The organism is Klebsiella sp. CN_Kp088, from assembly GCF_040064335.1.
GTDB lineage: Bacteria > Pseudomonadota > Gammaproteobacteria > Enterobacterales > Enterobacteriaceae > Klebsiella > Klebsiella aerogenes.
On the sequence record NZ_JBEAIQ010000021.1, the window covers coordinates 1 to 57,671 of the forward strand.

The 57,671-nt window shown below is 55.7% G+C and carries 54 protein-coding genes (1 of these 54 running past the window's edge); 18 read left to right on the forward strand and 36 right to left on the reverse strand.

The features are described from left to right. The 16 genes from ABLV08_RS10625 to ABLV08_RS10700 all read right to left on the reverse strand — a co-directional run. Nucleotides 1-229: hypothetical protein (locus ABLV08_RS10625; RefSeq protein WP_348855832.1), on the reverse strand; the 229-nt coding region annotated here is incomplete at its 3' end. Further along, a complete protein-coding gene (locus ABLV08_RS10630) occupies nucleotides 202-792 on the reverse strand; it encodes a DUF3304 domain-containing protein (RefSeq protein ID WP_348855833.1) in 591 nt (196 codons plus the stop codon). The genes ABLV08_RS10625 and ABLV08_RS10630, both read right to left, overlap by 28 nt. Nucleotides 793-970: 178 nt before the next feature. Then, complete coding sequence (locus tag ABLV08_RS10635) at nucleotides 971-1,321, reverse strand: hypothetical protein (RefSeq protein ID WP_226933593.1); 351 nt, start codon at nucleotides 1,319-1,321, stop codon at nucleotides 971-973. Then, nucleotides 1,294-1,863, reverse strand: coding sequence for a DUF3304 domain-containing protein (locus ABLV08_RS10640; RefSeq protein WP_348855834.1), 570 nt, complete (start codon nucleotides 1,861-1,863; stop codon nucleotides 1,294-1,296). The genes ABLV08_RS10635 and ABLV08_RS10640 overlap by 28 nt, the downstream gene beginning before the upstream one ends. A gap of 212 nt (nucleotides 1,864-2,075) precedes the next feature. Further along, nucleotides 2,076-2,645, reverse strand: a complete 570-nt coding sequence (locus tag ABLV08_RS10645) for a DUF3304 domain-containing protein (protein WP_100279690.1) — start codon at nucleotides 2,643-2,645, stop codon at nucleotides 2,076-2,078. Nucleotides 2,646-2,701: 56 nt separating this feature from the next. Beyond that, nucleotides 2,702-3,436 (reverse strand): DUF4123 domain-containing protein, encoded by a 735-nt coding sequence (locus tag ABLV08_RS10650; RefSeq protein ID WP_225526371.1) that lies wholly within the window; start codon nucleotides 3,434-3,436, stop codon nucleotides 2,702-2,704. Between the two features lie 26 nt (nucleotides 3,437-3,462). After that, nucleotides 3,463-4,623, reverse strand: coding sequence for a hypothetical protein (locus ABLV08_RS10655; RefSeq protein ID WP_348855835.1), 1,161 nt, complete (start codon nucleotides 4,621-4,623; stop codon nucleotides 3,463-3,465). Continuing rightward, nucleotides 4,620-4,877: a PAAR domain-containing protein gene (locus ABLV08_RS10660; RefSeq protein ID WP_015366096.1), complete on the reverse strand. Its 258-nt coding sequence runs from the start codon at nucleotides 4,875-4,877 to the stop codon at nucleotides 4,620-4,622. Before ABLV08_RS10660 ends, ABLV08_RS10655 begins: the two co-directional genes overlap by 4 nt. Nucleotides 4,878-4,916: 39 nt before the next feature. After that, nucleotides 4,917-7,295 (reverse strand): type VI secretion system tip protein VgrG, encoded by a 2,379-nt coding sequence (gene vgrG / locus ABLV08_RS10665; RefSeq protein WP_320896709.1) that lies wholly within the window; start codon nucleotides 7,293-7,295, stop codon nucleotides 4,917-4,919. Nucleotides 7,296-7,495: 200 nt separating this feature from the next. Continuing rightward, the gene (locus ABLV08_RS10670) at nucleotides 7,496-9,178 is read right to left on the reverse strand and encodes an OmpA family protein (protein ID WP_348855836.1); all 1,683 of its coding nucleotides are present in this window, start codon (nucleotides 9,176-9,178) and stop codon (nucleotides 7,496-7,498) included. Then, nucleotides 9,175-9,840 carry a type VI secretion system protein TssL, short form gene (gene tssL / locus ABLV08_RS10675; RefSeq protein WP_348855837.1) on the reverse strand — a complete coding sequence of 222 codons (666 nt, stop codon included), beginning with the start codon at nucleotides 9,838-9,840 and terminating at the stop codon, nucleotides 9,175-9,177. The genes ABLV08_RS10670 and tssL overlap by 4 nt, the downstream gene beginning before the upstream one ends. Beyond that, entirely contained in the window at nucleotides 9,837-11,180 is a 1,344-nt protein-coding gene (gene tssK, locus ABLV08_RS10680) for a type VI secretion system baseplate subunit TssK (protein ID WP_032714779.1), read from the reverse strand. The genes tssL and tssK overlap by 4 nt, the downstream gene beginning before the upstream one ends. Before the next feature lie 15 nt (nucleotides 11,181-11,195). Beyond that, a complete protein-coding gene (locus ABLV08_RS10685) occupies nucleotides 11,196-11,474 on the reverse strand; it encodes a hypothetical protein (protein WP_032711901.1) in 279 nt (92 codons plus the stop codon). Between the two features lie 478 nt (nucleotides 11,475-11,952). Next, nucleotides 11,953-12,948 carry an iron ABC transporter permease gene (locus tag ABLV08_RS10690; protein WP_074166500.1) on the reverse strand — a complete coding sequence of 332 codons (996 nt, stop codon included), beginning with the start codon at nucleotides 12,946-12,948 and terminating at the stop codon, nucleotides 11,953-11,955. 8 nt (nucleotides 12,949-12,956) lie between these two features. Further along, a complete protein-coding gene (locus tag ABLV08_RS10695) occupies nucleotides 12,957-13,913 on the reverse strand; it encodes an ABC transporter substrate-binding protein (RefSeq protein WP_348855838.1) in 957 nt (318 codons plus the stop codon). Between the two features lie 15 nt (nucleotides 13,914-13,928). After that, nucleotides 13,929-14,717 carry an ABC transporter ATP-binding protein gene (locus tag ABLV08_RS10700; protein WP_150377912.1) on the reverse strand — a complete coding sequence of 263 codons (789 nt, stop codon included), beginning with the start codon at nucleotides 14,715-14,717 and terminating at the stop codon, nucleotides 13,929-13,931. Between the two features lie 191 nt (nucleotides 14,718-14,908). Between ABLV08_RS10700 and ABLV08_RS10705 the strand changes: the two genes are divergently transcribed. Next, nucleotides 14,909-15,595, forward strand: a complete 687-nt coding sequence (locus ABLV08_RS10705) for an RluA family pseudouridine synthase (RefSeq protein WP_015705830.1) — start codon at nucleotides 14,909-14,911, stop codon at nucleotides 15,593-15,595. A gap of 4 nt (nucleotides 15,596-15,599) precedes the next feature. On the opposite strand, the gene tdcG is transcribed toward ABLV08_RS10705, so the two are convergent. The 7 genes from tdcG to ABLV08_RS10740 all read right to left on the reverse strand — a co-directional run bounded on the left by tdcG (nucleotide 15,600) and on the right by ABLV08_RS10740 (nucleotide 25,720). Beyond that, nucleotides 15,600-16,964, reverse strand: a complete 1,365-nt coding sequence (gene tdcG, locus ABLV08_RS10710; protein WP_045387476.1) for an L-serine ammonia-lyase — start codon at nucleotides 16,962-16,964, stop codon at nucleotides 15,600-15,602. A gap of 86 nt (nucleotides 16,965-17,050) precedes the next feature. Next, a complete protein-coding gene (gene pflB / locus ABLV08_RS10715; RefSeq protein WP_015705832.1) occupies nucleotides 17,051-19,345 on the reverse strand; it encodes a formate C-acetyltransferase in 2,295 nt (764 codons plus the stop codon). A 33-nt stretch (nucleotides 19,346-19,378) separates the two neighbouring features. Then, entirely contained in the window at nucleotides 19,379-20,587 is a 1,209-nt protein-coding gene (gene tdcD / locus ABLV08_RS10720; protein ID WP_015705833.1) for a propionate kinase, read from the reverse strand. A 28-nt stretch (nucleotides 20,588-20,615) separates the two neighbouring features. Continuing rightward, nucleotides 20,616-21,947, reverse strand: a complete 1,332-nt coding sequence (tdcC, locus tag ABLV08_RS10725; RefSeq protein WP_020078491.1) for a threonine/serine transporter TdcC — start codon at nucleotides 21,945-21,947, stop codon at nucleotides 20,616-20,618. Between the two features lie 21 nt (nucleotides 21,948-21,968). Continuing rightward, the gene (gene tdcB / locus ABLV08_RS10730; RefSeq protein WP_015366079.1) at nucleotides 21,969-22,958 is read right to left on the reverse strand and encodes a bifunctional threonine ammonia-lyase/L-serine ammonia-lyase TdcB; all 990 of its coding nucleotides are present in this window, start codon (nucleotides 22,956-22,958) and stop codon (nucleotides 21,969-21,971) included. Nucleotides 22,959-23,052: 94 nt separating this feature from the next. After that, nucleotides 23,053-23,991, reverse strand: coding sequence for a transcriptional regulator TdcA (tdcA, locus tag ABLV08_RS10735; protein WP_015366078.1), 939 nt, complete (start codon nucleotides 23,989-23,991; stop codon nucleotides 23,053-23,055). Between the two features lie 592 nt (nucleotides 23,992-24,583). After that, on the reverse strand, nucleotides 24,584-25,720 hold the full coding sequence (locus tag ABLV08_RS10740; RefSeq protein ID WP_032708452.1) for an MFS transporter: 1,137 nt from the start codon (nucleotides 25,718-25,720) through the stop codon (nucleotides 24,584-24,586). Nucleotides 25,721-25,811: 91 nt separating this feature from the next. Between ABLV08_RS10740 and ABLV08_RS10745 the strand changes: the two genes are divergently transcribed. The 3 genes from ABLV08_RS10745 (at nucleotide 25,812) to ABLV08_RS10755 (ending at nucleotide 30,782) form a co-directional block, all read left to right on the forward strand. Next, nucleotides 25,812-26,582, forward strand: a complete 771-nt coding sequence (locus ABLV08_RS10745) for a helix-turn-helix transcriptional regulator (protein WP_015705836.1) — start codon at nucleotides 25,812-25,814, stop codon at nucleotides 26,580-26,582. Between the two features lie 123 nt (nucleotides 26,583-26,705). Continuing rightward, the gene (locus ABLV08_RS10750; protein WP_045387480.1) at nucleotides 26,706-28,439 is read left to right on the forward strand and encodes an alpha,alpha-trehalase; all 1,734 of its coding nucleotides are present in this window, start codon (nucleotides 26,706-26,708) and stop codon (nucleotides 28,437-28,439) included. A gap of 222 nt (nucleotides 28,440-28,661) precedes the next feature. Continuing rightward, a complete protein-coding gene (locus ABLV08_RS10755) occupies nucleotides 28,662-30,782 on the forward strand; it encodes a TonB-dependent siderophore receptor (RefSeq protein ID WP_045387483.1) in 2,121 nt (706 codons plus the stop codon). Nucleotides 30,783-30,828: 46 nt separating this feature from the next. On the opposite strand, the gene emtA is transcribed toward ABLV08_RS10755, so the two are convergent. After that, nucleotides 30,829-31,440 carry a membrane-bound lytic murein transglycosylase EmtA gene (gene emtA / locus ABLV08_RS10760; protein WP_015366071.1) on the reverse strand — a complete coding sequence of 204 codons (612 nt, stop codon included), beginning with the start codon at nucleotides 31,438-31,440 and terminating at the stop codon, nucleotides 30,829-30,831. A 95-nt stretch (nucleotides 31,441-31,535) separates the two neighbouring features. Here emtA and ldcA point away from each other — a divergent pair, with 95 nt between their 5' ends. After that, on the forward strand, nucleotides 31,536-32,450 hold the full coding sequence (gene ldcA / locus ABLV08_RS10765; protein WP_047048676.1) for a muramoyltetrapeptide carboxypeptidase: 915 nt from the start codon (nucleotides 31,536-31,538) through the stop codon (nucleotides 32,448-32,450). Between the two features lie 90 nt (nucleotides 32,451-32,540). Continuing rightward, entirely contained in the window at nucleotides 32,541-34,274 is a 1,734-nt protein-coding gene (locus ABLV08_RS10770) for a potassium/proton antiporter (RefSeq protein WP_015366069.1), read from the forward strand. A 16-nt stretch (nucleotides 34,275-34,290) separates the two neighbouring features. Here ABLV08_RS10770 and dadX read toward each other — a convergent pair whose 3' ends face one another. Both dadX and ABLV08_RS10780 read right to left on the reverse strand, forming a co-directional pair. Then, complete coding sequence (gene dadX / locus ABLV08_RS10775; protein ID WP_015705840.1) at nucleotides 34,291-35,361, reverse strand: catabolic alanine racemase DadX; 1,071 nt, start codon at nucleotides 35,359-35,361, stop codon at nucleotides 34,291-34,293. A gap of 9 nt (nucleotides 35,362-35,370) precedes the next feature. Beyond that, on the reverse strand, nucleotides 35,371-36,669 hold the full coding sequence (locus tag ABLV08_RS10780; RefSeq protein ID WP_126028128.1) for a D-amino acid dehydrogenase: 1,299 nt from the start codon (nucleotides 36,667-36,669) through the stop codon (nucleotides 35,371-35,373). A gap of 321 nt (nucleotides 36,670-36,990) precedes the next feature. Between ABLV08_RS10780 and ABLV08_RS10785 the strand changes: the two genes are divergently transcribed. Further along, nucleotides 36,991-38,523: a SpoVR family protein gene (locus ABLV08_RS10785; protein ID WP_015705842.1), complete on the forward strand. Its 1,533-nt coding sequence runs from the start codon at nucleotides 36,991-36,993 to the stop codon at nucleotides 38,521-38,523. A gap of 52 nt (nucleotides 38,524-38,575) precedes the next feature. Here the strand turns inward: ABLV08_RS10785 and fadR are convergent, their stop codons facing one another. Further along, nucleotides 38,576-39,295 (reverse strand): fatty acid metabolism transcriptional regulator FadR, encoded by a 720-nt coding sequence (gene fadR, locus ABLV08_RS10790; RefSeq protein ID WP_015366064.1) that lies wholly within the window; start codon nucleotides 39,293-39,295, stop codon nucleotides 38,576-38,578. A 235-nt stretch (nucleotides 39,296-39,530) separates the two neighbouring features. Between fadR and nhaB the strand changes: the two genes are divergently transcribed. The 3 genes from nhaB (at nucleotide 39,531) to ABLV08_RS10805 (ending at nucleotide 42,208) form a co-directional block, all read left to right on the forward strand. Beyond that, nucleotides 39,531-41,081 (forward strand): sodium/proton antiporter NhaB, encoded by a 1,551-nt coding sequence (nhaB, locus tag ABLV08_RS10795; protein ID WP_042893438.1) that lies wholly within the window; start codon nucleotides 39,531-39,533, stop codon nucleotides 41,079-41,081. Between the two features lie 132 nt (nucleotides 41,082-41,213). Next, a complete protein-coding gene (gene dsbB, locus ABLV08_RS10800; RefSeq protein ID WP_047048679.1) occupies nucleotides 41,214-41,744 on the forward strand; it encodes a disulfide bond formation protein DsbB in 531 nt (176 codons plus the stop codon). Nucleotides 41,745-41,863: 119 nt separating this feature from the next. Then, a complete protein-coding gene (locus tag ABLV08_RS10805; protein WP_015366061.1) occupies nucleotides 41,864-42,208 on the forward strand; it encodes a DUF1971 domain-containing protein in 345 nt (114 codons plus the stop codon). 521 nt (nucleotides 42,209-42,729) lie between these two features. On the opposite strand, the gene ABLV08_RS10810 is transcribed toward ABLV08_RS10805, so the two are convergent. The 3 genes from ABLV08_RS10810 to ABLV08_RS10820 form a co-directional block, all read right to left on the reverse strand. Further along, nucleotides 42,730-43,176 (reverse strand): YcgN family cysteine cluster protein, encoded by a 447-nt coding sequence (locus tag ABLV08_RS10810; RefSeq protein ID WP_047048681.1) that lies wholly within the window; start codon nucleotides 43,174-43,176, stop codon nucleotides 42,730-42,732. Nucleotides 43,177-43,269: 93 nt separating this feature from the next. Beyond that, nucleotides 43,270-43,929 carry a fumarylacetoacetate hydrolase family protein gene (locus ABLV08_RS10815; protein ID WP_032705943.1) on the reverse strand — a complete coding sequence of 220 codons (660 nt, stop codon included), beginning with the start codon at nucleotides 43,927-43,929 and terminating at the stop codon, nucleotides 43,270-43,272. A 17-nt stretch (nucleotides 43,930-43,946) separates the two neighbouring features. Further along, entirely contained in the window at nucleotides 43,947-44,228 is a 282-nt protein-coding gene (locus ABLV08_RS10820) for a YcgL domain-containing protein (protein ID WP_032711914.1), read from the reverse strand. 126 nt (nucleotides 44,229-44,354) lie between these two features. Between ABLV08_RS10820 and minC the strand changes: the two genes are divergently transcribed. From minC to minE, 3 genes are read left to right on the forward strand one after another with little or no spacing between them, the layout of a single operon-like run. Then, nucleotides 44,355-45,056 carry a septum site-determining protein MinC gene (minC, locus tag ABLV08_RS10825; protein ID WP_015366055.1) on the forward strand — a complete coding sequence of 234 codons (702 nt, stop codon included), beginning with the start codon at nucleotides 44,355-44,357 and terminating at the stop codon, nucleotides 45,054-45,056. Between the two features lie 23 nt (nucleotides 45,057-45,079). Next, complete coding sequence (gene minD, locus ABLV08_RS10830; RefSeq protein ID WP_015366054.1) at nucleotides 45,080-45,892, forward strand: septum site-determining protein MinD; 813 nt, start codon at nucleotides 45,080-45,082, stop codon at nucleotides 45,890-45,892. A gap of 3 nt (nucleotides 45,893-45,895) precedes the next feature. Beyond that, nucleotides 45,896-46,165, forward strand: a complete 270-nt coding sequence (gene minE, locus ABLV08_RS10835; protein WP_015366053.1) for a cell division topological specificity factor MinE — start codon at nucleotides 45,896-45,898, stop codon at nucleotides 46,163-46,165. A gap of 96 nt (nucleotides 46,166-46,261) precedes the next feature. On the opposite strand, the gene rnd is transcribed toward minE, so the two are convergent. The 5 genes from rnd to ABLV08_RS10860 all read right to left on the reverse strand — a co-directional run bounded on the left by rnd (nucleotide 46,262) and on the right by ABLV08_RS10860 (nucleotide 52,885). After that, entirely contained in the window at nucleotides 46,262-47,377 is a 1,116-nt protein-coding gene (gene rnd / locus ABLV08_RS10840) for a ribonuclease D (RefSeq protein WP_162182289.1), read from the reverse strand. Between the two features lie 242 nt (nucleotides 47,378-47,619). Next, nucleotides 47,620-49,305 (reverse strand): long-chain-fatty-acid--CoA ligase FadD, encoded by a 1,686-nt coding sequence (gene fadD / locus ABLV08_RS10845; RefSeq protein WP_015705923.1) that lies wholly within the window; start codon nucleotides 49,303-49,305, stop codon nucleotides 47,620-47,622. 208 nt (nucleotides 49,306-49,513) lie between these two features. Then, nucleotides 49,514-50,095 carry a Slp family lipoprotein gene (locus tag ABLV08_RS10850; protein WP_015366050.1) on the reverse strand — a complete coding sequence of 194 codons (582 nt, stop codon included), beginning with the start codon at nucleotides 50,093-50,095 and terminating at the stop codon, nucleotides 49,514-49,516. Between the two features lie 38 nt (nucleotides 50,096-50,133). Continuing rightward, nucleotides 50,134-50,829 carry a tRNA (adenosine(37)-N6)-threonylcarbamoyltransferase complex dimerization subunit type 1 TsaB gene (gene tsaB, locus ABLV08_RS10855; protein ID WP_015705925.1) on the reverse strand — a complete coding sequence of 232 codons (696 nt, stop codon included), beginning with the start codon at nucleotides 50,827-50,829 and terminating at the stop codon, nucleotides 50,134-50,136. 145 nt (nucleotides 50,830-50,974) lie between these two features. Further along, entirely contained in the window at nucleotides 50,975-52,885 is a 1,911-nt protein-coding gene (locus ABLV08_RS10860) for an ATP-dependent DNA helicase (protein WP_015705926.1), read from the reverse strand. A gap of 131 nt (nucleotides 52,886-53,016) precedes the next feature. On the opposite strand from ABLV08_RS10860, the gene ABLV08_RS10865 reads away from it, so the two are divergent. After that, nucleotides 53,017-53,361 (forward strand): RidA family protein, encoded by a 345-nt coding sequence (locus ABLV08_RS10865; RefSeq protein ID WP_348855839.1) that lies wholly within the window; start codon nucleotides 53,017-53,019, stop codon nucleotides 53,359-53,361. On the opposite strand, the gene ABLV08_RS10870 is transcribed toward ABLV08_RS10865, so the two are convergent. Continuing rightward, on the reverse strand, nucleotides 53,362-53,547 hold the full coding sequence (locus tag ABLV08_RS10870; RefSeq protein WP_015366046.1) for a YoaH family protein: 186 nt from the start codon (nucleotides 53,545-53,547) through the stop codon (nucleotides 53,362-53,364). Between the two features lie 85 nt (nucleotides 53,548-53,632). Between ABLV08_RS10870 and pabB the strand changes: the two genes are divergently transcribed. The 4 genes from pabB to ABLV08_RS10890 form a co-directional block, all read left to right on the forward strand. Then, a complete protein-coding gene (gene pabB, locus ABLV08_RS10875) occupies nucleotides 53,633-54,988 on the forward strand; it encodes an aminodeoxychorismate synthase component 1 (protein WP_126026602.1) in 1,356 nt (451 codons plus the stop codon). A gap of 3 nt (nucleotides 54,989-54,991) precedes the next feature. Next, nucleotides 54,992-55,570 carry a CoA pyrophosphatase gene (locus tag ABLV08_RS10880; protein ID WP_126026601.1) on the forward strand — a complete coding sequence of 193 codons (579 nt, stop codon included), beginning with the start codon at nucleotides 54,992-54,994 and terminating at the stop codon, nucleotides 55,568-55,570. Between the two features lie 163 nt (nucleotides 55,571-55,733). Continuing rightward, complete coding sequence (sdaA, locus tag ABLV08_RS10885; RefSeq protein WP_015705929.1) at nucleotides 55,734-57,098, forward strand: L-serine ammonia-lyase; 1,365 nt, start codon at nucleotides 55,734-55,736, stop codon at nucleotides 57,096-57,098. A gap of 130 nt (nucleotides 57,099-57,228) precedes the next feature. Then, a protein-coding gene (locus tag ABLV08_RS10890) for an EAL domain-containing protein (RefSeq protein ID WP_047077063.1) crosses the window boundary here: on the forward strand, nucleotides 57,229-57,671 show its beginning. The gene runs 1,153 nt beyond the window's last position; 443 of the gene's 1,596 nt are visible here — the first part of the coding sequence; the start codon lies at nucleotides 57,229-57,231; the stop codon falls past the right edge of the window.

Here is a 57,671-nt window from a genome sequence, read left to right on the forward strand (position 1 = left end):
TCTGCGTTCTGCTCGCCGGCAGGCGGCCGCGCTCGTTGTATTCGGCTTTCTGCTGTGTAGATTTATCGGCAGGCTTTTCTCCCTTTTTATCATCCAGCCCGGGAAACTTTGGCGGTAAGCTGGCCACTTCTGCGGTGGAGGCTTTAACCGTGACCGGAGTGGCGCCGGTCTGGAAGGCCGCAATAAGCGCCTTCAGGGCATTCAGCGTGGAGTCTGCGGTGTCGGACATACAACTTCCTCCCTGATATGTTTGATAAGTATTTTCTGAGCTCTTTCCTTCCAGTCCGGTGGAGACTGAGGGACTGGATATTCAGGTTGACCTGGCTGAACCGGCCCCCCCGGGAGCACGCAGGAACGCACTATCCGCACCTTATCGCAGGGGAAAATATGCACATGAAAACCGCAGGCCTGACCCTTCTCCCAGCGTTCAATCGGCACGGTAATCGGCCCATGGTGCTGATAGTATTGTGAATAGTTGTCAGGCATATCGCTTAGCCTCATCCAGGAGTTAGGGTCGGAGGTCCAGGTGATTTTTGCCGTCAGCCCCGGGCGCCAGACATCTGGCACCATGACGCAGCAGAAGCCGCCGCCGCCGCCGTAGGAGTTCGCCCTTGGCCCGCCGTAGCCGTTCACCTGCACCGAAACGATGGCATCCGGGCCGTGGTTTAACAACGTTATGTCGGCGGCGCTCATGCCGTCGCGACGGTGATCGCGACAGGCCGTCAGCAGGCAGAGCAAAACGGCGGCCAGCACCGCCAGCCCGCCAGGTAAAATACGGATATGCTTTACCATTGATGTGTCCTTACAAATTTAAAGTGATGACTTATTAATAAATGACGTAATTAACTGCTTGTATTTATGCTAATAGATGAACCCCATATATAACTGGTAATGATATTTGTAGCGGTCAAATAAAATTGGTCGCTACAGACATTAATACCGGTTTTCCAGAGGTTAGAGCCGGGCAATATTAGTCAGCGGCGAATTGTGTATGCAGGCTGGCCGGGCAGCCCGGTTCCGTTTTTTTGTCCGAGGGATGTTCTGACTCTTTAACATACCCCTCCAGGTACTGCCTGGCGTAGTTACCTTCGGTCTGCGTTCTGCTCGCCGGCAGACGGCCGCGCTTGTTGTATTCGGTTTTCTGCTGCGTGGAGTTATCCGCGGGCGTTTTCTCCTTTTCATCATCCGGCCCGGGAAACTTCGGTGGTAAGCTGGCCGCTTCTGCGGTGGAGGTTTTAACCGTAACCGGAGTGGCGCCGGTCTGGAAGGCGGCAATAAGCGCCTTCAGGGCATTCAGCGTGGAGTCTGCGGTGTCGGACATACGATCTCCTCCTTAATATGATTTATAAGCACATTTTGCGCTTTTTTTAGTCCGTCAGCCTCAGGCTGTATCGGATATTCAGGGGCCGCTCGACCGTAGCAGGAACGCACTATCCGCACCTTATCGCAAGGGAAAATATGGATATCAAAACCACAAGCCTGCCATTTCTCCCAGCGTTCAATCGGCACGGTGATCGGTCCATGGTGCTGGTAGTGACTCGCATGATCGCCAGGGATATGTTTCGGGTCTATCCATGCGTTAGGATCGGAGGTCCAGGTGATTTTTGCCGTCAGTCCCGGCCGCCAGACATCCGGCACCATCACACAGCAGAAGCCGCCGCCGCCGCCGTAGGAGTTAGCGCCTGGCCCGCCGTAGCCATTCACCTGCACCGAAACGATGGCGTCCGGGCCGTGGTTTAAAACGGCTATATCAGCAGCGCTCATGCCGTCGCGACTGTGGTCGCGACAGCCCGTCAGCAGGCAGAGAAAAACGGCGACCAGCACCGCCAGTCCGCCGGGCAAAATACGGATATGCTTTATCATTGATGTGTCCTTACAAAAGAAATTAAATGCGTCGTTATTAAGAGATGACGTGATGACAGAATTATATTTTTGCTGATATATATACCTCCCGAATATTTGTGATAATGATATTTGTAGCGGTCAAATAAAATTGGCCGCTTCCGCGGTGGACGTTTTGACAGTGACCAGGGTGACACCGCTCTGGAAGGCGGCAATAAGCGCCTTCAGAGCATTCAGCGTGGAATCTGCGGTGTCGGACATACAACTTCCTCCTTGATATGTTTAAAAATGACGTTATCTGCCTTTTGATCCTCATCGGGCGCACGATGTATCGGATATTCCGGAGATGAGCGATCGTGACAGGAGCGTATAATTCTTACCTTATCGCAGGGAAAGAAATGCACTTCAAAACCGCAGCCCTGCCCCTTCTCCCAGCGCTCAATGGGCACGGTAATTGGCCCATGGCGCTGATAGTATTGCGAATAGTTGTCAGGCATATTACTGGATTTCATCCAGGCGTTAGGATCGGAGGTCCAGGTAATTTTTGCCGTCAGCCCCGGGCGCCAGACATCTGGCACCATCACACAGCAGAAGCCGCCGCCGCCGCCGTAGGAGTTCGCTCTTGGCCCGCCGTAGCCGTTGACCTCCACCGAAACGATGGCGTCCGGACCGTGGTTTAAGACAGCTATGTCGGCGGCGCTCATGCCGTCGCGACTGTGATCGCGACAGGCCGTCAGCAGGTAGAGAAAAACGGCGGCCAGCACCGCCAGCCCGCTGGGCAAAATACGGATATGCTTTATCATTAATGTGTCCTTACAGAACTAATAATCACCCATTAATTATCAAAAAGGAGGATGTTTCATTCCTCAAAGTGGCTTTCAAACCAGGAAGCTAAATCGCCGATAAAATTCTGCTGATGCGCCTGCCAACCGAGCTGCCAAAGAGTGTTAAATTTCTCCTCCTGGGTGGTAAAAAAGGTGCTGAATTTTTCAGAAACCGTAAATTGCTGGGCATCGATAGCGACATCCAGTTTCATCATTTGCTCATCGCTGAAATTAATCTTGATCGCCTCCGGGATCGTTGCCTGAACAGGCGAACACTCGCCTTCCAGCCAGCAGATCTTGTCGTCTCTATCGCGATAGCTCCAGACATAAACCGGTTCTAAAAACCATGCTTTTTGTTCTTCAGTGAGCACATGCTGCATCAGCAACGGGAACATGCGGGTATCGTAATAACGCACCAGGCCAGAACGGTCTTCCCATGCGCCGTCGGCCAGATTGCGCAGGTGGGCGGCGAGCGTTGAAAAACTCAGCGGTGAGAGGAAGATCAGCAGACCCGGCTTGCAGGAAAATGCGGCGATCAGATCGGCGATCCATTGACGATGCTGCCAGCAAGCTGGCTCAAGCCGCATCAATAAAGGCGCCATCTCCAGCAGCGGCTCTTCCGGTTGCCCCTGATAGAGTGAGAACCACTGCACCGGAGGAGAAAGTCTATTTAAGCCATCCAATAACGGGTTGTCTAAAACGCCTTGATCGGCAATGAGATAGACGTCGCGCAGCGCGAGTTTTCGCGCAAATTGTTCCAGCTTGCTCATCCATTCCTGATCCATTAACGCCATGTTCATTCCTTCTTGTCTTGAGGTTGCGGTGACGGGACTGCTGCGGTGACGATGCCTAGTGAGAGAGGGTGACGCGGATCGCGGGCGATCCAGCCGCAAGACTGATGAAAGTGGCGGGCAAATATCGCCGCCAGTGCGATGGTGATGAGCTGCTCCATCTGCCCCGTCTCACCCCAGTTTTCATCCTGCAGCAGTTGGTTGCTGTTCCAGCCGCTTTGCGCCAGTTCCGGGATTTGCGGTTGTGTGAATGCGATACAGGGATCGGGCGGACGTTCAGCCCCGCTTTGCTGCATTGCCCGCTGACAGACCTGCTGGATATTTTCCACCGCGGCGCCTTCATAAACCTCGCCGCGGGTCAGCCGCGCCTCCCCCTCCCGGGCCAGTAACCAGAGCGCGGCGGATTCCCCCGCCGGTCTCGCCGAATCCCCCGTCGCCGCCACCGACTGGCACCCCGCCACCAGAATGAAACATTCGTCGCAGGACTCATTAATTCGCGCGGTAATCTCCGATAAGCTGGCCTCGCCCTGCCAGGGTTCCGCCATATGCGGCAACTGAGCGGTGGGACAGCGCTTGCGCAGCTCGGCGCAAAATTCTCGCCACGCCGGTTCGCTGCCCTGCCAGTAACAGCCGCTCAGGCCGGGAAGTTGATGTTCGCCACGTTGCGCCAGCCATTGTTGCGCCAGCATTCGGGCTAGCTGCTGTTCACGCAGGTCGATATCCACGATGTCCGAGTGGATCAGCCGCAGCGCCCGCGCACCGGCCTCCAGTTTCTCTTTTGGCGCCTTGTGTTCTCGCTTCAGCAGCGTCTGCCAGCGCTCGGGTTCACATCCCACCGGCCCCAGCAGCACCGTTTCCACCAGCCCAACGCTATATTGATGCCGGGCCCACCACGTTTGATGATCGAAATCGATCAACCGCTGGTAGTACTGGGTGTAGTGAACCGACAGGCGGTAATAAAGCAGACGCAGCATCCAGATGATGAGGACCAAAAGCATGGCGCTAACGATTGCGACGGTTATTAACGCCCCGCCACGCGCTTCGGCAGGCATTAACGCCGCGCCTCCTCCGCTGATAAGCGTCATCCCCGCGCCGACGGACAACCACCGTCCGTTGTGGGGCGGCGTGGCGGTTTTGTAAGGCAGATAGTCGGTTAGCTGTCTCATAGCGCGACTTCGCAATCAGGGCGTGAACTCACCAGCGTACAGCCGCAGGCGCAATGATGCCCGTCAAGAGCCACCGGAGAACCATCCACTTCATACAGCGAGCTTCCTTCGGCTATGACCGTCAGGCCATGTTCATTGCAGCTCACCTGGTCGCCTTTGCAGGCGATGCCTTTACCAAAACAGAGATAATGGCCGCCGATCACCGTACCGCCATGCTCACGCAAGGTATCACCCTGCCGAATAATGGGTTTCAAGGTCTGTTCCTCCGGGTAAGTTATATCAATGAGCGATTGTCAGGCGGCACGTGGCACAAAAGCCTGAGCCAGTTCTTGCGCACGAATCAGGCAGTCTTTACATATCGATGTGGGAAGATCGGGAAGCGGAAACGTCTCGCCGGCCGGCCCCTGCATCTTATGCGTGCCTTTAAAACTGAGCAGACTCGGGCTGTGAAGATGGATTTCTCCCTGCGGCGTCAGGCGAATGTAGCCGCCGCCACAGCCCAGGGTGATGCCATTTTTGGCGGTAAGCTGCAGATGTCCCTGCGTTGACTGCACGGTAATATCCTTCAGTGAAGTGAGCGCCAGCGTGTCGCCGTGCGACTCTATCTCCAGCGGTCCTTTCACCGATACCATACGCATCCCTTCGCGGTGGGAAAGCAGCGAGATTGCGTTTTTGCTATTCACCGACAGCCGGTTGCCGCTGGCCAGCGCAATATCGCTGGCGCTTTGCAGGTACAACCCTTTACCACTCTGTAGCAGCGTCGTTTCCGCCGTCACGATGCCGATGCCTTTCGGCGCGCTCATCAGCAGGACGGGGCTCGCCAGGTTGACGGCTTTGCCGACGAACTGCTTTAACGTGCTGACATCCGGCGGGGTGTTGTAGTGGGTGCGGGCTATCTCCTGCCAGTCGTTGAGCTGAACAACGGCACTGCCGAGCAATTGACTCGCGGGATCCATTTCCACGGTCGCGCCCATCGCTTTCAGCTGTTCATCGGCGGTAATAAATATTCCCTTCCCGCCGCGGATCGCGCCATAGCTATCGGTGCGTAACTCAAATCCCTCACCGCGTGGCGTGTTCTGATGATCCACCAGGTGGCCGAGGTTGAGCTGGCTCTTGCCGCCATATTCGGTGCTGACCTTAACGTGCTCTTTACCCCGTGTATCATCGAGGCGAATCTTGTTGTTCGCCGGCGTGCGTAGCACGTTACGCTTGTAGTTGTAGAGCGTCACGTGGTCCTGGTGCGTGGAGTCGTGCAGCGCGCCGGCAATATAGGGCCTATCGGGATCCCCCTGCTCAAAAGCGATCGCCACTTCGGTGCCCGCTAACAACGGCAGATGCAGACCAAAGGTTTCACCGGCGTAAGGGCGCGCCTGGCGCACCCACAGGCTTTCCTCACCCGGCTGCCAGCGATCGCGATCGAACAATAAGTTCACCCGATAACGTCCGTCGCGATCGATATGGCCATAGAGATCGTTGATTTTGGTGCTGGTGACGCGCGCCGGCAGCGTCCCGGCCATTCTGGGTTTGCTGATGACCGCCGGGCGAAAGCAGTAAGTCTCTACGCAGGGAATAGCCTGAAACGTCATGACGAAGCTGCGATCGCGACGGGCGCGACAGTGAATCGCAGCGATCGCCACCCCCTGGCGCCAGACGTCCGTCACCTCTTCGCCGCCGCTCACTTTTAGCTGCTGGCCGGGAGCCAGCGCCGCGCAGTTGGTTTCCCCATTCAGCCGCGTCTGCTGGTTGAGATAACGCTCATGACGAATACGGGCATAAAAGGCCCCGCTCTCCGGGTCCGGAGTATGCTGGAAGCGATTACCCGGCGTCAGATAGTTGTCCGCCCAGTGATAGGCTTCACCGTAGGTGGTACTATCGCCACGGCTGACATTGACGTTGAGATTCATATCCTCTGGCGCGTTACGGTAGTTATAGTCACGAGTAAAGACCGAACGCTCAACTACGTGGTGTCGGCTCTGTAAATCCCACACCGATTCGTTCCCGCCGTCATGCTGCCCGGAGGGAGCGACCGAAGGCAACAACAGTCCCGTCTCGTAGTGTTGCTGGTCATCGTAGAACTCCGCCACATCTATATTCAGCCGGGTATCGGCGGTAAAGCGAAACCAGATCCCCACTTCACCCAACAGGCGGGAGATAAAGGTCAGATCGTCCTCGCCGTACTGCATCACCTGTTCACGCTGCGGGTATTCATGCGCCAGTTGAAAGACAAAATCTTCCCCGCGCATCTGGTGACGGGTTCTGAGAATGTGCTCCACAATCTGCGGCGCCGACATATCCTGATAAATCCGGTTCTGATGGCTCTTCGACAGTAGCGCCAGACGCGGCTGTAACGTCAAGGCGTAGCGCGTTTCCTCTTTTGCGGTGGAAAGCCGTTCAAAAGCGGTGATCACTCCCTGAAGAACGCGCACCGGCTGCTGGATCTTAATGCCAAATCCCTGGTCAACCGGCGCCTGCAAGGTCAGCGAGGCGTTTTGCAGCAACATCTGCTGCGGGGTGATGGCTTTATCGCTGCTGGTAAATTCAATGGTATAGCGGAAAGGCTCACTTAAGTTTTCCTCGCCTTCAAAGCACAGAACATCCAGCAACGAGTTACAACCATGCACCTGTAACAGATGATGGCTGTGGTTGAACAACAGAGGCTTTATGTCACTCATGATTTATTTTCCTGTATCAAACGCCATGCTCTTTATCTCCCTTCCGTCGCCTTCGGCCACGCTACCGCCCGTCGCTGTTTCCTGTTGATAAGGAGCCCAAAAGCGCACAAGGTTGGGCAGATTGTGTTGACCCCGGTACCCGGCAACAAAAACGACGGACAGGAAAACCTGTCCGTACGAAGAGTCATGAGATGGTCGGTTTAGAAAGCGCCATCCGCCGGAGTTGAAGCGGAGTTCGTCGAAACCTGACAGGCGTCGGCCTGCGGCACCAGGCTAATTTCGACCCGGCGGTTCAGCGCCCGGCCTTGCTGCGCATCGTTGCTGGCGACCGGACGGCTTTCGCCATAACCCTGCACCGCAAAACAGCTTTCCGGCACGTCGCCGGTATCGCGCATCCAGTTACGCACCGATTCGGCACGCTTCAGGGAGAGTGTCTGGTTGGATTTATCATCGCCTACGCTGTCGGTATGTCCGGCGATGACGATTAGCCAACCGGGCCTGGCTTTGATCCCCACCAGCGAGTTCACCAGCAGCTTGGTGGACCCCGGTTTAAGCGTCCACTTGCCGGTGTCGAATAGCGACATGCTGTCGAGACGGACAATTTTCGGTACGATTTTTTCTACCGCTTTCGGCGGCGGAGGTGGAGGGACGTAGGAACGAATTGCTGCCAGTACCGGCTGACGCAGACGCTCGCCGCGATAGAGCCCAAGGCCCAGCGCCAGCGGCGCGCCATCACGCGCGAAGGCGTCCAGTTGCGCCGCATCCTGACGCAAAATCTGTACGGCGCGGGCTTTTGCGACATGGTCGTCCATCGCCGTCCGTTCATAGCGCTGAACATCAAAGCCAACCCGCTGGAGGAGTTGCTGGTTGTTCCATGCGCTGCAGCACAGCGCAATCAGGGCCGCGAGGGAGAACAGACAGAATGCCCGCCGCAGAGCACGGCTTTTCGGCGTGATGCCGCCGCCCTGCGGCAGTATCGGTAAAATGAAATCCGGCAGTTTCCGCGTTTCTGCAGCAATTTCCGGTAACCAGCGCGGTAGTGAGTTGAGGGAAGTATGCTCAGACAGCCAACGCTGCCATAGATTATCCGCCACGGCAGGCGCCCCGGCTGGCGTGAAATGATACAGTACGACCGCCGGAGCGATCGGGGGAACATCGTCGCTTGCCGCCGCCAGTACGTTTAACGCCATCTGCTGCGTAAAGCGGGCAAGCGCATTTATCCTAAGCTGCGCCGCCAGGCGATGAGCGCCATCAGCCTGCATCAACCAGCTTGCGCTGCTGCACGGTACGCCGTCAGGCAGCCACACCTGCAACGTCTCTCCGGCACGCGCTGTCTGCCATAACGGTTCCAGCGATGCGCCGGACAGAGAGCTGTTCAGCAGTAACGGTATCGCCCGACGGGTATCGCCCCGCGCCTGGGCAAGCTGCCAGCGCAACTCGCGTAGCCGCGCCGCCAGCGCCGCGTCATCATCATGTTGTTGCGGCTGCATGCAGAACATCACCGCCAGTTGCGCAATGAGCGCCGGGCGCTCATTGCGCACATAACGCACCATCTGCTGCAACGCGGCGGTGGCGACTCTCAGCCAGCACCCCTGAGCCGTACGGTAAACCGCTCCTTCTCCCGGCCAGTCCGCCGTGTCGCCGCAAACCAGCACAATCGGCAGTCGATACGGCGCCGACGGTAGCTCAACCAGCCAGTCGGCATCCGCAGGCCGTTCACGTTGTTGGCGCCCGACGTAGACCAGCCCGACCGCTACGCCCGCCGCCGTCAACCCAACAGCCAGCACCCGGCTACCGGTGGATAACGGCAGAAACAGCAGGATCATCAACACCACCAGCAGACCGCCCCACAGCCAGAGCAGGCGCTGATAGCGCGCGCTCATTGTCCGCCTCCCAGTCGCAACGCCGCGACCAGGCCATCCAGCCAGTAGTTCAACCCCAACCACAACGCGGCCACCAGCACCAGCGACACGCCAATACTAATCGGCCAACGGCGCAACCAGTCTGCCAGACCGCGGCGGCCGGATAGATTCGCCAGAATCGGCTGCTGAGGATCGCCCGCAAACGGCGGTACCCGCTCGCCAAGCGCGCTGACGAGCGCTGTGCGCGCCGGATCATTGAGGCCATACCGCCCCTTAAACCACAGCGCCAGCACCCGATGGAAACAAGTCAGAACGGCGTTATCCGGCGCCGGCTCGCGCAGCACCTGGCGGATGCGCTCATAGAGCGCATCTCCGGCTTCCATGCCGCCAAAATATTTAACCTCAAGCGGCCGATCGTACCAGGCGATACAGGCGTCATCTTCCTCATTGCGCCCTTTCGCGGTTTCATCCAGCAGCGCACACCACGCATAGAGGATATGCTGACGGTTCGCCTCGCTGATATCAGCGGTCACCAGCTGCGCCATCACCTGTTCAATGTTGTCTACACAACGCTGCCAGAGATGTTTCCCCTCCCCCTCGGCCAGTTTGGCGCCAAGGCGCAGTTCCGTCACCGTTAGCCAGCTATCCGCCAGCAGAGCATCAATATTGATATCCTGGGTCATGAGCGCAGCACCGCATAGAGTTCGAGTTCAGGGTCGCCCAGCAGGCCGGGCACGTAAAAGACGCAACTCCCTTCCGCCAGCATCGCCTGCGCCGCCGGATGAGTCATATCAAGGGTGAAATACTGATTCTCCAGGCGCAGCGGGATAGCGGCGGGAACATGACTCATGGCTTTCAGCGGAATGCCGGGCTGCGAACCGTTGACCACCCGGTCAACCTCATCGGGGCTACCGGCTTTACACTGTTGCGGAAACTGCTCCAGCAGTTGCGCCGCAGGTAGCGCGGAACGCACCGAGAGATAAAAATCGGCCTCTTCGCGCAACCTTGGATCGTGCAGACGGGCATGCCAGCGCTTACGCCGGTCATCGTGCGTCATTTCAATCGCCACAACCCGGGATGGCAGGCTGGCTTCGAGCAGTACGCCGAGTAATTTGAACAGCGGTGGAAAGACTTCCGTCAACGCCTGATGGCGATAGGGCGGAATATCCGCCGTGGTATGGTCAAGGGAGAAGGTCAACAGGCTGCCCGCCAGGCTGGCCAGCGCTTCATACAGCCGTTCCGGATGTACCTGCGGATGGCGCAGGAAATGGTTCAACACCGGCTCCGCGCTGTTAAGCGCGTTCAGCAGCCAAAACAGCGATACATCCGCTACCGCAAAATCCGCCATCCTGGCGTTGCTTTCCCTACGCATGGCCATCAGGCGTTGCAGGCGCACACCCAGTTGATTCGTCAGCTGTTCCGTTTGTTCGTGCAGCCAGCGGCTGGCCAACACTTTCAGCAGCGGCGGGATAAAGTCCTCATCCAACGACCAGCAATCCTGACTGTCGCGACGTAATCTGGCGACGGCGACGGTTTGATAATCGCCGTTATTGTCATCCGCTGTGCGCAGCGTCAGTTGCGCAAGCATCACCGCAATTTGTCGACTGTCTTCGCCGTATCTGTTGCGTACTTCTCGCCAGGCCAAACGCCAACGTACCGGCCGCTCTGCGCGTTGTTCCATCTGCAGGCAGTTGCCGCCGTTTTCATGCTCATGAGGCAGCGCCAGCACCACCGTTAATTCGCGGCTTTCCGCTTGCGGCAACACCATGACCTCAGGCAGCGCATCAGCATTATCGCTGTCGATAAGCGTTCCATCAGGAAAGCGTATATAGAGGTGGCTGGCCTTCAGCTTCCCCTGTTTTAGCAATGCGGCGTCAAATTCGACGCGGATAATCCCCCAGGGATTCATCACGCCCAGACGGGCGATACATTCGCTTTGCCAGGCCGCCTGATTCACCTGTTGTTGAAAATGTTGTGGGGAGATCATCTGGCCCCTGCCCCACAGTGGTCGTAATGTCTTCATCGCACCTCCTGTGCGTTACTCTTGCTTCTTCAATAAGGTGTTCATCAATCCGATATTTAATTTCACCACGCTAACTGATTGGCGAACGGTATTTCGAAAGAGAAAAGTTGAATTATTATTATTGATATTTATTTTTTCTTGAATGATTAGCGGATGGGTTTTAATATTACTGAAACGACTCACGCTCAGGGATTTAAGCAACAGCTCGACAACCCTCTGTTCAATTTCGATATACAGTGCCAGTTGTAAATGAATACGGGCACTGAGTCGCTCACCCGGAAAGGCGTCGTTCATTACATTCCTTATATATCCGAACCGTTTCAGAATGAATCGCTGGTTTTAGTTAACCACCCAGATTAATGAACTATATTTAGATTGATATCAAGAATATTCACCGAGAGAATAAAAAACAAAGCAACTGACAATTGCAATATGACAATATAATGCGTTGCAATAGGTGCTTTTCGCAGTAAATTAAACCAGAAACTTACTAACGGACGGGGCATGCGCCAATGATGCCTATTCCATTGATATAAATCATCACTTATCGCCAGGCCGCAGCAATATTGGCCTGAAAGGCTTTTTGCCACAATTATATTTTTGGCGAATTATTTACAAACACTCTACCTCGTCTGAAAGCGCACTAGCAGGAGAAATCTCCCTTCTACAGTGGAGAATGATTTTATTACCGGCAAGTAATATTCATTTAAATAATAGAACCCATTATTTACGCGCAATAATGGGTCAATCTCTTTTTTTCCCTTGACTCGGCTTATCCTATTGCCCGCATCAGCAACCCGACAATAAACGCGCCGCCAAGCCCGGCAGTGATAATACCAATCGGTAATTCTTGATTCGCTATCAGGCTTCGGCTGAGTATATCGCCGCCAGTGAGCAATATCGCGCCAAGCAAACCGCACATCGGCACGGCCATTCGATGCCTGACGCCAACGGCCCGACGCGCCAGGTAAGGCACCATCAGGCCGACGAAACCAATAACCCCGGTTATAGAAACCAGCAAAGCAGTAGCCAACGCGCAGCAGAGGAAGGTTTCGCTTCTCAACCGCTCAACCTCGACGCCCAGCGAGCAGGCCGTCTGTTCCCCCGCCAACAGCGCATCCAGCGCCCGCCAGCGGCGCAGGGTAAATCCACTCAACAACGCCAGGCTCAATAAGGGAATGAACAGGTTGTCCCATCGCGCCAGTCCCAGACCGCCCAATGACCAGAATAGCAACGAACCAGCCGCCCGCTGGTCGCCGGAAAAGACCAGATAGCTGGTCAGCGCGCTGAAAAGAAACGACACCGCCAGGCCACAGATGATTAACTGTTCCGCTCGCCTTAGCTGGTTGACGCGAAACAATATCATCACCGCCAGCGCGGATAATATCCCGCCGACGAAAGCCGAGCCCGGCAGCGTGAGTGGCCCCAGTACATCGCCGAAGCGGGTGATCACCAGCACCGCGCCAGCGGAAGCGCCTGAAGACAGGCCAAACAAAAACGGATCGGCCAGTTCGTTGCGTGTCGTGGTCTGTAAGAGCAAGCCGACGATCGCCAGCCCCGCGCCGGTTAGCGCCGCCAGCAGGACTCGCGGTAGGCGTAAGTCAATGACGATAGTTTTCACTATTTCGGCAACGGGAGCGGATGCCAGGCCCAACGCGGATAGCACCTGTCGCCACGAGAGTTCCACACTTCCCCACTGCAGACTCGCTATCATCATGCCGCATAAAATGACGGATGCCAGCGCCGTCCATAGAACAAAACGTTGCATTGACGGCCTCATTTCACGTCCGTGGCATATAAGAGGTGCGCCAGCTTCTCAACCGCCGCAATATTCGCCGGACCCGGAGTCAATTCAGCATACTGTAGCTTAAGATAACGCTGCTGCCGGACGGCGGGCGTCTGTTTCATCAGGGGATGAGATTCGAGTACACGCTGCAGCGCCGCGGTTCCCGTGCCGGTTTGGTAATCGAGCAGAATAATCACCTGTGGTTCGCTGGCCGCCACCGCCTCCCAGCTCGTCGTGGTCCAGTTCGCGTCCAGAGTATCCATCACGTTGCGTCCCCCGGCCGCCTCGATAATGGCCGTCGGCATCCCGTACTTGCCGCTGGTAAAGGGTTTATCCTCGCCGGAGTCATAGACAAAGACCCGCTGCGGCGGCGTATTCGCTGGCCTGACAGGCAGGTTCGCCAGCCGACGTTTCCACCCTTCCACCAGCGCCTCGGCCTGTTGTTGCTTGCCAAAAATCTTACCCAACTTGAGTTCATCGTTATAAAGCAAACTCATGTCGGCTTTCTTTGCCTGCCCACCGGCCTGTACGCAACTCTCGCTCAATACCAACGTGTTAATCCCATATGGCGCCAGCGTCTGCGGCGTCACATCGCCGCCAATTTTCATGCCGTAGTTCCAGCCGGCGAAGAAAAAGTCCGGCCGGACCGCCAGCAGCGTTTCCAGCGACGGGTATTTAGGCGCCAGCTCGGGGATGGCCCCCATCGCTGCTTTGAACTGTGGTGTTAGTTTATACCAGCCGGTGATGCCGGTTAGCCCCACAATCCGATCCTGGAGATCGAGCGCGAAGGCCATTTCCGCCATATTAAGATCGTTAATTACCGCACGCTGTGGGGGGTGATTAAAGGTGATGGGTTTACCGCAGCTGTCCACGGTAACGGGAAATGGATTCGCTAACGCGAACGGGCTACTTAACAGCAGCCATAAAATAGTTAAAAGTCTGTTCATATTTACTCGAGGTCATTAAGCGTGATGAGGAACTTCAAAAATGCGCAGCGCTTTACCGCTCACGGGATGCGCCACGCGAAAACTGGTCATGCCAAAAACCGGATAGCTTACGCTGGGGTGCAGCGCAGCCTCGGGTACGTCGCAAATCACCTGCTTGCCGTGGTGGATAACCAGCATTCGGTCGGCAAAGGCTTCAGCCGCGGCAAGATCGTGTAACACCGCAATCACCGCCACCTCTGTGCGCTTTACCAGGGTAAGCAACTCGCTTCTCGCCAGCGGATCGAGGTGATTGGTCGGCTCATCCAGCAATAGTAATTCGGGGGATTGCGCCAGCGCGCGGGCAAGCGCGGCGCGCTGACGCTGACCACCGGAGAGGTTGCCCAGCGGGCGATGGCGTAAAGGCTGCAGACCCGTATCACTAATAACGCTATCCACGATGCGCCGTCCCTGCGCCGAGGACGGTGATTCGCGATACGGTAAACGGCCCAATTGAACATACTCTTCCACCGTCAGGCGCAAATCGGGGATATCGTTTTGCGACAGGAAGGCAATATTCCGCGCGCGCGCTTGTGGCGACAGATGCCGTAGTTGACACCCCTGCCAGTACAGCGTTCCTTTATCCGGATTGACTTCGCCAATAATGGCTCTTAATAGGCTCGACTTACCGCTGCCGTTAGGTCCAATAACCGCCAACTTTTCCCCAGCTCGGAGTGAGAAATGAATCCCGTCAAGTATTACCGTCCTCTTTTTGACAGTCAGACTCAGCCCCTTGATGCTAAGTATTTCAGTATCACTCTTAAGCATACTTATCGATTTTATTATGTTATAACATAACAACTATGTACCACAGCCAGCTCGTCTCTGCAAAGGGGGTTGCATAATTTGTTATCGCAATACTTTAAAAAAGGTCTTCAGTGCCGGAGCGTACACTCCCAGGTCGCCTTCCGGACAGAGATTCGCTATCATCCCCCCTCACCCTTAAGCAGCGCCTGCCCATGTCCACCGTCATTGATACCTTTATCGCCCCACCTTGTTCCGCGCAGATTAAGATCCTCTACGAGGACGCGCATTTGTTGTTGATCGACAAACCCAGCGGCCTGCTCAGCCTGTCGGGTAAGAACCCGCAGAACCAGGATTCAGTTCATCATCGCCTGGTGCGGGATTTTCCGGGATGCACGCTGGTGCATCGACTCGATTTCGGGACGTCCGGGCTGATGGTGGTCGCACGTAACAAAACGATCAACGCCGCGCTGTGTCAGCAGTTCAGCCAGCGGGCGGTAAGCAAGGTCTATCACGCCCTGTTATGCGGACATCCAGAGGAAGATGAAGGGATTATAGACGCGCCGATTGCCAAGGATCCGGCGCTGTTTCCGCGCATGGCGATTAGCGCGCGTAATGGTAAACCGGCGCGCTCGCGCTATCAGGTGCTATCACGGGAATGGTTGCCAATAGCCGGTGGTTCGCTGGCGGTAACGCGCGTGCGGCTGCTGCCGGAAACCGGACGCACCCATCAGCTACGCATCCACTGCCAGCATCTCGGCTATCCGATTCTCGGCTGCGATCTCTACGGAGGGCTGGTGGAGCATCAGGCCTCACGCCTGATGCTCCACGCCAGTGAACTGCATTTTCATCATCCGGTCAGCGGTAAAGCGATAGCGGCGCGCCAGCCCAGTCCTTTTTGATTCGTCAGGCGCAAATCACTTTTATCGCCAGCCCGCCGCGCGAGGTTTCGCGATATTTATCGTTCATATCTTTGCCGGTTTCATACATCGTCTCAATAACCTTGTCGAGACAGACCCGCGGCTCGCTGGTACGACGGAGCGCCATCCGCGCGGCGTTTACCGCCTTCACCGCATTGATGGCATTGCGTTCGATGCAGGGAATTTGCACCTGTCCGGCCACCGGATCGCAGGTCAGACCGAGGTTATGTTCCATCGCAATTTCCGCGGCGTTGCATACCTGCGCCGGGCTGCCGCCAAGCAGTTCTGTCAACCCTGCCGCCGCCATAGAGCAGGCCACGCCAATTTCGCCCTGACAGCCAACTTCTGCGCCAGATATAGAGGCATTCATCTTATACAGTGAACCGATAGCCGCCGCAGCCAGCAGATAGCGGGCAATCGAGTTGGCATTGACCGGGCGGCGAAACTTGTCGTAATAGGCCAGAACCGCCGGAATAATCCCGCAAGCGCCATTGGTCGGCGCAGTGACGACCCGGCCACCGGCGGCGTTCTCTTCGCTCACCGCCAGCGCGAACATATTGATCCAGTCGATAACGTTCATCGGGTCGCGGGAAAGGCTGTCGCTGGCCACCAGCTGTCGGCGCAGCGCAGCCGCTCTGCGCGGTACGTTGAGCGGCCCCGGCAGCACGCCCTCGGTATTCATTCCCCGCTCAATACCGTTATGCATCACCGCGTAAATGGCGGCGAAACCAGCCTCGATTTGTCCCTTATCGCGCAGCGCCAGCTCGTTTTGCATCATCAGGCCAGAGATGGAAAGGCCATTGTGCTCGCACAGCTGAAGCAGTTGATGGGCGGAGCGGAAATCAAAGGGGACCGGCGTTGCAACATCGTGAGTCTGGCCAAAACATGCCTCCTCAACGATAAACCCGCCGCCAATTGAGTAATAGGTTTTGCTGAGTAGCGGCTGCTGATGATCCCAGGCGCTGATGCGCATACCGTTCTCATGGCGTGCCAGCGCGCTATCATGAAATACGATGCTCTCCGGCAGCGGGAAATCGACCTGTCGGCTCCCCTTCGCCACCGGCAGACGGCCGCTCTCTGTCACCCGCTGAATAAATCCCGGGATGGCGTCAATATCGACATCCTGCGGACTATTTCCGGCCAGCCCCATGATGATGGCGACATCGGTCGCATGCCCTTTGCCAGTGAGCGATAGCGAACCGTACAGATCGACGACAATGCGCGTAGTCTGCGCCAGGTTGCCGCGGGTCGCCAGCTCGGTGATAAAACTTTTTCCTGCATTCATCGGCCCCACCGTATGGGAGCTCGAAGGGCCAATACCAATTTTGAAAATATCGAAAGCGCTAATCATATTCACACCTCGGTTTACCGTGTAGTGAAGACCAGGTTTCATAGCCACGAAAAAAATGGGGCGACCATGATCGTCGCCCCGTTGCGTTACAGCGCCTGGGTGAAGGTTCGCGAAATGACATCCTGCTGCTGTTCGTGGGTCAGCGCATTAAAGCGCACCGCATAGCCAGAGACGCGGATGGTCAGGTTCGGATAATTTTCCGGATGAGCTATGGCATCCAGCAGCATCTCGCGGTTCATCACGTTGACGTTCAGATGCTGACCGCCCTCGATCCGCTCTTCGTGGTGGAAGTAGCCATCAAGCAGACCGACGAGGTTGGTTTGCCGGACGCTCGCCTCTTTGCCTAACGCCGCCGGGACAATCGAGAAGGTATAAGAGATTCCGTCCTTCGCGTAGGCGAACGGCAACTTAGCCACGGAAGTCAACGAAGCGACCGCCCCTTTACGATCGCGGCCATGCATCGGATTTGCCCCCGGCGCAAACGGCGTACCGGCGCGGCGGCCATCCGGGGTATTACCAGTTTTCTGACCGTACACCACGTTTGAGGTAATCGTCAGAATCGACTGCGTCGGCACCGCGTTACGGTAGGTCGGCAACACCTTAATTTTCTTCATGAAACGTTCAACGAGATCGCAGGCGATACTATCAACGCGCCGATCGTTATTGCCGTACTGCGGATAATCGCCTTCAATCTCAAAATCGATCGCCAGGCCGCTGTCGTCACGGATGGGTTTCACCTTCGCGTGCTTAATAGCCGAAAGCGAATCCGCCGCCACCGACAGACCGGCAATCCCGCAGGCCATGGTGCGGTATACATCGCGGTCGTGCAGCGCCATCAGCGAGGCTTCATAACTATATTTATCATGCATGTAATGAATGATGTTCAGCGCGCTGATGTACTGCACCGCCAGCCAATCCATAAAATGATCGAGGCTGGCCATCACTTTGTCGTAATCCAGCACGTCGTCCATCAGCGGTGCGGTTTTCGGCCCGACCTGGATTTTGAGTTTCTCATCCACCCCGCCATTGATTGCGTACAGCAGCGTTTTGGCGAGGTTGGCGCGCGCGCCGAAGAACTGCATCTGTTTGCCGATGACCATCGGGCTGACGCAGCAGGCAATGGCGTAATCATCACTGTTGAAATCGGCGCGCATCAGGTCATCGTTTTCATACTGTAGCGAGGAAGTGACGATCGAGACCTGGGCGGCGTATTTCTTAAAGGCAATCGGCAGCGCTTCAGACCACAATACGGTAAGGTTAGGTTCCGGCGCCGGGCCCATGGTGTGCAGCGTATGCAGATAGCGGAAAGAGTTTTTAGTCACCAGCGTGCGGCCATCCAGCCCCATCCCGCCAATCACTTCGGTTGCCCAGATGGGATCGCCGGAGAACAGCGTGTCGAATTCCGGCGTACGCAGGAAACGCACCATGCGGATCTTCATAATGAAGTGGTCGATCAGCTCCTGGGCCTGTTGTTCATTGAGGATCCCGGCGTGGAAGTCGCGCTCGATATAGATATCGAGGAAAGAGGCAGTGCGCCCCAGCGACATCGCGCCGCCGTTTTGCGATTTCACCGCCGCCAGATAGGCGAAGTACAACCACTGTACCGCTTCCTGGGCGTTGCGCGCCGGGCGGGAGATATCACAGCCATATTTCGCCGCCATCTCCTGCATTTGCAGCAGCGCGCGGCGGTGCTCCGCCAGCTCTTCACGCAGACGAATAGTGGCTTCCAGATCCTGCCCGCGCTCGAGCGTTGCCTGCAGATCGGCAAACTGCAGCTCACGTTCACGCACCAGGTAGCGAATGCCGTATAGCGCCACGCGGCGGTAGTCGCCAATAATACGCCCGCGGCCATAGCCGTCCGGCAGGCCAGTCAACACGCCGGATTTACGGCAGCGCAGCATATCGGGCGAATAGGCGTCAAATACCCCCTGATTGTGGGTTTTACGCAGCTCGCTAAACAGATATTCAAACTGGCTATCCATTTCCCGGCCATAGGCATCAAACGAGCTTTTAATCATGTTAATGCCGCCAAACGGATGTAGCGCGCGCTTGAGCGGTTTATCCGTTTGCAGACCGACAATTTTCTCCAGCGCCTGGTCGATATAGCCGGCATCGTGAGCGGTAATGGTGGTGGCGATATTGGTATCAAAATCAACCGGCGCGTGGGTGGCGTTCTCTACGCGAATGCCGGCCATCACTTTTTCCCACAGCGCGGTCGTCGCCGGCGTCGCCTGTGCGAGGAACGATTCATCCCCGGTATATGGCGTATAGTTGTGCTGAATAAAGTCACGGACATTAATTTCTTCTTTCCAGTCCGTACCGTTAAATCCGTGCCATGCTTCGGCGTACAGCATATCGCTGGTATCGATATTTACCTTCATGAAAAATAATCTCTCTACAGGACAACAACGTAATTAAGCAAATTCCAGGGATGCATTAATTTTGCCTAAATGAATAGCATCGAGCGCAATCATCTTCTCTTCATTGGTGGGTATGACTGCAGATATCACTCGAGCCTCGCGGGAAGAGATAATGCGTTCACCGGCGGAGTTGGGTTGTTTATTTAACGCATCGTTCAGGCTGACGCCAAATACCGCTAAATGCTCAATCACCAGTTGGCGGATTAATACCGAATTTTCGCCGATGCCGCCGGTAAAAATAATCGCGTCAAGGCGGCGTAGCGAGGCGGCATGGCCGGCAATGTGGCGGGCAATACGATGCACAAAGGTTTTAATCGCCAACCGCGCGCGTTCATGCCCCTCATGCCAGGCTTTTTCCAGCACCCGCAGGTCGGATGACAATCCGGATATCCCCAGCAGGCCGGACTCCTTATTCACCACGCGCTCCAGATCGCTGAGCGTCTGGTTAGTTTCGCTGGCAATCCACGCCATCGCGCCAAAATCGACATCCCCGCTGCGGGTGCCCATCATCAGGCCTTCCAACGGCGTCATGCCCATCGAGGTGTCCACGCTGTGGCCGTTGCGTACCGCGCAAATCGACGCGCCGTTGCCAAGATGAGCAATGACCAGCCCGCTATCCTGCTCGGGTAAATCAAGCAGCGCCAGCGCGCGCTGAGCCACATAACGGTGCGAGGTGCCGTGGAAACCATAGCGACGCACGCCCAAGCGCTGGTAATAGTCCCACGGCAGGCCGTAAAGAAATGCCTCTGGCGCCAGCGTTTGATGAAAGCTGGTATCAAACACCGCCACCTGCAGTACACCGGGGAATAACTGCTGCGCTGATTCAATACCGCTGAGATTGGCGTAATTATGTAGCGGCGCCAGCGGCGACACCTGGCGAATATTGTCGATAACGTCATCGGTAATGATCACCGATTCGGTAAATATGCTGCCGCCGTGCGCGATACGGTGGCCAATTAACGCCACGCTATCAACTAAATCGCGTTTTTCTAATTCAAATGCGATCGCCTTCAATGCGCCCTCATAGCTGCGGTGAGCCAGCTTAGCCGGCTCTCCCCCATTTATTGACAGGAACGCATTTTCAGAATTAATGCCATCTGCAATACCAGCCATTAATACTTCACAGCTGGCGGCATCAAGTACTGAAAATTTAATTGAAGACGAGCCGCAGTTAATGACCAGTACTACCGGATATTCATTCATGTCATCACTCCGCTCGTCCTGAGCTTAATTAAAACAGTTTGTAAACGATGTTCAGAATGGTCAGCAGACCGATTACCGTGACGAAGACGTTGTCCAGGCGGCCGCGATATTTCGCCAACGATGGCGCTTTACGAATGGCGTACATCGGCAGCAGGCACAGCAGTGAGGCAATAATCGGCGCGCCCATCGCTTCAATCAGGTCGAGAATGTTCGGGTTGGCGTAGGCGACAATCCACGTTGAGCCCATGATAAAAATCATGCTGATGGTGTTGAGCTTGCCGCTGGAAACGCGGGTTTTATCGCCTTTGTAGCCAAACTTCAGCACCAGACCGTTCAGGCCTTCCAGCGTGCCGAGATAGTGGCCGAAGAAAGATTTGAAAATCGCCACCAGCGCAATGATTGACGCGCCATATTCAAGCACCGTGGCAAAGGTGGATTTGGTGCCGGACAGCGAGGCGAAGTGGTTCGCCAGGTATGAGAGCACCGGGATATTCTGCGCCTTGGCATCGGCCATATTCTGCGGCGACAGCGTAAACAGGCAGCTGAAGGCAAAGAACATTACCACGGCCACCATCAGCATGCTGGCGCGAGAGATAATCTGTGAACATTTGCGCTCGGTGAACTCGCGACCAAACTCTTTTTCATACTCTTCGCGCTTGGAAACCACGAATGAAGAGACAATAGGCGAGAAGTTAAACGAGAACACCATAATCGAAATACCCAACCAGACGGTAACCAGAATGCCATCGTGACCGGTTAGCGAAATCTCGCTTAAATTGACCTGATCGATAACCGCGGAGTTCCAGTAAGGGATCAGCGACAGCGAAATCAGCACCAGGCTGGCGATAAATGGCCATACCAGATAGCTCATCACTTTCACCATCAGGTCTTTACCGAACCAGATGACGAACGCCATTAGCAGCAGCAGGAACAGCGCGACAAAACCGCGGTTCAGCGCCGGCAACTGCAGCTGGTTTTCCCAGAAGGTCATAAAGGTATTAGTGATTGTCACGCCGTAAATCCACAGCAGCGGGCAAATCGCAAAGAAATAAAGGAAGGTAATCACCACCCCGCCGGTTTTACCAAAGTGCTCCTCTACCGTTTCGGTGATGTTGCCGGAAGGATTTGAGCCGGAAAGGCACAGCCGCGCCAGCGCCCGGTGGCAATAGAAGGCGATCGGGTAGGCCAGCACTAACATTAGTAAGATGGGGATCAGGCCGCCGAAGCCGGCGCGGATCGGGAAGAATAATACCCCGGCGCCAATGGCGGTGCCGAATAAGCCCAGGGTCCAGGTGGTGTCCGATTTGCGCCAGGACGACTCTTTTGTCTGGCTGGATACAATGCTATCTGTAGTACTCATATCCTATCCTCATCAAAAAGATTAAGCGTCAACTAAACCAGTAATTTGCGATACGCGAGACAGATCGATATTACCGCCGGAAATAATGCTGACGGTTTTTCGGTTCTGAATATAGCTATCCAGCTTACCGCTTAATAATGCGGCACAGGCTAACGCCCCGGCCCCTTCGGTAATGACTTTATTGCGTTGAATAAGTGCGACCATACTATTGCGAATTTCATCTTCGCTGACCAGCACAATATCGTCGACTAATTCACGCACGATCTGATAGGTAATATTTCCCGGACGAGAAACGTCGCAACCGTCAGCAAGGGTGGCATTAGTGCGATGATTGGTAATTTCTCCGGCGTAATACGAGGCGGCCATGCCGTGAACGTTTTCCGACTGTACGCCAATAATACGAATAGTCGGGTTAATCGATTTAATCGCCACCGCGATGCCGGCAATTAAACCGCCGCCGCCAATCGGCACAATAACGTTATCGACATCATATAAATCCTCCATGATCTCGAGACCAATAGTCCCCTGCCCGGCTATCACTTTCGGGTCATCGTAGGGAGGAATAAATATACGCCCTTCCATTTCGACAATTTCGCTGACTTTGGCGATAGTGTCGTTAAAGTTATCGCCATGTAGCACTACTTCCGCCGAATAGTCGCAGGTGGCGGCAACTTTCGATTTTGGCGCGCCTTTCGGCATCACCACTTTGCCGTCAATACCGAGCATAGCGCAGGAGAGCGAAACGCCCTGCGCATGGTTACCGGCGGAACACGCCACCACGCCTTTGCGCTTTTCGGCATCGGTCAGCGAGCTGAGTTTATTAAACGCGCCGCGAATTTTAAAAGAACCGGTGCGCTGCATATTTTCAAACTTAAGGAATATTTCGCCTTTGCATCGTTCACTGAAATAATTTGAGCGCGGCATCCCCGTTTTATATATTTTACCTGCCAATCTTTTTTTCGCTTCGAGGATATCTTCAATAGCAACCGGAAGATCGTATGTAATATGCATGAGAACCTCTTAACCTGGAATTAAAAAATAGCGTTAATGGGCAGCGATTGATAAACAGATCGCAGCTTAATTTTCAATCAATACAAAAAGACAATTAGTCCACGGTAATTAATTGTCGTCGTCGGCAGCCGCTATGGGCTGAATATTCTTTCGCTAATTCAACTAACGCCGAGGCCGCGCTTTTAATGCGATAATTTTTCGACCACACTGCAGCATAATGCGCCACCGGTAACGCATCCTCGACAGGAATGGTAATAAATTGATTAGAGCCAAAAGGTGCGGTCATATCACAAGGAATAACCGTCAGGAAATCAGCATTGAGAACAAGATTATAAATAGTAACGACAGAGTCTGTTTTAACGATGTTTTCATTGTTGATGCCGCTGCGTTGAAGCGTGGCGAGGAGTTCACTGTAGTAACCCATATTAGTTTGCGGCAATACCCACTGTTCGTGCTGTAACGATGCCAGCGTGGCACTGCCGCTGCGCGTTCGCGATTTGCTGGCCACCAGCACGAACTCCGATTCAAATAGCGGTTCGACATGCAGATCGTGCAGCTTCATCTCATCGCTCAACGTGCCGATGGCGAAATCGAGACGGCCATCGCGAATCGCCGGCAGGAACGATGAAAGCTGCGCTTCGTACATCGAGACCTGTGCTTTGGGAAATAACTTTTTGAATTTATGGATCATATCCGACATAAAAGTGAAGCCGATCAGCGACGGGAAACCGAAAGAGACGTCAACGACGGTGCTGCAGGTCATGCTGTTCATTTCGTTAACCATATTTTTCATTTCGCGGGTAATCGACTCCGACCAGCTCAACAGCACCTGTCCGGCCTCCGTCAACGTAACACCGGTATTTTTACGGACAATAAGCTCAGTGCCGAAATAGTCTTCAATATCATTAATCGTTTTACTGACTGCAGGTTGAGTTAATCCTAACTCTTTCGCTGCCGAACCAATCGAACCACTTCTGATCACCTCCTGGAATACAACCAGGTGCTGAGTTTTAGGGAGCGGAATAGTATTCATATTGGTTATCCACGTTAATGACTTTGTTGACGGCGGAAAGTGTATCAAATGATGATCCGATGGTTGTGTGAGACCACTCACAAAGCACTTTCACCTATAATCAACCTCATCCATGAAACAAAACAAAGCAATTAAAATCAATAAGATAAAAACAAAAACATGAAATTAAGCATGATTTTAGTCAAAGAAACATGAGGGGATAAAAAATATTTATGGGGATAAAAAAGGTTAATTTTTAAGCTAAATGCGAGCAGGGAAAGGGTAATTTTCAAGCAATAAAAGGAGATATTTCACATTAATTCCTGATTAAAACTCAGGTGTAAACAATCAAATAAAATGAGAAAACTGTATTTATTTCGATTTATTACGGGATGAGGTCACAATTTTTCGCTTTATTTGTATGTAAAGATATATTTAATTAATTAAGTTGAAAACAAAAACAAACAATGAATTATCATTTACAACATTATTTTAACCTCATTTTTTAGCTATTTTATAGCAGGTAATTCCTTGATTAAAATCAATATCGATTTTTCATCCACTCACAAACCTGCTAAATAGTGATTTGTGCTAATCATCACAAATCCAGAAACTAATCATCAATGTATCGCAGATAACACCAACCGGTTAACGCGCAAATCACCGCACAGATAGCCAACGCGACGCCGAGCGATTGCCCCCACCCCACGAATGCCAGCCCCAAGCCGATAACCAAATAATAGGTCAGGCCGAACAGCGCTCCGGCGCTACCACGACAATCAGCGTAGTCGCTAAGCGCCGTTCCCAGCACTACGGGGATCGCCATGGCATAGGCTGTCGCCACTGCGATCATCGGCAGCAAAAAGAACCATGAATCCGCTAACAGGCATACGCCTGCGCTGGCGAGCAATAACAGCAGACCGGCACAGATAAAAATAGGCCGCTGCCCTGCTCCACGTCGCAGCAACAAACGATTGCCCTGCGCGCCAACCAACGCCCCTGCCGCCAGCGCCATGCCGCTATAGCCAAAGGTCCGCGCATCCAACCCCAGGCGGGCAAAAAGGAAAGGCCCCTGGCTGTAATAGCTGAACAAACCGATATTCAATGCCGCCACCAGCGCCACCGCAAAACGGATTTTCGCATCCGCCAGCATGCGCAGCATTAACGGCCAGAGCGCCTGATCCCCCGTTCGCGGCGGCCGGGTTTCCGGCATGATCACCGCGCACAGCAGCAACAGCGCCGCCGCCAGCAACGCCAGTGCGCCGAAGACGCCGTTCATTCCGCGCCAGGCCGTCAGCACGCCGCCAAGATAAACGCCAATTGCCGGGCTGATAGCCAGCGCCATGCCGACAAAAGAAAAGATCGCCGCCAACCTCCGGCCATCAAACGCATCCCGCAGCACCGTTTGCCCAACCACCGACCCGATTGCCGCGCCGAAAGCCGCCACGATACGAGCCGCCAGCAGTACGCTAAAATCTGGCGCCGCCAGCGCCAGCATACAACCTGCGGTATACACCGCCAGACCGAGCAATAACGCCGGCCGCCGCCCGCGCCGGTCGCTGAACCAGCCCCAGAACAGCACGCCAACGGCAAAGCCGATAAAATAGACCGCCAGCGTCTGCGCCGCATCGGCGGCGCTAACGGAAAAATGGGCGCTGATATCAGTCAGCGCCGGGCTATAGATAGTTTCCGCGATTTGCGGAAACATGAGTAATGCGGTAACCAGCGCCATCGCCGAACGACTTAACATATCCACCTCCCTCGTCAAAGGCGCCATTGTAGGGAGCGGCAAAAACGGCGATTATAAATATAATGACATTTAACATCGAGAATCAGACATTATGGCATGGCTCAGCGCGGATGCATCCTTTGACCCTGATACGCTCAGTGCGCCGCTGATTGGCGTGCAATCCACGCTTAACGGCGATCATGACGACGGTCTGCATCGTCATCAAATGGGGCAGATGTTATTTACCCGTCAGGGTTGTATCCGGCTGACGCTAAATGATGGCGCGCTATTGTGTATGTTACCGCCGACCCGCGCGGCGTGGATCCCCGCAGGCGTGACGCACCGCGCCCAAATGCAGCACATCGTTGATTACCGTTCGGTGTGGTTCGCCAATACGCATTATCCCGAGCTACCCGCCGCCCCGGCCATCCTCAACGTTACCCCGCTGCTGCGCGAGTTGCTCGAACGCATTAGCGCCAGCCTGTGGGATACTGACTGGCAACAGGGTCCGGCCCGGCACCTGGCGGCGCTCTGCGTGGCGGAAATCGGCGCGGCAAAACATGAGCCGATGATGCTAACGCTGCCGCAGGATAAACGTCTGCGCCATCTCAACGGCCATGGGCACCCGCCGCAGCTTCAGCAACTGGCGGCGCAATGCGGCGCCGGAGAAAAGACCATCAGCCGCCTGTTTCAACGTGAAACCGGCATGTCATATCAGCAGTGGCGCCAACAGTGGCGGTTGATGAAAGCCGTTGAGCTATTGGCCAGCGGTCAACGCATTACGGATGTCGCCCAGGCGCTGGAGTTTGCCAGCGATAGCGCCTTTATCTACTTTTTCCGCAGCCAGACCGGCAAAACCCCCGGACAATACATCGCAAGGTAAATAGTCTGTTTTCGGCCAAAATGTTAACTCCAACACGCGAAGCGGCCGATATTCGGCTAAGGTTTTCTGATGGCCGTTCGCAGTGGCGCGAAGTCAGCAAAACGCAAAAATGGAGAATTATCGATGACGAGATCGGTTCTACGTCGCCCGGAAACCCTGACCTACCTTATTCAACTGGCACTGGGAGGCGCAATATTAAGCCTGGCGACATTCGCCGCGCAGGCAGATGACAACACCTCCCCGGTACCGCAATCGCCTGATGAACTATTAGGCCCGCTGTTTAACGACGTGCAGAGCGCGAAACTATTCCCTGACCAAAAAACCTTCGCTGATGCGGTACCGAACAGCGATCCGCTGATGATCCTTGCCGACTATCGAATGCAAAAAAGCCAGGCCAGCTTCGATCTGCGCCATTTCGTTGAGATCAACTTCACCCTGCCGCGTGATAACGATCAATACGTGCCGCCGAAAGGACAAACCCTGCGTCAACACATCGATGGGCTATGGCCAGTTTTAACCCGCAGCACCGTCGAGGTCGAGAAATGGGATTCGCTGCTGCCGCTGCCGAAACCTTATGTGGTACCCGGTGGACGCTTCCGCGAGGTTTATTACTGGGATAGTTATTTCACCATGCTGGGCCTCGCCGAAAGCGGGCACTGGGATAAAGTGGAAGACATGGTGGCCAACTTCGCTGCCGAAATAGACCGCTGGGGCCATATTCCAAACGGCAACCGCAGCTACTATCTGAGCCGTTCGCAGCCGCCGTTCTTCTCCTTTATGGTTGAGCTGCTGGCCAGCCACGATGGCGATCGGGCGCTGAAGACCTGGCTGCCGCAGATGGAAAAAGAGTATCGCTATTGGATGGAAGGCGCCGATGCGCTAACGCCCGGCAAAGCCAATAAACGCGTGGTGCGTATGGAAGATGGCGCGCTGCTTAACCGCTACTGGGATGATAACGATACGCCGCGCCCGGAGTCCTGGCTGGACGATGTCACCACCGCCAAAAACAATCCTAACCGCCCGGCCACCGAAATCTATCGCGACCTACGTTCCGCCGCGGCTTCCGGATGGGACTTCAGCTCTCGCTGGATGGATAATCCGCAGCAATTGGGGACTATCCGCACCACCAGCATCCTTCCTGTCGATCTCAATGCGCTGATGTTCCACATGGAAAAAACCATCGCCCGCGCCAGTAAGGCCGCTGGCGACAGCGCCAAAGCCGGACAGTACGATGCGCTGGCGAACGCCCGTCAGAAAGCGCTGGAAAAATATCTGTGGAACGATAAAGAAGGCTGGTATGCCGATTACGATCTGAAGAGCCATAAAGTCCGTAATCAGCTGACCGCCGCGGCGCTGTTCCCGCTGTACGTCAAAGCGGCCTCCAGCGAACGCGCCGCGAAAGTCGCCGCCGCCGCCGAAAGCCGCCTGCTGAAGCCCGGCGGCCTCACCACGACCACGGTCAATAGCGGCCAGCAATGGGACGCGCCAAACGGCTGGGCGCCGCTGCAGTGGGTGGCGGTGGAAGGCCTGCAGAACTACGGTCAGAAAAAGGTGGCCATGGAGGTCACCTGGCGCTTCCTCAGCAACGTCCAGCACACCTATGACAGCAAGCAGAAGCTGGTAGAGAAATATGACGTGAGTTCAACAGGTACCGGCGGCGGCGGCGGTGAATACCCGCTGCAGGACGGCTTTGGCTGGACCAATGGCGTGACGTTAAAGATGCTCGACCTGGTTTGCCCGCAGGAAAAACCGTGCGATGCCCTGCCGGCGACCCGGCCGACGCAGACAGAAAGCGCCACCGGCCAACAGCCAGCCGCGAACGATGCCGTGGCGGCTGCGGAGAAAAAAGCCCAGTAATCCCCCTGCGCGCGGCGATATCTTCGCCGCGCTTTTCCATCGACGTCACCCCATCATCCGCTCGACAGCCAGCAAAATGTCTTCTTGCTCTGAGGAGGACTATTTTGCTTGATCATGCAAAAGCAAACGATAATAATTCGCATTATTTTTAACGAAAAAGCATTTCGTTTATTTCCGCGGCGGCGCACAGGAGTGCCAGACCGCGCTATTCAGGATTATGGCATGATCTCCTCTGTTTACTTCAAACGCTCCGCGCTGGTGTGCGCCCTCGCGGCCGCCTTCCCTCTCGCCGCGCAGGCGGAAGATACTCTAATCGTTACCGCAAAGCCTGACGACTCCGCCAGCGCGCAGACACAAGGCTATAGCGCCAAAACGTCAACCGGCGCCACGAAAACCGATCAGCCGTTGATAACTACCGCCCAGTCGGTATCGGTGATCACCCGCCAGCAGATCGCCGATCAGGGCGCCAATACCGTAAGCCAGGCGCTCCAGTATACGCCGGGGGTTTATTCCAGTTTTGGCGGCGGCGCGACGCGCTTTGATACCATCTCGCTGCGCGGCTACCACGGCGGTGACGTCGATAACCTGTTCCTTGACGGCATGCGCCTGATGAGCGACGGCGGCAGCCATAACGTGCTGCAGATCGATCCATGGTTTATTGAGCGCGTCGACGTCATCCGCGGCCCCTCTTCCGCCCTTTATGGTCAGAGCGTACCGGGCGGGGTGGTCAATTTGACCTCCAAACGGCCGCAGTTCAGCCAGCAGGGTCACTTTCGCCTGACCGGCGGCACGCAAAATACCAAGGGCGCGGCCTTTGACTATACCGACGCCATCAATGACCAGTGGGCCTGGCGGCTCATCGGCATGACCCGCAGCAGCGATACGCAGTATGACCATACCCGCGAAGAGCGCTACGCGATTTCGCCTTCCTTGCTGTGGCAACCGGATAGCGATACTTCACTGCTGTTGCGCGCCTACCTGCAAAAAGATCCCTCAGGCGGCTACCACGGCTCTCTGCCGCTGGATGGCACCCGTTACGCGCACAACGGCCGTAAACTTTCACCCAGCACCAATGAAGGCGATCCGGGCGATGGCTACCAGCGCCGCGAACAGATCTACAGCTACGAGTTCAACCACCAGTTTAGCGATGTCTGGTCGGCCTACTCCGCGGGCAGCTATACCCATACAAATGTCTCGCTGGATCAGGTTTATCAGGTTGGCTGGGTAGGTGACAGCGACATGCTTTCCCGCGGCTACAGCGGTTCCCGCGGGTCGCTGGACGCCTGGTCAACCGATAACCGCCTGCGCGCCGATTTCGCCACCGGTGAACTGACGCATACGCTAATCCTCGGCGCTGAGTATCATCGCTTCCGCAACGATTTGTGGACCGGCGCCGGCAACGCGGCGCCGCTCAACCCGTTCACCGGCTATACGCCGCAAACGGGGCATACCATCACCTACAGCGATAATAATAATCGCCGTTATTACCAGACCGGGCTTTATCTGCAGGATGAGATGGTATGGAACCGCTGGCATCTTGATGTTTCCGGGCGCTACGACCGCATCGTTTCACAGCAGGTTAGCGACACCTCAGGCACGTCGAACCGCCGCTCCGACGATCACATCAGCGGCCGCGCCTCGCTGCTGTACGCGCTCGATAACGGCCTTTCGCCCTACTTAAGCTACAGCCAGGCGATTACCCCGGCGATGCTGCCGGGCGCCGATGGTACGTTATTAAAACCTACCACCGCCGAACAGGTGGAAGCAGGCCTGAAATTCCAGCCGCCGGGCAGCAGCGATTTGTATAGCATCGCGATATACGACTTGATGCAAAAGGATGTCGCCACCCGCGACCCGAACATTGCCACCGCCACCTATATTCCCGCCGGGAAAGTGCATTCGCAGGGCGTAGAGCTGGAAGCACATAACCAGATTACGCCGCAATTGAGCACTATTGCCTCTTATACCTGGAATCGCCTGCGCTTCCAGGACACGAAAGACGGCACCGATAGTAATACGCCGCAGCTGTCGCCAGATCAGATGGCCTCTTTCTGGGCGCGCTATCAATTGCCGGCGGGCATTACTGTTGGCGCGGGCGTGCGCTATATCGGTAAACAGTGGGCTGATGACGCCAATACCGAACGTTTACCGTCAGTCACCCTGATAGATGCGATGGCGCGCGCCGACCTCGGAGCGTGGTCGACAGCGATGAAAGGCGCCTATATCCAGGTTAACGCGAATAATATCGGCGATCGCGAATATCTTTCCGGCTGCTACGGCACCGGCAACTGTTACTGGGGGGCTGAACGCAGCGTCACGGCAACCGTGGGCTACGATTTCTGACAACGTTGCCTCCGGGAACCTCCCGGAGGCAACGCAAGGATAGGAATTACATCGCGTCCAGCGCTTTCTGCAGTTTCCAGATATAGCGCGGCGCCTGTGGGGCAGGATGCTTTTTCGCCACGTGTTCAAAGAACTCATCGGCATCGAGATCGTTAATCTCGTCAATAGCGTCCTGGCGATTCGACGAGAAAGTACGCAGCAGCGCGCCCGCGCCGTTAGCATAAGAGACCACCACCGCATAGCGCATCACCTGCGGGTCCTTAATCCCCGCCAGCGGGCCGTTTTCCAGAATACTCAGGTAAGCGGCCCCCATCGAGATATTGCGCTCTGGGTTCTTCAGTTCGCTTACCGAAGGCTGACCACGCCACCCCATCCGTTGATAGACATCACGCCCGGAGGTCGACGGCTTCAACTGCATCAGTCCTACCGCGCCGGATTTGCTGACCACCGAAGGATTACCGCCGGACTCAATCGCGATGATCGCCGTTATCAGCTGCGGGTCTACCCCCCACGCGGCGCCGGCTTTTTCGCTGATCGGCATCCACTGCATCGACCGCTTCACCGGGACTTCCGGGTTCCACGGCGGATTGGTGTAATCGTGCTTCGAGCTACAACCGGCCAACAATACAAATAAAAAAACAAACCATCTCAATTTCACACATCTATCCTTATTGGCTGAAGTTTGCCGCACGGAGATGACAATACACGTTCCAGGCGGCATGATAACCCTTTCATTCTTTGCAAGGAATTGCCATGTCTCAGTTTTATCTGGTCGCCCCTTCCGGTTACTGTATCAATCAACAGGCTGCGGCCCTTGGCGTGGCCCGTCTGCAGGAGGCCGGTCATCAGGTACTGAACCAACAGGCGATCTCCCGTCGACAGCAGCGTTTCGCCGGCAGCGACAGCGAACGCCTGGCCGATATTAACCAACTTGCGGCCCTCGAGGGAAAAAACCGCATCGTGCTGGCGGTACGCGGCGGCTATGGCGCCACCCGGTTACTACCGCAAATCGACTGGCAGGCATTGTCCGCGCGCCAGCGGCAGGATCCGCTGCTTATCTGCGGCCACAGTGATTTCACCGCCATCCAGATGGGACTGCTGGCTAAAGCCAACGCTATCAGCTTCAGTGGGCCGATGTTAGCGGGCAATTTCGGCGCTGAAACCCTGAATGCGTTTACTGAACATCACTTCTGGCAGGCGCTGCGCGAACCGGAGTTTACCCTCGAATGGCAAAGCGATGGCCCAACCTGCCGCGCCGAAGGCACCCTGTGGGGCGGCAATCTGGCGATGGTCACGTCGCTCATCGGCACGCCGTGGCTACCGCAGATTGACGGCGGTATTCTGGTGCTTGAGGATATCAACGAACACCCGTTCCGCGTAGAGCGTATGCTGCTGCAGTTGCTCAACAGCGGGATCCTTGCCCGCCAGCGGGCCATTGTGCTCGGCAGCTTTACCGGGGCGCAACCCAACGACTACGACGACGGTTACGATCTACCCACCGTCTACGCCTGGCTACGTCAGCAACTCGCCATCCCGCTGCTCACCGGACTCGAATTCGGTCATGAACAGCGCACCGTGACTTTGCCTCTCGGCGCACGGGCACGGCTGGTCAACAACGCCTCTGTCGCAGCGTTAACGATAAGCGGCCATCCGGTGCTGGCGGAATAAAAATTCCTCTGCGCGAGTATCCTGAAAACGCGCGGATTGTTAAAATGGTGTAATTTTCACCCCTTCACGCTGACAAGGAGTACGTGAACATTGGACGCCGCTGCGGTCATTAGTCTGTTTATCCTGGGTTCTGTTTTAGTAACCTGCAGTATTTTATTGAGTTCTTTCTCCTCGCGCCTCGGCATCCCGATTCTGGTTATCTTCCTCGCTATCGGTATGCTGGCAGGCGTTGACGGTATCGGCGGCATTCCTTTCGATAACTATCCCTTCGCCTATATGGTGAGTAACCTCGCGCTGGCGGTGATCCTGCTGGACGGCGGTATGCGCACCCAGGCCAGTTCGTTTCGCGTGGCGCTCTGGCCAGCGCTATCGCTGGCGACGGTCGGCGTGCTGATAACCTCCGCCCTTACCGGGATGATGGCGGCATGGCTATTCAAGCTCGATTTAATCGAAGGGCTGCTGATCGGCGCCATTGTCGGCTCCACCGACGCGGCAGCGGTCTTCTCGCTGCTCGGCGGTAAAGGGCTTAACGAGCGCGTCGGCTCGACCCTTGAAATTGAATCCGGTAGTAACGACCCGATGGCGGTATTCCTCACCATTACCCTGATTGAAATGATCCAGCAGCATGAAGCCGGTCTGAGCTGGATGTTTGTGGTGCATATCATTCAACAGTTCGGTCTGGGTATCGCTATTGGTCTTGGCGGCGGCTATTTGCTGCTGCAGATGATTAACCGTATTGTCCTGCCCACCGGGCTCTACCCGCTGCTGGCGCTAAGCGGCGGGATCATGATTTTCGCCGTCACCACGTCTCTTAACGGTAGCGGTATCCTCGCGGTCTATCTCTGCGGTTTCCTGCTCGGTAATAAACCCATTCGCAACCGCCACGGCATTCTGCAAAACTTTGACGGCCTGGCGTGGCTGGCGCAAATCGCCATGTTCCTCGTCCTGGGTCTGCTGGTGACGCCGTCCGACCTGTGGCCGATCGCGATTCCGGCGCTACTGCTGTCAATGTGGATGATCTTCATCGCGCGTCCGCTGTCGGTATTCGCCGGCCTGCTGCCGTTCCGCGGTTTTAATCTGCGCGAGCGAGTGTTTATCAGCTGGGTCGGATTGCGCGGCGCGGTGCCGATTATCCTCGCTGTTTTCCCGATGATGGCCGGGCTTGAGAACGCGCGGCTGTTCTTTAACGTCGCCTTTTTCGTGGTGTTGATTTCACTGCTACTTCAGGGCACCTCGCTCTCCTGGGCGGCGAAAAAAGCGAAAGTCGTAGTACCACCGGTCGGCTGGCCTATCTCACGCGTCGGGCTGGATATCCATCCGGAAAATCCGTGGGAACAGTTTGTCTACCAGTTGGGTGATGATAAATGGTGCGTTGGCGCAGCGTTGCGCGACCTGCACATGCCGCCGGAGACTCGCATCGCGGCACTCTTCCGCGACAACGTACTGCTGCATCCTACCGGCAGCACGCGGCTGATGGATGGCGATATTCTTTGTGTTATCGGCCGCGAGCGCGACCTGCCGGCGCTGGGTAAAATGTTTAGCCAGTCGCCGCCGGTTTCTCTCGATCAGCGATTCTTTGGCGACTTCATCCTCGATGCGGAAGCTAAATTCGCCGACGTGGCGCAGATCTACGGCCTCGACGGCGGCGAGGAGTTTCGCGAGCATCAGCAGTCGCTGGGTGATGTGATACAGCAACTGTTAGGCGCCGCGCCGGTCGTTGGCGATCAGGTGGAGTTTGCCGGTATGGTGTGGACGGTCGCGGAAAAAGAGGACGATCACGTACTGAAGGTGGGTGTGCGGGTCGCGGAAGATGAGGCGGAGTGATCCGCCTCACACAAAGTTACACTGTCACTACCGGCACGCGTGGCGCCAGGGCGCACATTAATTCATAACCGACGGTGCCGCTGGCCGCAGCGACATCGTCAATCTTAATCTCCTGTCCCCATAACTCGACCGGCGCGCCAATACCCGCATGCGGGCAAGGCGTCAGATCTACCGCCAACATATCCATCGAAACACGCCCGACGGTGGTGGTGCGTACGCCGTCGACCAGCACCGGCGTGCCGCTCGGGGCGACGCGCGGATAGCCGTCGGCATAACCGCAGGCGACAATGCCGATGCGCTGCTCGCCGGATGTCTGATACAGCCCACCATAGCCCACCCGTTCGCCGCTTTTCAGCGTCTGTACGGCAATCACTTCACTGCTGAGGGTCATCGCCGGTTTCAGGCCGCTATTGGCAATATCCCGCCACTGGCCCGACGGCGATGCGCCATACAGCACAATTCCCGGACGCACCCAATCAAAGTGCGCTTCCGGATGCCACAGCGTGGCCGCTGAGTTCGACAACGAACGCGGGCAGTCCAGCCCCTCCGCCGCCTGTTCGATACGGCGCATGGGCTCCGCGATGCCCTCCGGGTTTTCCGCATCAGCGAAATGCGACATCAGCGTCATTTCACCGACGTTGGCGAGCGATCGCAGCTGTTGCCAGACGGTATGCACTCGCTCGGGCATAAAGCCCAGTCTATTCATACCGCTATTCACTTTAAGATAGATATCCAGCGGCGCATGCAGTTTAGCCTGCTGCAGGGCTTTAATTTGCCAGTTGCTGTGTACGCTGGTGGTCAGACGATACTTATCAAGCAGCGCCAGTTCATCGGCGTGAAAGAACCCTTCCAGCAGTAGAATCGGTCCTTTCCAGCCCTTTTCCCGCAGCAGGATTGCCTCTTCGAGATTGAGCAATGCGTATCCATCTGCGGCGTTCAGCGCCTGCCACATCCGCGCCAGGCCGTGGCCATAGGCATTCGCCTTGACCACCGCCCAAACGCGCGCCCCAGGGGCGGCGCGGCGAACAATCTGTAAATTCTGACGTAAAGCCGACAGATCAATGCTGGCTTTTACCGGACGAGACATGGAGGCTCCTTAGTTATGCACGCCGTGCAGATGCTGAGCGCGAGCCGGCGTAAAGCCCGGGCTGTAACGCGCCACGGCCAGATCATCATAAGGGATCGCCGGCGTACGCCCGGAGATCAGGTCACTCAGAAGCTGCCCGGACCCGCAGGCCATGGTCCAGCCCAGCGTGCCGTGCCCGGTGTTCAGCCACAGGTTTTTGTACGGTGTACGGCCAACCACCGGCGTACCATCCGGCGTCATCGGCCGCAGGCCAGTCCAGAAGGTGGCCTGCTCAACGTAGCCGCCGCGCGGGAACAGATCGCGAACCACCATCTCCAGCGTCTCGCGGCGCGGCTTCAGCAACTCTTTATTGAAGCCGACAATTTCCGCCATCCCGCCAACGCGAATACGCTTATCGAAACGGGTAATCGCGATTTTGTAAGTCTCATCAAGGATAGTCGATACCGGCGCGCCGCTCTCTTCGGCAATCGGAATAGTCAACGAGTAGCCTTTCAGCGGATAGACCGGGATATCCACCAGCCCTTTGAGCATCGCGGTGGAGTAAGAACCAAACGCCATCACGTAGGCGTCGCCCTTAATAATTTCCTCGCCGCATTTCACACCGGCGATTTGATCGCCTTCGTAAAGCAGCGCATCGACAGAGGTATTAAAGCGGAAAGTCACCCCTGCCGCCTCGGCCATCGCCGCCAGACGGGTGGTGAAGAGCTGGCAATCGCCGGTTTCATCGTTTGGCAGGCGCAGGCCGCCGGTCAGTTTATGACTGACTTCCGCCAGCGCCGGTTCGACTTCGCGCAGGCGATTGGCTTCCAGCAGTTGATACGGCACACCGGCCTCTTCCAGCACGGCGATATCGCGAGTGGCGTTTTCATACTGTTTTTCGGTGCGGAAAAGCTGCAGGGTGCCCCCCTGGCGGCCTTCATACTGGATACCGGTGGTTTCACGCAGCGCTTTCAGGCAATCACGGCTATATTCCGCCAGGCGCACCATACGCCCTTTATTTTCCATATAGTGGCGGGTATCGCAGTTACGCAACATCTGCCACATCCACTTGAGCTGGAACTGCGTGCCGTCAAGGCCAATCGCCAATGGCGCATGGCGCTGGAACATCCATTTAATCGCCTTCAGCGGCACGCCCGGCGCCGCCCACGGCGCCGCGTAGCCGGGAGAGATCTGCCCGGCGTTGGCGGCGCTGGTTTCTTCAGCGGGCCCTGGCTGACGGTCGATAACCGTCACCTCATGTCCCGCCTGGCTTAAATACCAGGCGCTCGCTACCCCAACCACCCCACTTCCCAGTATGACGACTCGCATAGCCACTCCGTAATAGTTAAAGAACAATCATCTAATTACAAATTGATAACCCAGATGAAAATATTATTCAACATACGCTTTATTTATGGTGACTTATCTCACACCAAACCGCACCAGCACTGACACCAGAGATTTACGATCTCCTGCTGCGCTTTATTTTTCCTCAGTATAAAATGCTGCACAAATGTTAAATTAAGGCCTTTAGGATTGTGAAATCGCGAAGAAAAGAAATTACCCGCAGACGCAGTTTGTTATGGCGTGTTCTATGCTTGATAAGAGGTTCTCCATAAAGAGAGAACCACCAACAACGAGGGCGCGCTAATGGCTACGATTGATTCCATGAACAGGGACACCACCCGGTTAAGCGATGGACCCGACTGGACTTTTGAACTGCTGGAAACCTATCTCGCCGAGGTCGATCGGGTGGCGAAACTGTATCGTCTTGACACCTATCCGCATCAAATCGAGGTGATCACCTCCGAACAAATGATGGACGCCTACTCCAGCGTCGGGATGCCGATCAACTATCCCCACTGGTCGTTCGGCAAAAAATTTATCGAAACCGAGCAGGCGTATAAACACGGTCAGCAAGGTCTGGCCTATGAGATAGTCATTAACTCCAACCCTTGTATCGCTTATTTGATGGAGGAGAACACCATTACCATGCAGGCGCTGGTGATGGCGCACGCCTGTTATGGGCACAACTCCTTCTTTAAAAACAACTATCTGTTCCGCAGCTGGACCGATGCCAGCTCAATCATCGACTACCTTATATTCGCGCGTAAATACATTACCGAATGTGAAGAGCGCTACGGCGTCGATGAAGTCGAAAAATTGCTCGACTCCTGCCATGCGCTAATGAACTACGGTGTCGACCGCTACAAACGCCCGCAGAAAATATCGCTGCAGGAGGAGAAGGCGCGACAGAAAAGCCGCGAAGAGTATCTGCAAAGCCAGGTGAACATGCTGTGGCGTACTCTGCCAAAACGGGAAGAGGAAAAAGCCATCGAGGCGAGCCGCCGTTATCCTTCCGAACCGCAAGAGAACCTGCTGTACTTCATGGAGAAGAACGCGCCGCTGCTTGAGTCCTGGCAGCGCGAGATCCTGCGTATCGTGCGTAAGGTCAGCCAGTATTTTTATCCGCAGAAGCAGACTCAGGTTATGAACGAGGGTTGGGCGACATTCTGGCACTACACCATCCTCAATCATCTGTATGACGAAGGAAAAGTGACAGAGCGCTTTATGCTGGAGTTTCTGCACAGCCACACCAACGTGGTGTTCCAGCCGCCCTACAACAGCCCGTGGTACAGCGGGATCAACCCCTACGCGCTGGGTTTCGCCATGTTCCAGGATATTAAACGTATCTGCCAGTCGCCAACGGAAGAAGATCGCTACTGGTTCCCGGATATCGCCGGTTCCGATTGGCTGGAGACGCTGCATTTCGCCATGCGCGATTTTAAAGATGAGAGTTTTATCAGCCAGTTCCTGTCACCGAAGGTGATGCGCGATTTCCGCTTGTTCACCGTACTCGACGACGACCACAATAATTACCTGGAGATTTCCGCCATTCATAATGAGGAAGGCTATCGGGAAATTCGTTCTAAGCTGTCGGCGCAGTATAACCTCAGCAACCTCGAACCGAATATTCAGGTCTGGAACGTTGACCTGCGCGGCGACCGTTCGTTGACGCTGCGCTATGTGCCGCACAACCGCGTGCCGCTGGATAAGAGCCGCCGCGAGGTACTCAAACACGTTCACCGCCTGTGGGGCTTTGACGTGATCCTTGAGCAGCAGAATGCCGACGGCAGCGTTGAGCTGTTGGATCGCACGCCGCCGCGGCAGAACGCGCTGTAAGGCTGAAAAAAATGCCCGGATTATCCGGGCATTTTTATAGAGTGAGCCGTACTTAGCGCATATTAATGGCTAAATCGCCGGGCAGCGTTTTTTGCATCCGATGCCAGATCTCGCCGCTGTTGTGGCCATAGGCGCGGACGATTTCGTACACTTTATCGTGCTGACTCTCTTCGCACACTTTCGCCAACTGGTGATAGAAACCCAGCGCCAGGCTACGCGCTTCCGGATTAGCAAAATAGTGACGGCCGATGCGGGTATACAGCCCCTTCATGCCGTTGAGGATCAGACCGTAGATGGGGTTGCCGGAGGCAAACGCCAGACCGCGGAAGATGTTGTAATCCAGTTCGGCGAAAGCGTCGGCATGATCTTCAACTTCACGGGCGGTAGACAGTACCTCCAGCGCTTTGTCCGGGTGCTGGCGGAAGGCGGTACGAATAAAAATCGTCGAGATATTGGTGCGCACCGACAGCAAGTTATCAATCAGTTGCGGTACGCTATCATGGTCGAGGCGCGCCAGCGTCTCAAGAATATTCAGTCCGGAGGTTTCCCAGAAGTTGTTCACCTTCGTCGGTTTACCGTGCTGGATAGTCAGCCAGCCATCACGGGCCAGACGTTGCAACACTTCGCGCAGAGTTGTTCGGGTCACACCAATCAGTTCAGAAAGTTCACGTTCAGCAGGGAGAATAGATCCAGGCGGGAAACGGTTATTCCAGATACTTTCAATGATGTACTCTTCCGCGAAACCCGCAGGGCTTTGCGCCTTAATGACCATAGTAAGATTTCCATTACACAGCGTTGCAAATTGCACTCATCATACCAGAGCAGTCATACGCCAGATAGCATCTGAAAGTAATTAAAAGGGGATCGCCGTTTCATTTTCAGCTTTTGCTTAACGCCTTCCATTACCTGTCATGCGCCGCGAAGAAAGTTGCTTCCCTTTTTACTCAACTGGTAATCTTGCAATAGTTACGCATAAAATCATGTTGTTTGACGGAAGGACCTCTGTCGTGGAAATGTCTTATGGCCGCGCCCTGTGGCGCAATTTTCTTGGCCAGTCGCCAGACTGGTACAAGCTTCTCCTGATTATCTTCCTGGTGGTTAACCCGCTGGCGTTTTATCTGCAACCATTTGTTGCCGGTTGGCTGTTAGTGGTAGAGTTTATCTTCACCCTGGCGATGGCGCTCAAATGCTACCCGCTACTGCCTGGCGGCCTGCTGGCGATAGAAGCGGTGCTGATCGGTATGACCAGCCCCGAACATATCCGCGAAGAGATAGCCAATAATCTCGAAGTCCTGCTGTTGCTGATGTTTATGGTGGCCGGGATCTATTTCATGAAGCAGCTATTGCTGTTTATTTTTACCCGTCTGTTGCTGGGGATCCGCAGCAAGATGCTGCTGTCGCTGGCCTTCTGCCTTGCGGCCGCCTTTCTCTCCGCCTTCCTCGACGCGCTCACCGTCGTGGCGGTGGTCATTAGCGTGGCAGTAGGCTTTTACGGCATTTATCATCGCGTCGCCTCCGCGCGGCCTGATGATAACGACATGCTTGATGACAGCCACATCGATCAGCATTACCGCGACGTGCTCGAACAGTTCCGCAGCTTTTTACGCAGCCTGATGATGCACGCCGGCGTCGGTACCGCCCTCGGCGGCGTGATGACCATGGTCGGCGAACCGCAGAACCTAATTATCGCCAAAGCCGCCGGCTGGCACTTCGGTGAGTTCTTCATTCGTATGTCGCCGGTAACCCTGCCGGTTATCCTGTGCGGCCTGATAACCTGCCTGCTGCTGGAAAAATTTCGTCTGTTCGGCTATGGCGAGCCGCTGCCGGTACCGGTGCGCAAAGTCCTGCAGGATTTCGACGACCGTAGCCGCCAGAGCCGTAGCCGCCAGGATCGGATGCGCCTTATCGCCCAGGGGATCATCGGCGTGTGGCTGATTGCCGCCCTCGCCCTGCATCTGGCGGAAGTTGGCCTGATTGGCCTCTCCGTCATCGTGCTGGCAACCACCTTTTCCGGCGTGACCGACGAGCACGCCATCGGTAAAGCCTTTACCGAAGCGCTGCCGTTTACCGCCCTGCTGACGGTGTTTTTCGCTATCGTGGCGGTGATTATCGATCAGCATCTGTTTGCCCCAGTGATTGAGTTCGTCCTGCAGGCTTCGCCGCACGCTCAGCTATCGCTGTTCTATCTGTTTAACGGCCTGCTGTCGTCCATCTCCGATAACGTCTTTGTCGGTACGGTGTATATCAACGAAGCAAAAGCGGCGCTGGAGCATGGCGTTATCAGCCTGCAGCAGTTTGAAATGCTGGCGGTCGCCATTAATACCGGTACTAACCTGCCCTCCGTCGCCACCCCCAATGGCCAGGCCGCATTTCTGTTCCTGTTGACCTCGGCGCTGGCGCCGCTGATCCGCCTCTCTTATGGCAGAATGGTGTGGATGGCGCTGCCTTATACCATCGTGTTAACGCTGGTCGGCCTGCTGTGCGTCGAAACCCTGTTGATGCCGGCCACCCAGTGGATGCTCAGCCACGGCTGGTTGACCACCCCAATACTGCCGTAATTGCGCAGCCCGTTACCCGGGTTCACCCCGGGTAATGAATATTCATTTACGTAATATTTTCCGACTAGCGGATGGCGTCGCGGTAGTTTTCGTTTACACTGCCATGATTTAGCATGTTCCAGGGAAATGATTATGTTGCAATACTTAAACCAGTGCTCACGGGGACGCGGCGCCTGGCTCTTGATGGCGTTAACCGCTTTTATACTTGAATTAGTGGCGCTGTGGTTCCAGCACGTGATGCTGCTGCAGCCCTGCGTGTTGTGTATTTATGAACGCTGCGCCCTGTTTGGCATTATGGGCGCCGGACTGGTGGGCGCTATCGCGCCGAAAACTCCGTTGCGCTACGTCGCGCTGCTGATCTGGCTATACAGCGCCCTACGCGGTTTGCAGTTAGCCTGGGAACACACCATGATTCAGCTGTACCCCTCTCCGTTCCAGACCTGCGATTTCGCCGCGCGTTTCCCGACATGGCTGCCGCTGGATAAATGGCTGCCGCAGGTATTCGTCGCCACCGGCGACTGCTCCGTGCGCCAGTGGGAATTCCTGACGCTGGAGATGCCGCAGTGGCTGGTAGGCATCTTTGCCGCTTATCTGGTCATCGGTCTGCTGGTGCTGATCGCTCAGCCATTTAAGGCTAAAAAACGCGATCTGTTCGGCCGTTAAGTTATCCTGCCAGATAGAAAACGCTCCTTCGGGGGCGTTTTTTATGCCTGTAAGTTGACGACGCCCCTTTAAAGATGCATATTAAATACATCTTATATGCATCCACTGAGGAGCTCACCATGTCTCACCTGCGTATCCCAGCTAACTGGAAAGTTAAACGCTCCACTCCGTTCTTCACTAAAGAAAATGTTCCGGCGGCGCTGCTCACCCATCACAATACTGCCGCTAACGTTTTCGGTCAGCTGTGCGTAATGGAAGGAACGGTAACCTACTACGGTTTTCATGACGAGCAGGCTACCGAGCCGGAGGTGAAGGTCGTCATCAACGCCGGGCAGTTCGCCACCAGCCCACCGCAGTATTGGCACCGTATCGAGCTCAGCGATGATGCCCAGTTCAATATTAACTTCTGGGTTGAGGATGAAAGCCACGGCGAAGACGGCCTGTTCCACGCAAAGAAAAGCTAATCCCCTGATGCGCAAGCGGTTGATCATCGACGTCCGGATGTTTAAAGTCGTTACCCGAAAGGCTCGTCTTGTTTGAGTCTGAAATGGGATAAGTCACCATGAGCATAGTCTGGTATATGACGCTAATCTGCATTGTCGTCGCGTATTTAATGATGAGTTTCCTGCCCATCTGATCGCCGCAAGCAGTCATCGCGCCGGGGAGACCTGGCAGCTCGTCAACTCCCTTTCAGCCCGGCCACCGCGCCGGGTCTATTTTTTTCTACATCTGCTTTACAAATATTCCTAAAGTTCCCCGCCCCCGCGCCGATGATGAAATGCCAAACGCACCTGGTGATGATGACTTAAATGTGGGGTTTCCGATGAGTAGAAACGGCTGGCGTTCGCTTAGTGTTGTTTTTTTCCCATGCGCTTTATTATGGGCAGGGATTATCTGGCTGGCATTGAGAATGATGGGATATTAATGCGAATAAAGAACCGGGCCGCGCAGGCAGGGAATGCCCGGTTCTAATATTTTGATGAGTTTACTGCGCCCAGCCTGGTTTGTTTAAAATATGGTCCTGCCAGTCGACGACGGTGGACTCTTTTACCGCTATATGGCGCACGGAAATACGTTCGCCGTGCATCGCCACTTTTGAGCCGGTCAGCAGCGGGTGCCAGTGCGGCAGCGTTTTACCTTCCGCCAGCAGTCGATAGGCGCAGGTGTGCGGCAGCCATTCGAAGGTCGGCAGATTATCACGCGTGAGTTTGATGCAGTCCGGTTCGTACTCGAAGCGACGCTCGTAGTTACGGCACTGGCAGGTTTTAATGTTGAGCTGACGGCAGGCGACGTTGGTAAAGTAAATCTCGTCGGTATCTTCATCCATTAGCTTATGCAGGCAGCACTGTCCGCAGCCGTCGCACAGTGATTCCCACTCCGCGTCGGTCATTTCATCCAGTGTTTTTTGTTGCCAGAAAGGTTGTTCGCTCATTGGGATGTCCGTCATTACAATTCAGGGTGCACCTTATAACCAGTCTGGCACGCCGATGCAAGTTTTGCCGCCCCAAAAGGCGGCAAGCGGACGTTACAGCACACGGGTGGATAACGTCAAACCATTGAAGCCGACTTCCAGCTCATCGCCGCTGGCGAGCGGCCCGACCCCCTCCGGGGTCCCGGTCAGAATGATATCGCCCGCTTTCAGCGTAAAGAAGCGCGACATATAGGCAATTAGCGGTACGATCTTATGAATCATATCCGCAGTCGTCCCCTGCTGGCGAACTTCACCATTAATCTTCAGGCTTAGCGGCATATTTTGCGGATCGCCGTTGAACTCGGCTGCAGGAATAAAACCGGAGATTGGACAGGCGTTATCGAACCCCTTGGCTTTCTCCCACGGTTGCCCGGCCTTTTTCATCTTGCCCTGAATATCACGCAGGGTGAGATCCAGCGCCACGCCATAACCAGCAATCGCCTTACGCACGTGGTCTTCGCTGGCCTGGCGCAAGGTGCTGCCGATCAGCACCGCCAGTTCAACCTCATGGTGCACCGATCCCAATCCTTCAGGAAGTACCAACGGCTGGCGGATATCGCATAGCGCCGTTTCAGGTTTAATAAACAGCACCGGCTCTTCCGGCATCGCGCTGCCCATCTCCTTAATATGTTTTGCGTAATTACTGCCAACGCAAACCACTTTGCTCACTGGATAATCCAGTAACTCGCCCTGCCAGTTATGATGTTGGTACATTATTTTCCCTCAATGGGTTAATCGGATTTATTCCCCTGTTCCGCGAGGTGTTTCTTGAGTAGATTCTCAGGAGGGGGAGGAAGTTGGAGGTAATAGCCCTGATCGACGAGCGCTTGTTTTACTTTTTCGAGGTCAGCGTTAGCCAGCGTCTTGCGCCCGTCGAGCGGCAGCAACATGGTCATCTGCGGGCTGCCGAAGCTTGCCATCAGTTCCGGCGGGACGCGCGAGAAATCGTCCTTTTTTTCGACATATAAATAGGTTTGTTCACGTTTAGTACTTCGATAGATCACACAAAACATAGTTTTACTCGGAATTAGACCCGTGGTCACTTGCCTCAATATATGAGTGACTATAACATGCCTTTTAGTCTTCGGAATATCACCGCACTTCGGCGGATGATAAACAGCAAATTGAGTAAGGCCAGGATGTCAAATACGCCAATCGAACTTAAGGGCAGTAGCTTCACCTTATCTGTCGTTCATTTGCACGATGCAAATCCCGAGGTTATTCGTCAGGCGTTAGAAGACAAAATCGCCCAGGCTCCCGCTTTTTTACGTCATGCACCGGTCGTGGTCAACATCAGCAGTATTGAAGAGAGCGTCGACTGGCGCCCGATGCATGAAGCTATCGTCGCCACCGGTTTACGCATCATGGGGGTGAGCGGTTGTAAAATTTCCCGCCTGAAAACGGAAATCGACCGCGCCGGGATCCCGCTACTGACGGAAGGAAAAGAGAAAATCGTTCGTCAGGCGCCGCCGCCGGAACCCGTTGAACCGCCACCAGTTGCTACGCCGATCACAAAAACGCGTTTGATTGATCTGCCGGTACGTTCCGGTCAGCGCATTTATGCGCCACACTGTGATCTAATTGTTACAAACCATGTGAGTGCCGGAGCGGAACTTATCGCTGATGGTAACATCCATGTGTATGGCATGATGCGGGGACGTGCGCTGGCTGGCGCAAGCGGCGACAGAGATGCCCAAATATTTTGTACTAACCTCTCGGCGGAACTGGTGTCCATCGCAGGGGAATATTGGCTGAGCGATAACATCCCAGCTGAATTTTATGGCAAAGCGGCGCGCCTGCGTTTAGGCGACGGTGCTTTGACAATTCAACCGTTCAATTAATCCCTTTTTAACAAGGAATTTCTATGGCACGCATTATTGTTGTGACTTCGGGTAAAGGGGGCGTTGGTAAGACCACCTCCAGCGCGGCCATCGCTACTGGTTTGGCCCAGAAGGGAAAGAAAACTGTCGTTATCGACTTCGATATCGGCCTGCGTAACCTCGACCTGATTATGGGATGCGAGCGTCGGGTGGTTTATGATTTCGTCAACGTTATCCAGGGCGATGCCACTCTCAATCAGGCGCTAATCAAAGATAAGCGTACTGAAAATCTCTATATCCTTCCGGCTTCTCAGACCCGTGATAAAGACGCGCTGACCCGCGAAGGCGTAGATAAAGTTCTAGAAGAACTGAAAAAGATGGACTTCGATTTTATTGTCTGCGACTCCCCGGCAGGCATCGAAACCGGCGCGCTAATGGCGCTGTACTTCGCTGACGAAGCCATCATCACCACTAACCCGGAAGTCTCCTCCGTACGCGACTCCGACCGTATTCTTGGCATTCTGGCCTCCAAATCCCGTCGCGCGGAAAATGGCGACGAGCCGATTAAAGAGCACCTGCTGCTGACGCGCTACAATCCAGGCCGCGTGAACAAAGGCGACATGCTGAGCATGGAAGACGTGCTGGAAATTCTGCGCATCAACCTGGTGGGCGTGATTCCGGAAGATCAGTCTGTACTGCGCGCATCGAACCAGGGCGAGCCGGTGATTCTGGATACCGTTTCAGATGCGGGTAAAGCCTATGCGGATACTGTGGATCGTCTGCTCGGAGAAGAACGTCCTTTCCGCTTCATCGAAGAAGAGAAGAAAGGTTTCCTCAAACGCCTGTTCGGAGGATAAATTATGGCATTACTCGACTTTTTTCTCTCGCGAAAAAAGAACACGGCTAACATTGCGAAAGAACGCCTGCAAATCATCGTCGCGGAGCGCCGCCGCGGCGACGCGGAACCGCATTACCTGCCGCAGCTGCGCAAAGATATCCTGGAGGTCATCTGTAAATACGTGCAGATAGACCCAGAGATGGTCAGCGTACAGCTGGAACAGCGCGATGGTGATATTTCGATTCTCGAGCTGAACGTGACCCTGCCAGAAGCTGAAGAGTCGAAACCCTGACCCTGTTGTCGCATTAACGGCATCTCGCCGTAGTATTAAAAAAACCGGTCACGCAACGCGCGGCCGGTTTTTTTATGGCCTGAAGGGCGCTCAGGATTAGCGCGGGTAGTTGTTGAGCAGCGCGTTCAGACGCTCGGCCATCAATTCACCGCGCCAGCCGGAAACCAGCTCCGGCTCGCCGTTTTTGGTTTTCAGCTGCCAGTGCCAGTTCAGCAGTTGGTTAATCTGGCGGCGAGACGCCAGTAGTTCGGCGCTCACGCCCTTCTCAGCGCTCACTTCCTGTACCAGCGCTTTAATATCTTTAAAGGCTTTGCGGTATCCCGGCATATCGATCAGGTTTTGCAATGGCTCAGGCAGCGCCGATTCCGGCAAGGCCTGCGCTTTCTCAACCAGGCTAATCAACGTTTTGCCGTGGAAGCGAATTTCACTCCCGGATAAACCCAGACTATCAAGCTCGCCAAGGCTGGTCGGCATATAGCGCGCCACGCTCCACAGATGCTCTTCGCGTACCACAAAGTTCACCGCCAGGTTACGCTCGCGCGCTTTGCGCAGACGCCACTCCGCCAGCAACTGCAGGCAGCCCAGCTGACGTGTACGCAGTTGCCAGGCATTGCCGATTTCCCGCCACGCCTCCGCCGGGTCAAGGACTTCCTGACGGCGCTGCTGCATCAGGTGGCACTCGTTCAACGCTGCCGGCAGCCAGCCCGCATGGTCGGTTTCCGCCATTAATTTGCTGGCGATCGGCAACAGATACCAGACATCGGCGGCCGCGTATTCGCACTGACGCTCGGTCAGCGGTCGGGCCAGCCAATCGGTACGTGATTCGCTTTTGTCCAGCGCGACGCCGGAATACTCTTCAACCATTGAAGCAAAGCCCCATGACATCGGACGCCCACAGAAAGCGGCCAGAATCTGGGTGTCGATCAGCGGCTGTGGCATCAGGTTGAACGCGTTGAGGAAGACTTCTAAATCTTCGCTGCCCGCATGCAGATATTTGGTGACATTTTGGTTAAGCAGCAGCTCGCGCATCGGCGCCCAGTCGTTGATGGTCAACGGATCGATCAGAGAAACCTGTTTGCCGTCGAACAGCTGCAGCAAACCAAGCTGCGGATAGTAGGTGCGGGTGCGAACAAACTCGGTATCCAGCGCAACCGCAGGCGCCGAACTTGCCGCTTCACAGATAGCGCGCAGGCCATCGTCGGTGGTGATCATCTGATAGTTCAAATCATACTCTCTTAACTTGCGCCCATAAAAAACGCCGGCTTAGCCGGCGCGAGATTAATCACAAACCTCATGCAATCGTTGGGCTTGCAGATTGCACCAGACAAATAACAAGGAAAATCAATTTATTGATTTTCGGCCGATAACCACAAAGAAGGAAAAACCACGCTTTTTCCTTCTTTGTCAGTAATCTGGACGCCGGCTTAGCCGGCGCAGGGCGACTCACTCGTTGCTTAGCCTTTATTGTCTACTTTAGCACGGGCTTCGTCACGCAGTTCTCGTCGTAAAATTTTGCCGACGTTGGATTTCGGCAGTTCATCACGAAACTCCACCAGCTTCGGCACTTTGTAGCCGGTCAAATGGCGACGACAGAAAGTAATCAGCGCTTCTTCGGTTAACGCGGCATCTTTCTTCACCACAAAGATCTTCACCGCTTCACCGCTGCTGCCGGAGGGTACGCCGACGGCTGCCACTTCCTGTACGCCGGAGTGCTGCATCACAACATCTTCGATTTCATTCGGATAGACGTTAAAACCGGAAACCAGAATCATATCTTTTTTACGATCGACGATCCGCAGAAAGCCTTCATCATCCATCACCGCGATATCGCCGGTATGCAGCCAGCCATCTTTAATGATTTCATCGGTGGCATCCGGACGCTGCCAGTAGCCCAGCATCACCTGCGGCCCTTTGATGCAAAGCTCGCCCGGCTCACCCGGCGCGACTTCATTATCGTCATCATCGACCAGCTTGGCTTCGGTCGATGGCACCGGCAAGCCGATGCTACCGCTGTGGTAGTCGATATCATGCGGGTTAACGCTCACCAGCGGCGAGCACTCCGTCAGGCCGTAGCCCTCCAGCAGATACTGGCCGGTCAGTTTCACCCAGCGCTCCGCTACCACCTGCTGCACCGGCATGCCGCCGCCGGCGGAAAGATGCAGCGAAGAGAAATCAAGCTGCTGGAATTCTTTATTGTTCAATAGCGCGTTAAACAAGGTATTCACCCCGGTCATCGCGGTGAAAGGATATTTTGCCAGCTCTTTTACCAGACCCGGAATATCACGCGGATTGGTAATCAGCAGGTTCTGCCCGCCAAGTTCGATAAACAGCAGGCAGTTCATGGTCAAAGCGAAGATGTGATAGAGCGGCAGCGCGGTCACCACCAGCTCTTTACCGCGGTGCAGTAGCGGACCGTAGGTCGCATTCACCTGTTCAAGGTTAGCCAGCATATTGCGGTGGGTCAGCATCGCCCCTTTCGCCACGCCGGTGGTACCGCCGGTGTACTGCAGGAAGGCCAGATCGTCCGCGACGATTTCCGGCTTCACGTACTGCATACGGTAGCCATGCTGCAGGGCGCTACGAAATGAGATGGCGTCCGGTAGATGATATTTCGGCACCAGCCGCTTAATGTACTTCACCACAAAGTTGACCAACGTCCCTTTGGCGGTGGAGAGCTGGTCGCCCATCCGCGTCAGGATGACGTGTTTTACCTGGGTTTTATCAACGACTTTCTCCAGGGTATGTGCGAAGTTGGAAACGATCACAATCGCCGCCGCACCGCTGTCATTGAGCTGGTGCTCCAGTTCGCGCGGGGTATACAGCGGGTTGACGTTGACGGCAATCATTCCGGCACGCAGGATCCCAAACAGCGCCACCGGGTATTGCAGCAGGTTAGGCATCATCAGCGCGACGCGATCGCCCTTCTGTAGCCCTAAACCTTGCTGGAGATAAGCGGCGAAAGCGCGGCTGCGCTCTTCCAGCTTACGGTAGGTCATCACCTCGCCCATGTTGATAAATGCCGGCTGATCGGCATAACGGGTGGTGGCGTGTTCAAACAATTCAACCAGGGATTGATAGCGGTCAGGATTTATCTCCGCCGGAACATCGGCGGGATAACGGTTTAGCCAAACCTTTTTCACTGCTTCACCTCTGAAATAGTTATTCGTCGTCATCACAGCCCCTGATCAACAAACATTTTGTTAACATTATATTAACTCAGCGTACCAGTTTATTAATTAGGCGTTTTTCAGGTTGCGAAGCGCGTCACTATTTATTTTTCTTATGAGACTTAAAAACACGAAACAGCGGGCTAGCCGCTGTTTCTATTCCATTATAAAAACAACAAAATCATTCCGTTACGACATTTCTGACCTCAGCCGGGCCCGGATTATACCAACCCCAGCCACCGTATCCGTAGCCCCAGGGGCGCGGACCGAGCATCCACGGGTCAATGGGCTGCGGCGGCATCACCACCTGCTGCACCACGTTCCAGCGCTTATAGCCGGTGGCGTTCATCAACATGAATTTATACGGCGTTGCGCCAACTTTACCGTCGACAACGCCGCTAATCGGCCCAACCACGGTGACCAACTGGCCACGGAAATCGACCGGATCGAGGAAACCGCTCACGTCGGCGAGGATACGGCCGCGCGAAGGTTCGCCCAGTTCCGGTCGCGCACCGCTATCCAGCGGTACGGTGGCAATCTCTAAGCGGGTTTTCCCCTGCTGGTTCTGCACGTTGACAACCTTACCGCCAAAACGCGCTTCCTGGCCGATATACAGCTGCGGCGCGTTCATCACCCGCACTAAATCCTGCTGCGGCGTAGGGCTGGTGCCTTTAATAGCATCCGGCACCGATACGCAGCCGCTTAGCGCAACGGCAACCGCCGCGGCTAACAGCCAACGAACGCCCTGTTTTTGACCCGCCATAATGCGACTCCTTCTCTCAGTCTTCTCTCTACTGAGATTCACTCGCGGCCAGGAAGTTTCTTCCACGCCACTTCGTTTCGCAAATAAACGGGTTCCGCATGCTCAACGGCCACGGTTTTTCCCGCCGCCAGCAGCTGAATGGCCAGCGGCAGCATATCTTCTGCCGCCGGCAGTTCGACCTCGCCGCTGCTCAAGGTCAGCCCGCTCTCTTTCGCCAGATCCGGCCACGCCTGCCAGCCGGTGCCGACGGTAGCCCATTCGCCGGAAAGCCGCGCCAGGCGGTCGGCAACCGCAGCCGGTTTGAGGACCGCTTCTGTTTCTTCACCGTGCCAGACGCCATCTTCGTCGCGCTGATACTCGGCCCAGTAGACCTCGCCCATACGCGCGTCAATGGCCGCCAGCACACGAGTAGCGCCGGTTTTGCGCCACGCGCCCTGGGCCATCGTCGCCAGCGTAGAGACGCCGATCATTGGCAACTCAGCGCCCAGCGCCAGTCCTTGCGCAATACCGATACCAATACGTACGCCGGTAAAGCTGCCCGGACCGCGGCCAAAGGCCAGCGCGTCCAGTTCATTCAGCGTAGTGCCGCTTTCAGTGAGGACCTCCTGCACCAGAGGCAGGATACGTTGGGTGTGTTCGCGAGGACAAATTTCAAAATGGGCGCTCTGGGCGCCATCATTCCACAGCGCCGCGGAGCACGCCTCCGTGGCGGTATCGATAGCCAAAATTCGCATGGGTGGTCACGCTCTCGTTACATATTCCAGGCTTTAGGGCGGTAAATTCATCGACTGGCGGACTCACCGCCGCCGCACCGCCCGAAATCCATTGGGGATAGCTGATTTACAAAATGGCGCGCAGCTTACCACATTTTGCGACGGATTACCTTGCCGGCGGTACAGCGAGAAAGCGCACTGCCCGGCGGATATCGCGGGTACGCGGCGCGGGTGGCAGGCTGGCCAGGAACACGGCGCCGTAAGGACGCATCACCAGCCGGTTGTCACAGATAACCAGAACGCCGCGATCGTCAATATCGCGGATCAGGCGCCCGACGCCCTGTTTGAGGGTAATGACGGCATCCGGCAACTGCACTTCATCGAACGGGTCGCCGCCGCGCAGTCGACAGTCTTCCATTCGCGCTTTGAGCAGCGGATCGTCCGGTGAGGTAAAGGGCAGCTTATCGATAATCACCAGCGACAGCGCGTCGCCGCGCACGTCGACCCCTTCCCAGAAGCTACTGGTCGCCACTAATAGGGCATTGCCGGCACTAACAAACTGCTGCAGCAGTTGACCTTTACTGGTCTCCCCTTGCAGCAGTACCGGCAGCGTCATGGTAGCGCGGAACTGCTCCGCCAGGTCGCGCATCATGGCGTGCGAAGTACACAGCATAAAGCAGCGGCCGTCGTTAGCTTCGATCAGCGGTTTCAGCATTGCCGCCAGATGGCGCGCCGCGCCGGGCTGGTTTGGCAGCGGTAAATTGCGCGGTACGCAGAGCAGCGCCTGATGTTGATAATCAAACGGGCTTGGCAGCAACAGCGTCTGCGCGTCATCGATGCCGAGGCGGGCGGTAAAGTGGTGGAGATCGTCATTAACCGACAGCGTCGCCGAGGTAAAGATCCAGCTTCCTGACTTTTGCGCCATCACCTCTTTAAACTTCTCCGCGACGGTCAACGGCGTCAGGGCGAGGGTAAAATGCCGCGAGGTGCATTCATACCAGTAGCTATAGCCCGGCTGATTAATCTCTTTAAGCCGCTTCAGGCGGCCACGGTAGAGCGTCGCGCGCTCAAAGGCGGCGTCGAGCAGCGCCGAGCGGCCAAGCGAGAGTTTGGCGACGTCATAACACAGTTCAAGCGCGTCATCGAGCAGCAGCAGCGCGCGCTGAATGTGGCTATCCGCCAGCAGTTCGCGCAGGTTGCCGCGATAGCCCGGATCGCCCAACTGCAGACGGAAATCCTGCGCGCTTTGCGCCAGACGATCGGCGCATTTTTGCAGCTGTTGGGTATCTTTCAGTTCGGTACGGTAGGCAATGGTGATGTCTTTGGCCAAATCCAGTAGCTGGCGGCTGGAGAGCGACTGGCCAAAATACTGGCTGGCGATATCCGGCAGCTGATGGGCTTCATCGAAGATCATCACTTCCGCTTCGGGGATCAGTTCGGCAAAGCCGCTCTCTTTCACCACCATATCGGCCAGGAACAGGTGATGGTTGACCACCACCACGTCAGCATCCATCGCCTTCTTACGCGCTTTCACCACAAAGCAATCTTTATATAACGGGCAGTCGCTGCCGAGACAGTTATCGTTGGTGCTGGTGACCAGCGGCCAGGCCTGAGAATCTTCGGCGACGCTGGCGCAGGTGCTGATATCGCCATCCTGCGTCTGATTAGACCAGGAGCGCAGAAGAATTACGTCACTTAACGTTTGTACCGGCAGATCGCCGCCCGCCAGCGCCTGCTGTTCAAGGCGTTCAAGGCACAGGTAGTTTGAGCGCCCCTTTAACAGCGCCAGTTTGCCGGTGAATTTAAGTGCTTTAGCGACGGTCGGTAGGTCGCGGCTGTAGAGCTGATCCTGCAGCGCTTTCGAACCCGTGGAGATGATCACCTTTTTCTTCGCGCGCAGCGCGGGCGCCAGATAGGCGTAGGTTTTACCGGTGCCAGTCCCTGCTTCCACCACCAGCGGCCGGGAGGCGTCAATGGCTTCACTCACCGCTATCGCCATCTGGCGCTGCGGTTCGCGCGGCTTAAATCCCGGTATCGCCATGGCCAGCTGGCCGTCTGCTGCAAAATCGTCGATCACGTTGCCCCCTGGTTATTTGGACAGTGATTATGTCAGGGAGGACGGCGTTTCGCCAGCCCGGGTAGTGACGCGGGCGGAACATTGTGGCAGTCTTGCCGCAGCCAAATGGATAGAACAAAGAGGAAAGATAAATGACAATTACGCGTATTGATGCCGAAGCCCGCTGGTCTGATGTGGTGATTCACAACCAGACCATCTACTACACCGGGGTGCCGGAAAACCTCGACGCCGACGCGTTTGAGCAGACCGTCAACACCCTGGCGCAAATTGACGCGGTGCTGGAAAAACAGGGCAGCAATAAGTCACGTATTCTTGATGCCACCATTTTCCTCGCCAATAAAGATGATTTTGCGGCGATGAATAAAGCCTGGGACGCCTGGGTAGTCGCCGGTCACGCGCCGGTGCGCTGCACCGTACAGGCGACCCTGATGAAGCCGCAGTATAAAGTTGAGATTAAAATCATCGCCGCGGCGTAATTACTCGTCTTCGTCGTCATCTTCGAAGCGCGCTACGATCCGGTCGCCGGTGTGCGTGGCGCGCAGTTCATCGGCCACCAGGGCGATTGCCTGGCCGCTGCTCATTCCCTGCGCCATCAATTCCTGAATACGTTCGACCGCTTTTTGCTGTTGCTCATGGCTCAGCGAAGGTAAACCTGCAAACATCACTCACTCCTGCTACATTGTGGGGCGTAATTATTTCACGCCGTCCGCCATTTCGCCAGTGGGCGGCACATTAGGATCGAGGTTAATGTTGTCCCCCGCTATTATCACCCTGCCCTGGCGCCCGGATGCCGCCGAACGCTATTTCGCGCCGTTAAGCGCCACGCCGTGGGCAATGCTGCTGCACTCCGGCTTCGCCGACCATCCGTATAGCCGTTTCGATATTATCGTCGCCGAACCGCGCGCGACGTTGGTTACCCGCGGCGAGCAAACCTGGGTCAACGACGGTGAAGGCAAATTTGTCTCGCAGGACGATCCGCTGCAGCTACTGCAACAGCAGTTGGATCGCTGTCAGTTAACGCCGCAGGCCGATGATAACCTGCCGTTTCTCGGCGGCGCGCTGGGGCTATTCGGCTACGATCTTGGCCGCCGCTTTGAACGTCTTCCGACGCAAGCGCAGGCTGATATTGCCCTGCCGGAGATGGCGGTAGGCATTTATGACTGGGCGCTGATCGTCGATCATCAACGCCAGCAGGTGTCGCTGCTGAGCTATGACGATCCGCAACGGCGCCTGCAGTGGCTGGAATCGCAAACATGCCAGCCGGCTGAACCTTTCTCCCTGACCTCCTGCTGGCAATCGAATATGAGCCGCCAGCAGTACGGCGAAAAATTCCGCCAGGTACAGGCGTACCTGCGCAGCGGCGACTGTTATCAGGTCAACCTGGCGCAGCGTTTTAAGGCCCGCTACCGCGGCGATGAATGGCAGGCATTTCGTAAGCTTAATGCCGCCAACCGCGCGCCGTTCAGCGCCTTCATTCGCCTGCCGGAAGGGGCGATTTTAAGCCTGTCTCCGGAGCGTTTTATTCAACTGCACCAGGGTGACATCCAGACGCGCCCCATCAAAGGCACGCTGCCGCGACTCGATTCTCCGCAGGAAGACGCACGCCAGGCGGCAACGCTTGCCCACTCGCCGAAAGACCGCGCCGAAAATTTAATGATTGTCGATCTGATGCGCAATGATATCGGCCGCGTCGCCGTGCCGGGCAGCGTTCGCGTACCGGAACTGTTTGTGGTCGAACCGTTCCCGGCGGTACATCACCTGGTGAGCACCATCACCGCACGATTGCCTGCTACGCTTGATGCCAGCGATCTGCTGCGCGCGGCCTTCCCTGGCGGCTCCATTACCGGAGCGCCGAAAGTTCGCGCCATGGAGATTATCGATGAACTGGAACCGCAGCGACGCAACGCATGGTGCGGCAGCATTGGTTATCTCAGCCTGTGCGGCAATATGGATACCAGCATTACTATTCGTACGATCACCGCCTGGCAGGGCCAACTGTACTGCTCAGCGGGCGGCGGTATCGTGGCGGACAGCGAAGAAGCCGCGGAATATCAGGAAACTTTTGATAAAGTTAACCGTATCCTGCATCAACTGGAGAGCTAGAACATGGCGGCTAACGCCCTCAATCTGGACGACTTTCTATCCCGTTTTCAACTGCTGCGCCCGCAGCCCTCGCCACAGTCGCTAAACCAGCGCCAGGCGGCGGTACTGGTGCCGATTGTCCGTCGGCCGCAGCCGGGACTGTTGCTGACCCAGCGTTCGCCGCTGCTGCGCAAGCACGCGGGCCAGGTCGCCTTCCCCGGCGGCGCAGTAGATAACACCGACGCTACATTGATTGCCGCCGCGCTGCGCGAGGCGCAGGAAGAAGTGGCGATCCCGCCGGAAGCAGTTGAAGTGATCGGCGTGCTGCCGCCTGTCGACAGCGTCACCGGCTTTCAGGTGACGCCGGTTGTTGGCATAATCCCCCCGGACCTGCACTATCATGCCAGTCAGGACGAGGTGTCTGCGGTGTTTGAAATGCCGCTGGAAGAGGCGTTGCGCCTGGGTCGTTACCACCCGCTGGACATCCATCGGCGCGGTAATTCACATCGCGTCTGGCTATCGTGGTACCAACATTATTTTGTCTGGGGAATGACCGCCGGCATTATTCGCGAGCTGGCGCTGCAAATCGGCACTCGCCCTTAGCTATAATAAGTAATGAGAAGCCGCTCTCACTATTAGTAAAACCAAGGTTATCCATTAGTTTAATTCATGTGAATAGTTAAGCTGACAACCCGGTTCCCTCTTACACTATGCGCAGTTATTACATCGTTACCGCAACCGCGGTAACCCTGTCAGGAGTGTTATCGTGATTAGTATATTCGACATGTTCAAGGTGGGGATTGGTCCCTCATCTTCCCATACTGTAGGGCCGATGAAGGCCGGTAAACAGTTCGTCGATGACCTGGTCGAAAAGGGATTGCTTAATGAAGTGACGCGCGTCGCCGTTGACGTCTATGGGTCGCTTTCATTAACCGGCAAAGGCCACCACACGGACATCGCCATTATCATGGGACTGGCGGGCAATCTGCCTGCGACGGTCGATATTGACGCGATCCCGGCATTTATCCGCGACGTAGAAACCCGCGGCCGTCTGCTGCTGGCAAACGGGCAACACGAAGTCGACTTCCCGGCGGATGACGGCATGCGTTTTCGTAGCGACAACCTGCCGCTGCACGAAAACGGCATGACTATCCATGCGTGGGCCGGCGAGAAAGAAATCTACAGCAAGACTTACTATTCAATCGGCGGCGGTTTTATCGTCGACGAAGAGCATTTCGGCAAAGAAGACGCGAGCGAACTGCAGGTTCCGTATCCGTTTAAATCGGCACAGGAAATGCTGGGCTACTGCAAAGAAACCGGTCTGTCGCTCTCCGGCATGGTGATGCAAAACGAACTGGCGCTGCACAGCAAGCAAGAGATCGAGGCCTATTTTGAAAACGTCTGGCAAACCATGCGCGCCTGTATCGATCGCGGCATGAACACCGAAGGTGTGCTGCCGGGGCCGCTGCGCGTGCCGCGTCGCGCTTCGGCGCTGCGTCGTCTGCTTGTCGCCAGCGATAAGCTGTCTAACGACCCGATGAATGTTGTCGACTGGGTGAACATGTTCGCGCTGGCGGTCAACGAAGAGAACGCCGCCGGCGGCCGCGTTGTTACCGCGCCGACCAACGGCGCCTGTGGTATCGTTCCGGCAGTTCTCGCCTACTACGATCACTTTATCGAGTCCGTCAGCCCGGATATCTATATTCGCTACTTTATGGCGTCCGGCGCGATTGGCGCGCTGTACAAGATGAACGCGTCCATTTCCGGCGCGGAAGTCGGCTGTCAGGGCGAAGTCGGCGTCGCCTGTTCAATGGCAGCGGCGGGCCTGGCTGAACTGCTTGGCGCCAGCCCGGAGCAGGTTTGCGTGGCGGCGGAAATCGGCATGGAACATAACCTCGGCCTGACCTGCGACCCGGTCGCCGGCCAGGTTCAGGTGCCGTGCATCGAGCGAAACGCTATCGCCTCCGTGAAGGCGATTAACGCCGCGCGTATGGCGATGCGCCGCACCAGCGAACCGCGCGTCTCTCTCGATAAAGTTATCGAGACCATGTACGAAACGGGTAAAGACATGAACGCCAAATATCGCGAAACTTCTCGCGGCGGCCTGGCGATCAAAGTCCAGTGTGACTAAACCACGTCTGTGAAATGCGCCCTTTCCGGGCGCATTTTTCTTTTTCTCCCACCAACTTATCTTACCCACTACACTTGCTTTAAGCCGGCTGTTACTCTTATTCCTCTATTTAGCCGACAGGGCGCCGCGCATGCAAAATGCACAGAAGGTCATTTCGACATATCGCCGCAAGCGCATTCTTGTGTGCCTGGCCGTTGCATTTCTGACGCTTGCCGTCACCCTGACAATCCGATTTATTTCACAGCGTAGCCAAAATCAACAGCGCATCCAGACGGTGACCCGCAATATGGTGATCGCGATGGACAATATCCTGCAACCGCTGGCGGCAAAACACGCTACCCTGCTGAGTATGGTGGGCAAACCCTGTCAGGATGTGCATCTTGAGTTGCGTAAAACCGCAGCCACTCTACAGACCGTACGCTCAATCATCCTTGTTCAAGCCGGGATGGCCTACTGCTCCAGTATTTTTGGCCCACGCCATGTGGCCATTCATCAGCTGCAGCCAACGTTGCCGGCAGTCAACCCGCTGCTGGCCTTTTCAACAGATAACTCGCTGCTCAAAGGCACACCGGT

Bases quoted from the DNA above. Each gene is read 5' to 3' on its own strand.
- ABLV08_RS10810 (WP_047048681.1), bottom strand. From the start codon at position 43,176: ATGAGCGAACAACCTTTCTGGCAACAAAAAACACTGGATGAAATGACC.
- ABLV08_RS10880 (WP_126026601.1), top strand. From the start codon at position 54,992: ATGGCGGCTAACGCCCTCAATCTGGACGACTTTCTATCCCGTTTTCAA.
- dsbB (WP_047048679.1), top strand. From the start codon at position 41,214: ATGTTGCAATACTTAAACCAGTGCTCACGGGGACGCGGCGCCTGGCTC.
- vgrG (WP_320896709.1), bottom strand. From the start codon at position 7,295: ATGAGTGACATAAAGCCTCTGTTGTTCAACCACAGCCATCATCTGTTA.
- ABLV08_RS10700 (WP_150377912.1), bottom strand. From the start codon at position 14,717: ATGCTTAAGAGTGATACTGAAATACTTAGCATCAAGGGGCTGAGTCTG.
- ABLV08_RS10865 (WP_348855839.1), top strand. From the start codon at position 53,017: ATGACAATTACGCGTATTGATGCCGAAGCCCGCTGGTCTGATGTGGTG.
- ABLV08_RS10745 (WP_015705836.1), top strand. From the start codon at position 25,812: ATGGCATGGCTCAGCGCGGATGCATCCTTTGACCCTGATACGCTCAGT.
- ABLV08_RS10740 (WP_032708452.1), bottom strand. From the start codon at position 25,720: ATGTTAAGTCGTTCGGCGATGGCGCTGGTTACCGCATTACTCATGTTT.
- ABLV08_RS10780 (WP_126028128.1), bottom strand. From the start codon at position 36,669: ATGCGAGTCGTCATACTGGGAAGTGGGGTGGTTGGGGTAGCGAGCGCC.
- ABLV08_RS10670 (WP_348855836.1), bottom strand. From the start codon at position 9,178: ATGAGCGCGCGCTATCAGCGCCTGCTCTGGCTGTGGGGCGGTCTGCTG.
- tdcB (WP_015366079.1), bottom strand. From the start codon at position 22,958: ATGCATATTACATACGATCTTCCGGTTGCTATTGAAGATATCCTCGAA.
- ABLV08_RS10785 (WP_015705842.1), top strand. From the start codon at position 36,991: ATGGCTACGATTGATTCCATGAACAGGGACACCACCCGGTTAAGCGAT.
- minD (WP_015366054.1), top strand. From the start codon at position 45,080: ATGGCACGCATTATTGTTGTGACTTCGGGTAAAGGGGGCGTTGGTAAG.
- ABLV08_RS10645 (WP_100279690.1), bottom strand. From the start codon at position 2,645: ATGATAAAGCATATCCGTATTTTGCCCAGCGGGCTGGCGGTGCTGGCC.
- ABLV08_RS10850 (WP_015366050.1), bottom strand. From the start codon at position 50,095: ATGGCGGGTCAAAAACAGGGCGTTCGTTGGCTGTTAGCCGCGGCGGTT.
- ABLV08_RS10805 (WP_015366061.1), top strand. From the start codon at position 41,864: ATGTCTCACCTGCGTATCCCAGCTAACTGGAAAGTTAAACGCTCCACT.
- minE (WP_015366053.1), top strand. From the start codon at position 45,896: ATGGCATTACTCGACTTTTTTCTCTCGCGAAAAAAGAACACGGCTAAC.
- tdcG (WP_045387476.1), bottom strand. From the start codon at position 16,964: ATGATTAGCGCTTTCGATATTTTCAAAATTGGTATTGGCCCTTCGAGC.
- fadR (WP_015366064.1), bottom strand. From the start codon at position 39,295: ATGGTCATTAAGGCGCAAAGCCCTGCGGGTTTCGCGGAAGAGTACATC.
- tdcA (WP_015366078.1), bottom strand. From the start codon at position 23,991: ATGAATACTATTCCGCTCCCTAAAACTCAGCACCTGGTTGTATTCCAG.
- ABLV08_RS10870 (WP_015366046.1), bottom strand. From the start codon at position 53,547: ATGTTTGCAGGTTTACCTTCGCTGAGCCATGAGCAACAGCAAAAAGCG.
- ABLV08_RS10750 (WP_045387480.1), top strand. From the start codon at position 26,706: ATGACGAGATCGGTTCTACGTCGCCCGGAAACCCTGACCTACCTTATT.
- tdcC (WP_020078491.1), bottom strand. From the start codon at position 21,947: ATGAGTACTACAGATAGCATTGTATCCAGCCAGACAAAAGAGTCGTCC.
- tssK (WP_032714779.1), bottom strand. From the start codon at position 11,180: ATGAAGACATTACGACCACTGTGGGGCAGGGGCCAGATGATCTCCCCA.
- ABLV08_RS10650 (WP_225526371.1), bottom strand. From the start codon at position 3,436: ATGAGCAAGCTGGAACAATTTGCGCGAAAACTCGCGCTGCGCGACGTC.
- ABLV08_RS10690 (WP_074166500.1), bottom strand. From the start codon at position 12,948: ATGCAACGTTTTGTTCTATGGACGGCGCTGGCATCCGTCATTTTATGC.
- ABLV08_RS10705 (WP_015705830.1), top strand. From the start codon at position 14,909: ATGTCCACCGTCATTGATACCTTTATCGCCCCACCTTGTTCCGCGCAG.
- pflB (WP_015705832.1), bottom strand. From the start codon at position 19,345: ATGAAGGTAAATATCGATACCAGCGATATGCTGTACGCCGAAGCATGG.
- tdcD (WP_015705833.1), bottom strand. From the start codon at position 20,587: ATGAATGAATATCCGGTAGTACTGGTCATTAACTGCGGCTCGTCTTCA.
- ABLV08_RS10695 (WP_348855838.1), bottom strand. From the start codon at position 13,913: ATGAACAGACTTTTAACTATTTTATGGCTGCTGTTAAGTAGCCCGTTC.
- ABLV08_RS10815 (WP_032705943.1), bottom strand. From the start codon at position 43,929: ATGTACCAACATCATAACTGGCAGGGCGAGTTACTGGATTATCCAGTG.
- minC (WP_015366055.1), top strand. From the start codon at position 44,355: ATGTCAAATACGCCAATCGAACTTAAGGGCAGTAGCTTCACCTTATCT.
- rnd (WP_162182289.1), bottom strand. From the start codon at position 47,377: ATGATCACCACCGACGATGGCCTGCGCGCTATCTGTGAAGCGGCAAGT.
- dadX (WP_015705840.1), bottom strand. From the start codon at position 35,361: ATGTCTCGTCCGGTAAAAGCCAGCATTGATCTGTCGGCTTTACGTCAG.
- ABLV08_RS10635 (WP_226933593.1), bottom strand. From the start codon at position 1,321: ATGTCCGACACCGCAGACTCCACGCTGAATGCCCTGAAGGCGCTTATT.
- ABLV08_RS10630 (WP_348855833.1), bottom strand. From the start codon at position 792: ATGGTAAAGCATATCCGTATTTTACCTGGCGGGCTGGCGGTGCTGGCC.
- ABLV08_RS10755 (WP_045387483.1), top strand. From the start codon at position 28,662: ATGATCTCCTCTGTTTACTTCAAACGCTCCGCGCTGGTGTGCGCCCTC.
- tsaB (WP_015705925.1), bottom strand. From the start codon at position 50,829: ATGCGAATTTTGGCTATCGATACCGCCACGGAGGCGTGCTCCGCGGCG.
- ldcA (WP_047048676.1), top strand. From the start codon at position 31,536: ATGTCTCAGTTTTATCTGGTCGCCCCTTCCGGTTACTGTATCAATCAA.
- ABLV08_RS10685 (WP_032711901.1), bottom strand. From the start codon at position 11,474: ATGAACGACGCCTTTCCGGGTGAGCGACTCAGTGCCCGTATTCATTTA.
- ABLV08_RS10820 (WP_032711914.1), bottom strand. From the start codon at position 44,228: ATGTTTTGTGTGATCTATCGAAGTACTAAACGTGAACAAACCTATTTA.
- ABLV08_RS10640 (WP_348855834.1), bottom strand. From the start codon at position 1,863: ATGATAAAGCATATCCGTATTTTGCCCGGCGGACTGGCGGTGCTGGTC.
- tssL (WP_348855837.1), bottom strand. From the start codon at position 9,840: ATGACCCAGGATATCAATATTGATGCTCTGCTGGCGGATAGCTGGCTA.
- ABLV08_RS10655 (WP_348855835.1), bottom strand. From the start codon at position 4,623: ATGAGACAGCTAACCGACTATCTGCCTTACAAAACCGCCACGCCGCCC.
- pabB (WP_126026602.1), top strand. From the start codon at position 53,633: ATGTTGTCCCCCGCTATTATCACCCTGCCCTGGCGCCCGGATGCCGCC.